Genomic DNA, 54,423 nt, shown 5'->3' on the forward strand with positions numbered 1-54,423 from the left:
CCATAGCGGCCATTTTGGGCGGTGATGAGCTCATTATCGGCCGGATCCACGCCCACTTCGCGCGGCAAGGACAGCAGCTTCAGGGCTTCGTCGAGAGTCACCGTGGCCGGCTCCATCGAGCTAAACAGCGAGGCCGTGCCGGGCTTGAGGCGCTCGTCGATGATCTCGCGGACCCGCTTTTCCTTCTGCTTCGCCGCAGTCTTGGTCTCCCAATTCTTGGCGCGCTTGCCCTCCTTGGCGCGCTCGGCGTCCTCGGCCGCGCGCTCCTCGGCGATGATCTGCTCCGCCACCTCGAGGATGTGGCTTTCCTCATCGTTGGTCACCAGCTCCGTCACATAGGGCCCATAGCGGCCCTCCTTGGCCACCACCATGCGACCATTCTCTGGGTTACGGCCCAGCTCACGGCCGCCCTGGGGGGTGGCGAAGAGCTTTTCCGCTGCCTCGAGAGTGATCTCATCGGGGGTGGTGGAATCCGGCAGGTTCGCCCGCTGATATTCGGGGCTGCCATCCGATTGGGTGCCAACAACGCGCTCCAGATAGGGGCCATAGCGGCCCACGCGCACCACGATGGGGCGCCCCTGCTCGTCATCAAAGAGGGTCAGGGAATTAACGGAGCGGGCGTCGATGCTCTCCAGGTTGTCGTCGATAAGCGACTTCAGCCCACCGGAACGCGCGATCGACTCCGCCGTGTTCTCGGATGCGGCCTTGTTGCCAAAGTAGAAATCGCTCAGCCAGTGGTGACCATCCTCATTACCCACGGCGATATCGTCGAGCTCATCCTCCATGGAGGAGGTGAAATCATAATCCACCAATGCCGAGAAGTTGGACTCCATCAGCCCCACGACGGCAAAGGCCACCCACGAGGGCACAAGCGCATTGCCGCGGGGGAATACATAGCCGCGATCCTGAATGGTCTTGATAATCGAGGCATAGGTGGACGGGCGACCAATACCGAGGTCTTCCATCTTCTTCACCAAGCTCGCCTCGGTGTAGCGAGCCGGAGGATTGGTGGCATGGCTTTCCGCATGCACGTCCTTGGTGCGCAGCTCATCACCGGAGCTGAGACGCGGCAAACGCTTCTCGGCATTATCGGCAACATTGCGACCATCGGCGAGACGCGAGGTCTCTACATAGGCCTTCAAAAAGCCGGGGAAGGTGATCGAGCGACCGGTGGCGGAGAACTCCACCTCTTGGTCCCCGGACGACAACTGGGCGGTGCCCGCGATGCTCACCTTCATGGAGGTGCCCTTGGCATCCGCCATCTGGGAGGCCACGGTGCGCTGCCAAATCAGCTCATAAAGCTTGAACTCCTCGGCATCCAGCTGGCCCGACAGGGAAGCCGGGGTGGCAAAAGACTCGCCGGCGGGGCGGATCGCCTCGTGTGCCTCCTGGGAGTTCTTCACCTTGCGGGAGTACTGGCGCGGGCTGGAGGGCACATAGCTCTCGCCATAGAGTTCCCGGGCCTGCACCCGAGCAGCCTCCTGGCCGGCACGCGACAGCGTGGTGGAGTCGGTACGCATATAGGTGATATGACCGTTTTCGTAGAGGCGCTGCGCGATGCGCATCGTCCGCTCCGAGGTGTAATGCAGCTTGCGCCCAGCCTCCTGTTGCAGCGTGGAAGTCATAAACGGCGGATAGGGCTTGCGGGTATAGGGCTTTTCCTCCACCGCGCTAACCCGCAGGGGCTGGCCCTTCAGGCCCTCCTCGAGGGCCTCGGCGGTGGACTTATCCACCACCACAACATCATCCGGTTTACGCAGCGCGCCAGCATCGTTGAAGTCGCGGCCCTGGGCGATGCGCTTGCCCTCCACCCCGGTGAGCTTCGCCTGGAAATCACGCGGCTCATCGGCCTTCGCGTGCTGCGCGGCCACCTCCGCCACCAGATCCCAGTACTCGGCCGAAACAAAGGCCATGCGCTCGCGCTCGCGCTCAACGATCACGCGGGTGGCCACCGACTGCACGCGGCCTGCGGACAGCCGCGGCATCACCTTCTTCCACAGCACCGGCGAAATCTCGTAGCCATAGAGGCGGTCGAGGATACGGCGGGTCTCTTGGGCGTCCACCAGATTCATGTCCAACTCGCGGGTATTTTCCGCGGCGGCCAGAATGGCGGGCTTGGTGATCTCATTGAACACCATACGGCGCACGGGGATTTTTGGCTTCAGCACCTCGAGCAGATGCCACGCGATGGCCTCGCCCTCGCGGTCGGGGTCTGTGGCCAGGTAGAGTTCGTCTACCTGCTTCAGCTTCTTTTTAAGGTCGGCGACCTTTTTCTTCTTATCGGGGCTCACCAAATAGAGCGGGGCGAACTCGTTGTTCACATCCACGCCCAGCCGAGCCCACGACTCCTTCTTGTATTTCGCGGGGATGTCCGCAGCACCACGCGGGAGGTCACGAATGTGCCCCACCGATGCTTCGACGATGTAATCATCGCCCAAATACGGCTGGATCTTCCTCGCCTTGGTCGCCGACTCGACAATCACTAGGCGCTTCGTTCCTTCAGCCACGGTTACCTTTCCTCGCGTGGTGCAGCCACGGTGCCGTCTAAGCGGTACTCGCGGCTGCTGCTCACGTGTATTGGAGCTATCTCAAGATGGTTAGTGAGGTGGGCGGTGCTGCGCATGTAGCGGTCACTCCATGCCGCGGGCGCGTCTAGGACGCTCGCGCTACCGCACGATCCGACCACGATGAACACTAGTCACATTCCACGCGTCACCGCGCAGACACATCTGCACCAGTACCCATCTTCTTTATCTGTGGTCATTTAGCGTACACAGTAATATATGGGTCTTCCACGGTGCTATCTGGGGTACCAGCAACGGGGGACGCCATGCGCTGGCACAAGCGCAGCACAGCCGGCGATCGCGCGAGCACTCCGGCAGCGGCGCCTGCTCCTGCACATGCCCTGCACGCACCACAAAAGCCCAGCGCATTACACGCTGGGCTTCAAGCAGAATCGACCCGAGGGCCGATACGCCAGGAGGTTTAGAGGGCAGTCACTGCCTGGGCCTGCGGACCCTTAGCACCCTCGCCAATTTCGAACTCAACCTTTTGGTTCTCCTCGAGAGTACGGAAACCGCCACCCTGAATCTCGGAGTAGTGGACGAAGACGTCTTCAGAGCCGTCCTCAGGGGCGATGAAACCAAAGCCCTTTTCCGCGTTGAACCATTTCACAGTTCCCTGTGCCATAAAAACTAACTCAAATCTTTTTCTTGAAGTGCGATACGACCTAGCTCCTATTGCACGAGCCATGCCGGGAGGGCGTCTTATTCACCGGATTGTTCACAACGTGGTGTGGCGCTCTATGTGGCGCTTACAAACTCTTCGATTCCTCTGTGTGCCCACTTAGTGGGCTGGTCACATCTGATGCTGTGTAGCTATCAGAAAACGTCCGACCGAGTCCCAGTGTGTCATGTTTTTCAGCAAAGGGATAGTCTATATTTGAAAAATACTGCCTTTCCGCAGCTCAACGCGCTAATACTATTTTTTATAAGCACACAAAACCAACAGAAAGTGGCGCAGTTATGTCCTCTTTTGGTGCCGAACTCACCACCATCATCAGCACTGCGCTCCCCACCGCCACGCCCACGTTCATCGGTACCCGCCCGAGCCGGCCCGCCGCCTACCAAGACTGGCCCGACTGGGTGCTGCCACAGCTGCGCACCCACCTCGAACACAAGGGCATCACCCGCCCCTATGCCCACCAGGTGGAATGCGCCGAAGCGGTCCATGCCGGCCGCGACACCATCATCTCCACCGGCACCTCCTCGGGTAAATCCCTCGGCTACCTGCTGCCCATCCTTAGCGCCCTCGCCGCCGATGATCGCGCCTGCGCGCTCTACATCACCCCCACCAAGGCCCTGGGCAATGACCAACTCCACACCGTAGCGCGGCTGTGCTCCACCATTTCTGCGCTTCACGACGTCGCCCCGCACCCCTATGACGGCGACACCCCCGTCGACGCGCGCCGCCCCATCCGCGACGCCTCTCGCTTCGTGTTTAGCACCCCGGATATGCTGCACGCCTCCATCCTGGCCGCCCACGGCTCCTGGACGCGGCTGCTGCGCAACCTGCGCTATGTGGTGATCGACGAGGCCCACGTCTATCGCGGTATGTTCGGCGCCCACGTGGCGCTAGTCCTGCGACGGCTACGCCGGCTCTGCGCCCACTACGGCGGGCACCCCACCTTCGTGCTGGCCTCGGCCACCTCCCGCGACCCAGCGGCACACGCCAGCAGGCTCATCGATGTCCCCGACTTCGATATCACCAGCGTGGAGCGTGATAGCGCGCCTGCCGGCGAGCAGACCATCATGCTCCTCGAGCCCTCCCTTCTCCCGAGCGAGGACGAGCGGCAGCCGCCCCAGCGGCGAGCCGCCAGTACCGAGGCCGCCGATGTGATGGCGCTGCTGCTCGCCGAAGGTGCTCGCACGCTCACCTTTGTGCGCTCCCGCCACACCGCGGAAACCGTGGCGCTACGCTGCGCCGAAGAGCTCATTCACGCCGGTCACCGCGACTATGCCCGCCGGATTGCCAGCTATCGCGCCGGCTATACCCGCGAGGATCGCCACGCCCTCGAACGGGCCTTGGACGAGGGGGAGCTGCTGGGCGTGGCCACCACCAATGCCCTCGAGCTGGGCATCGATATCGGAGGTATTGATGCGGTGGTCTCTGCCGGCTTTCCCGGCACCGTGGCCTCGATGTGGCAGCAGGCCGGCCGCGCAGGGCGCCGCGGCCAAGGCTCGCTCTATGTGCTGGTCGCCCGCAGCGACCCCATGGACACCTACCTCATCCGCCACCCCGAGGCCCTGCTCGAGCGCCCCTTGGAAGAACACGTCTTTGATCCCACCAACCCCTATGTGGTGAGCGAACATGTGCTCTGCGCGGCCGCGGAAAAGCCGCTGAATCTCGCGGATATCGACGCCCTGGGCGCGGGGCAGGTCCTTCCTCAGCTGGTAGAGGATCAGCTGCTGCGCCACCGCCATGGCCGCTACTACCCCGCCGACCCACGGCAGGTAGACACCATTCACAGCCAGGTGGCACTGCGCGGCAACGACGGCGGTGAGGTGCTCATCGTCGATTCCACCGACGGCCGCATGCTCGGCACCGTGGACCCCGCACGTGCCCAAGCCCAGGTCTTTCCTGGCGCGGTGTATCTGCACCAAGGAGAAAGCTTCGTGGTGGATGAGCTCGATGTGGCCGAGAATCTCGCCCTCGTCCACCCCGAACAACCCCCGTACTCCACCTTTTCCCGCAGCTCCACCACCCTGCGGATCCTTGCCGCACCAGAGGAGGAGGCGCTGGTGAATTATGCGCCTGGGCTCTGGGTGGCCAACCTCGAGGTGGAGGTAACGAAGCAGGTGGTGGGCTATGTGAAGCGCTATACCAACGGCCAACCGCTGGAGGAGATTCCGCTGGAGATGTCTCCCCAGGTGCTGCGCACCCGCGCCGTGTCCTACACCCTCGATCCCGCGATCCTTCAGCAACTGAATGTTTCCGCGGCAGAGGCGCCTGGGGCATTGCACGCGGCCGAGCACGCGGCCATCGGCATTCTGCCGCTTCTGGCCACCTGCGATCGCTGGGATATCGGTGGGGTATCCACGATGGAGCATCCCGATACTGGGCTTCCCACGGTATTTGTCTATGACGGCCACGAGGGCGGTGCGGGCTTCGCTGACACCGGCTTTCGCCGTTTCCCCGAATGGATCAGCGCCACCTTTGAGGCGGCCCGCTCCTGCCCCTGCGCCGAGGGCTGCCCCTCGTGTGTGCAGTCGCCCAAGTGCGGCAATGGCAACCAACCGCTAGATAAGGATGCAGCCATCGCCGTATTGGGGGCGTTGGTGAGCATGACCGGCGCCGCCTAGCAGCGCCCGCCGCCTCCGATAGCGCTGCGGCACGATCGCCCGTGTACTCGCAAGCCTCGGCCACACTCTCCAAACGCGGCGAACCATCACCAGCCACGGGAGCACGGCGCTGCCCCACTACGTGGCCAGGCTCTAAGCGCATCGCCGCAGGTGACTAAAGAGGCCCGGCGCGGGCCACGGCCTCTCGACCGCGCACGACAGTGTGCACCACGATGTCGGCGCCCTCCACTGCGCAGGAGCCGAGATCCGCGTTATTGCTTCGCGCCACTTCCCCCGCCACGCTGCACCCATCGTGGCCGTCGCTATGCGCATAGGCGCCCGCCACGGCCGCCATATCGGCAGCGAGCTGGGCGTGATGCCGAGCGATGAGCAAGCTGCCCACGGTGGCCGTGCCCGCCAGGATGCTGCACAGCACGGCGATCATGGCCACCAGCAGGACAGTGGCGTAGCCGCGTTCATCGCGCCACATCAGCTATCCCCAGGTGCGTCGCCGGCGGTGTATTCCACCGGAAAGCGGGCGGTGGCATGCAGGGTGCCGAAAGGAGAGGGCATGGCCGCAGTGGCCTCCATGACGCCGTTACTGGAGGTGGTCTGCACGCTTCCTCGGGGAGGCATGAAACTCTCGCCGATAGCGGCAGCACGGGCCGCGGCCCCTGCGGTATCGATGGCCGCAAGATATGCCGCCACTGCCACGACGCCGCTGATCGTGAGGGCAAACACCACCACCAGCGAGGCCAGCCCGAGGGCGGCCTCGATGGTGACGGAGCCGTCCTCCGCCGCGAGGAGCCGGCGGCTAGCTCGGGGAATTCGATAGCGCATCGGTGATGATGGATTCAATCGCGTCCGAGACCGCTCCGGAATTGATGACGAGGAATAACACCCCGGCAAGCGCGGCAGCCGCGAGGCTGCCCATGGCGTATTCGATGGTGCTCATCCCCTCCTCCTCGCGGTGGAGCTGGGAAAGTCGGACCTGGATGAGGTGATAGATGGTGTTCATGATGATGACTCCTTTGAGTGGTGTTGTGGGTTTAAAACAGGGTGCTGGCGATATCAACGATGATGGGAATGAGTCCCAGAATGAGAAAGGCCGGAAGGAAACACGCAGCGAGAGGGATGGCGATCACCACCCCGGCGCGCTCAGCGGCGGCGCGCTGGTTGTTTTCTGCTGTGTGCCGCACCGAGGCGGCGATCCTGTCGAGCCCGCTGGCAATAGAGGTTCCCCCGCGGCTGCTCAGCACCGCCAACTCGGCGACGGGAGCGAACACGGAGTGGTGCAGGAAGGGCTGCCAGGATTTCTCGGCGCTGCAACCCAGTCGGAGCAGGGCTGCCACGGTGTCCCATAGCTGCCGGTCTGCGGGCGCGGCCACGGTGGCCACGGCGCTCACGGCAGCGGCATGGGACATACCGCCGCTGATACAGGCCGCAAGAAGCTCAATGTCTGCGGCGCGATCCTGTGGCCTGACCACCGGGTCATCGCGGGGGCGGCGATTTCTCGAGCTGGGGCCAGTAGCCAGTCGGATGCGTGCTGTGGGCTGGGGATAGGCCAGCAGGGCGAGGGCGAGAAAGAGGATTGTCATGGTGGTTTAGGACCCCCGTGCGGTGTTGATGATCGAATATGTCCAGAGGACACCGCTGCACATCAGTGCGGTGCCGAGCATGAGGAGCACCCCGCCGAGGGTGGTGCCGCTGAGAAAGGCCAGCGGTGCTGCGCCCATCAGGGTGCCTAGCCCCACCCCGAGTGCAGGCAGCACGCTCAGGAGCACGGCAGTGGCCATCGGCCCTTGGAGTGCGGCCTGCACAGTGCTGTCATGGCGCTGCGCCTGATCGAGTTGCTGCTGGGTGCGCTCCAGCAGGGCCACCAACCCGATGCCGTGCTGCTCGCTGAGCTGCCAGAGCGCCCCAATCCGCGCGAGCTCGGGGATGTCGGTGGTGCCGCTGAGCGCGGGGGCGGGGCTGCGGCCACTGCGGGCGCGGTTCACGGCGGCGGCTAGGGGCTGCGCGATGGGGGTGGCAGCGGCGGTCTCAGCGGCGGTCGCCAGGGCGTGGTGCAGGCTTGCCCCGGCGCGGATGCTCGCCGCCAGTACCCCGGCGCACTGGCCGGCGGCCGCGGCGGCGCGCTGCTGCCGGCGACGGCGGTGCATATCGCGAGCGACGTAGGCGATGGTCGCCACCACCACGAGCGCAGCGCAGGTGAGAGCCACCGCCCCGAGCACACAGATAATGGCCACCATGACGATCGCGGCAAGAACCCAGGGGGCGCCGCCGCGCCGCCGCCGAGCGCGGTACTGGATGCGCTGCCGTGGGCCCGCACCGGTGGTGAAGAGCAGGGCCGCGGCGAGGGCGAGCGGAGTTAGTGGCGCTATAGAGATCATCGCTGCCAACTCTCTGCAATTGCCAGACCGTCAGCTGCCGGATGGCGCGCATCCCAGATCACCTCGATGCGCACGGGCTGGGAACGCACCACGCCGATTTGGCTGATGATCCGGCCCGTGGCGGTGCGCCGCATCGCGATCACTATCTCCACGGCGGCGGTGAGCTGGGCGTGCAGCGCCTCCCGCGACATCCCGCCGAGGGCAGCCAGCGCCTCCATACGGGCGGGCACCTCGCTGAGCGAGTTGGCATGGAGGGTGCCAGCACCGCCCTCGTGGCCGGTATTGAGCGCGGCCAGCAGGTCGACGATCTCCGCGCCGCGGATCTCTCCCACCACAATACGATCGGGTCGCATCCGCAGCGCCTGGCGCAGCAGATGAGAGAGCGTGATCTCCCCACGGCCCTCCGCGTTGGCCCCCATGCTCACGAGATTCACCACATGCGGATGCGCTGGCGACAGCTCGGCGGTGTCTTCGATACAGATGATGCGCTCACGCGCATCCACCTCGGCGAGCAGGACCGAGAGCATGGTGGTTTTCCCAGAGCCGGTGCCTCCTACCACCACAAAGGATTTCCGCGCGGCCATCATGGTCTGTAAAAACTCGGTGACCTCCGCCGGCATGGTGCCGCGTTCTTCTAGCTCTGTGAGAGTGGCGGCCGCTGAGCGCAGCATGCGCAGGCTTAAGAGCGGGCCGGTGTCGCTCGGTGGATCCAGCAGGGCGTGCACTCTGATGGAGCTGCCATCGGCACGCCGCAGCTTCCCATCGGCATAAGGCTGGGCATCATCGAGGCGGCGGCCGCAGGCGACAGCCAGGCGTGTCGCTAGGGCGCGAATCTGTTCGGGCGAGTCGAAGCTCAGCGCGGCGTGTTCCATGCCGTGCCCGCGATCGAAATAGATGCGATCTACCCCGTTGACCACCACATCGGTAACTCCCTCGAGGCTGCACAGCCCCTCGAGGATGCCGACGCCGGTGGAATCATGGCGCAGCTTCTGCAGCAGGGTGAATACTTCTCGATCAGAGATCACTCCCGCTTCTTGGCGGATGAGCTCCGCGATCACGGCCGCCTCGGGCTGGGGCTGCTCGGAGGCAGCGAGCCGAGCGTGCACGGCATCCAAGATGCGTTCGCTATTCATGGCCGCCTCACCACTGCTGTCCGCGGTGCTGGGTGTGCTCTATATCCGTGCAGATATCCTCCACCGCCCGGGCTAGGACCCGCGGGCAGCGGCCACGCAGCCCGCCTTGTTCAAGCTGTTTGGCCACCGCGGTGCTGCAGCGCACATCCGCGCTGACGTTAATACCCGCCACGGACTCCACCTCAGCTGTGCTCAAGGAGGCCCAGGTGCGGCTGATGGTGACAAAACTTAAGGGCACATGGGCGCGGCGGAGCTGCGGTAACTGCGCGGCCACGGCGCAGACGCCACGCACCTCGCGGGGAATAATCACCACGAGATGATCGAGAGCGGCCACAATGTCGGGGTCTAGGGCGTCCGCTCGGGGCAGATCCACCACCGTATAGCCCTCTTCGCGCAAGGTGCGCAGGGCACCAAGGATGGTGTCGGTCGACGGCGGCGGGCCAGCACCGCGATCGCGGCGGTGGCTGACACAGCTTGCGGTGGCGGTGGGCAGCACGGCGCGCACATCGGCGGCGGCGAGATCACCCTGGTTGAAGTCCAGCTCATCCCAGCGCGGGCCAGGTTCCTCCTCCACTCCGAGGATGAGATCCATCCCGCCACTAGGGTCTGTATCGACCACCGTGGTGGGGGCGCGCTGCGCGAGCTGCACGCCCAGCGCGCCGGCAAAGGTACTCACGCCGCAGCCACCGACGCAGCCTGTCACTCCCACCACCAGACCCTCCTCGCTGCGCGTATCCCGCCCGAGGTCGGTGAGCAGGGATGCCGCCTCGGCAGGCAGGGCATAGGCTTGCTCGGCGTGAATCTTCATCGCCAGCTCGAAGTTCACCGGCGTCTGGTCTGCGGCAACAAGAAAGACCTTGTCGCGGCGCGGCTGGGGCCGCTCCAGCAGGAACTGGGCGCCCTGTTCATCTACCAAGATGGCGAAAGCAGCATGGTGGTGGCGCGCCAATTCTTCGGTAGTGGACACTTCCACCACCTGGCGGACGGTCGCGGCGGCGATATGAATGGCTTCGGGGTGGACGAGAGGATCACAGACGGCGATAACAACGGGGGCCTGGGACTGATCACGGGTGGCGCTCATGGCCCCAGAGTGTGGTGCACTCGGCGCTCCACGTCGCTCCCTCCCGCCTAGGGGTTGTGCATAACCTTCTGCTGCGGCGAGTTATGCACAGCGGAGAGTCTTCACCGGTGCGGTGGGCGGGTTGTTCCACTAGCGTCAGCGGGTTGGTCCCGCACGTCGTGCGCCCTGCGCCGCGGGCTATCGGCAGTGCCGCCGCGGCCGCGCTCGCGCGGGCAAATCAAGAGAGAAGGATGAGCCCAAAAATTAAGAGACGGCCCGCGCGGGATGGGGGGGTGGTATGCGCGGGCCGTCTGCGGTTACCCGGCCACTCGGGGGGACGGGCCGGGGCAGACCACACTGTATATCGGGGTCGTGCGGTTCCGAGTATGTCACAGCTTGAATAGCACGTCAATAGCCCCACAGAGGCCTAAAGATGCAGGCACAGCCACTTCTCAGTAGCATCACTCTTAGTCACTTATTTCACATCAGTATCACGCGAGGAGGTGGGTCATGGCGACCGAACAGCACCCAGAGGCACCTGTTGCTGCCTTCTTTGATTTGGATAAGACCATCATCGCCACCTCCTCCGCCTTTGCCTTCGGCCGCACCCTCGTCTCCCACGGGATGCTCAGCACCAAAGAGGCGCTCACTCTGGTGCTCGCCGAAACGGGGTATATGATCGCGGGACACTCCCAAACCCAGATGGATGACACCAAGGATCAGCTGACTCAGATGGTCAAGGGGCTGCGCATCGAGGATCTGCAGCACACCATTGACCACACCCTGCTGCATCGCGTGGTGCCCACCATCTTCGCGGAGGCCCGCGAGCTCATCGAGGAGCATCATGCCCGCGGCCACGATGTGATCATCATTTCTGCCTCGGTGAAGGAGCTGGTGGATCCCATCGCCCACGAGCTGGGAGCGGATCACACCATCACCACCCGTTTAGAAGTGGTCGATGGCGCCTACACCGGCAAGCTCGAGCTTTATTGCCGCGGCATCACCAAAGCGACCGAGATCAGCAAGGTAGCCGGCAGCCACGGCTATGACCTCGCCCGCTGCTATGGCTACTCGGATTCGGCCACCGATATTCCCATGCTGGAGATGGTGGGACATCCGCGGGCCGTCAACCCCGACCGAGTGCTCAAAAAGCATGCGCTTGCCGCCGAGTGGCCGGTGCTGAATTTCAAAAACCCCGTACCGCTGCTGTCTAGCCCGTCGAAAAAGGATCTGGGTATCGGCGGCGCCGTGGCCGCCGCCCTGGCGCTCGGGATGGGCAGCTGGTGGCTCAGCACCCGCTGGGGTGCACTGCGCTCCAGCTAGCCGGCACGGCCTAGCGCGGCACGCTAGAGGCGATCGGCTACCCGTGCGGCTTCCTCGCCGCCGCGGCGCCAGGCAGCAAAGTGTGCCAGCGCGAGGGGATCGACCTCACCGCGGCAATAATCGCGAATCAGGGCGGTGTGCGCAGCCGGATCACGCAGCAGATAGGGCTCCGGCATAGCCAGCCCTTTGGGATCAAGCCCCGAGGCCATGGCATTGAGCCGCACTGTGGCGTATCCCACGACGATCGAGCGGGGGCCGAAGATGAGGTGGCCCAGGATCTCCCCGTGCAGCAGCGCACACGTTTCTACCTGCCCCACCAGCTGCGCCAGCGCGCTGAGCCGCGGGGCCTGGCGCTCCGGCACTCCCTCCCCGCCTGCAATACGGTCTAATTTCGCCATGACCTGCAGTGGGGCACGCTGGAATGTCTCAGCGAGCGCGGGGGTGAGCACCCCGTACACCTCGAGGGCGGATATCTCAGAATCAGCTGCGATTTTTCTGAGAGCCGTGGCGCCAACGAGCGCGGAATGGGCGCTGGTGGCGGCGGCATCACGCAAGTTGGCGCGCTTGCGATGAGCAGTCGCGATACTTGCCGATGCGGCATTGATATGCTGGTGGATAGCTGGATTGCGGAATATTTCCATGGCGGCCGAGCTGATGACTTTCCGTGTCGAGTTCACAACCGCGCCGGATTCGTGGCACGATGGTGCACAACTAGAGTTTAAGAAAATACCACTAACGGAGGATCAAGACGGTGAGCAGTTCTAAGGGAATGTACAGCGAAGGGGCGCCCGCTTTTTCGCCGAAGGTTAACTCGATTCCCCTCAGCGACGCCGATACCCGTGGCCCCGGTGAGGGCTCTATCGGCAATCTCGTGAGCGACGCTACTGCGCAGATGTCCAATCTTTTCCGCGCTGAGGTTGAGCTGGCCAAGGCCGAGGTTGCTCAGGAAGCGAAGAAGGGCGCCATTGGTGGCGGTCTCTTCGGCGTAGCCGGCACGATCGCCCTCTACTCCTCCTTCTTCTTTTTCTTTTTCCTCGCTGAGCTGCTGTCCACGTGGCTGTCGCGCTGGGCGGCGTTCCTCATCGTCTTCCTCATCATGGTGGTTCTCGCTGCCGCTTTCGCCCTCTTCGGCTGGCGCAAGGTGAAGACCATCGGCAAGCCCGAGAAGACGGTGCAGTCGGTCAATGATCTCAAGACCCTTGTCCCGGGCAAGGCCACCAAGAATCTCGAGAAGCGCGAGCAGGACGGTATGTACACCTAAGCCGTCATCGTGCCCGATCTGATCCCCTTTTCCCTCAAGTACTCTGCAGGGATAAAGGGGGTTTTCCATATCTTTCCACCCGCACCGTTGTCTAAGGAGTCTGCTGTGTCCCGTCGCCCGCTGAGTCAGCGATTGCTCCCGCCACGCTGGCGACGGAATCACGCCGAGCATTCCCCCGCCATCCCCAGCGCTGTGGCCCTCGAGGGCCCCTTTGCGCACGAATGGATCCACACCCGCGGCATCCGCCTCCACGCCGCGACCGCTGGCGACCCCCACGATCCGCTCATCGTGTTCGTGCACAGCGCGCTCGGCGGCTGGTTCGACTATCGCCACGTTTTGCCTACCGTCGCTGCTGCCGGCTATCACTGCGTGGCCATCGATATGCGCGGCTTCGGCATGTCGGATAAGCCGCCCAGCGACTATGATCTGCGTACCCTCGCCGGGGATGTCTATGGCGTAATCCACGCAACTGGGCATAAAGATGCGCTGGTCGTGGGCCATGCCTCGGGCGGTGCAGTGGGCTGGGCCTTGGCCATTCACCACCCCGAGGCCGTGCGCGCGCTGGTCTCGATTGCCGCCGCGCACCCCACCGATCTACGGCGCTGCACCTTTAGCTATCCGTGGATGTTTGGCACTCCGATCCTGCGCCATCTCAGCGCGCTGCTGCCGCCGCGCCTGCATGCGCTGCTCACCACCCCGCAGTCCACGGCTCGGGTGAATCTGGTGGCTAACACCGCGGAGCGCTTTCATACCACCACCGCCGGCAAGAAGGAAATACAGCTGCGCACGGTGGCCTATAGCATCGCCAACACCTCTCCCGCGCGTTCTAAGGTGGCGCGCATCGAGCTCGCCCCCGTGCCGTTGCGGTGGATGACCGCCCCGGTGGAGCAGCCGGTGCTGCTGCTGCAGGATTCCTCTACCCCGTGGTCTCGGCTGGCCTTGCGCGCCGCTAAGCGCGTGAAGGCCAAGACCAGCGTGGTGCACATTCCGCAGACGAAAAATATCCCGCATCTCGAAGCACCCGCTAGTTTCAGCTCCGTTCTCGTCTCCTTCGCGCGGTCTCTCTAGGGCGCTTATCGACGCTTATTCGGCTAGCCCACAACGCAGGCCCCCGTATTCACGGGAGTGTCTAGGCCCGTGGCATCGGCCACGTGCTTCTCTACTTCGGCACGGGTGAGGGCATAGCCGGTATCGGTGTCGTCGGCGGCGGCGCCGAAGACCACACCCAGCACGTGCCCGTCCTCGCTGAGCAGCGGGCCACCGGAGTTGCCCTCGCGAATGCTGCCGCGCACGGTGTACACCTCGCGGTCGATGCGCTGATCGGCGTAGATCGTGGGGCTATTGATCAAGAGCGAATCGATGATGCGGGCGGGGGCGGCCTCGAAGGGGCCGGACTCGGGAAAGCCCATCACCACGGCGTCCGCGCCACTCTCTGCGGGGTCCTCCGCCCAGGGCAGAGGATCGATCCCGAGGCCATCGGTGGCGAGGATCGCGATATCAATCACGGGGTTGTAATACACCACCCGTGCGGTGTGAAAGCCCAGCACGGTATCAAGATCCACCTCGTTCGTGCCGGCCACCACATGCGCGTTCGTCATGATGCGATCTGGGGCCACCACGAAGCCGGACCCCATGAGCCGGCGCTGGCATTGCGGGGCCTCGCCGATGATGTGCACCACCGAGGGACGCACCCGTTCCACCATCGCCACATCACTGACTTCGATGCGGGGAGCCTGCACCTGCTCCGGCTTGGGGTTCTGGAAGGGCGAGGTGATCATGGGCATGCCCGAATCATTGAGCAGTACCCGCAGTTTATCCGTGAGTGCAGCTAGGGCCCGCGGGGAATGGGTATCCACCTGTTGCAGCACGGTGGAATTGCGCACTCCCTTCGCCAGCCGCGAGTTGCCCTCTGCCAGCGGCGTCGCCAGCAGCCAAGCCACGATGAGCACCACCATCACCTGAAAGAAGGCACCGGCGAGGGAATCGACCCGGCGCAGCTGCGGCTGGGTGACTTTCTCGCGCAGCGAGGCCCCGGCGGTGCCCCCGATGAAATAGCCAATGCAGGAGGCCATCACCAGCACCGTCACGGCGATCACGATGCGCAGCTGGTTGCTCTCGGTTTGCTGCATAGCCAGCGGGGCCAAGGCAAAACCGATGACTAACCCGGCGGCGATGCCGATAAAGGAAAAAACCGACCCCACCATGCCGTGGCGCCAGCCGTCGATAAGCGCGAAGAGCAGGAGAAACACCACGACGCCATCCACTATCACGCTGGGATCCATAAGGGCGCCTCTCTTCTCTGCGGCAGGGACATAGTGATTCTAGGGGCTAGGAGTGGCGTTCGTTGTTACGCGACGCGGCCAAGGTGGCGCCGAGATCGTACACCCGATCCTGCGCCCACGACTGCGCCCAGCCGGCGTGGGCCAAAGCTGCACTCAGGATACCGCCTGTAAAGCCCCACACAATGTAGCCACGACAACGAAACGCCGGACCCCGCCAGGAACCATGCTCCACCATGAGGCGATTGTCTGGCTCCACCAGCTCCGCTATGGAGACACGGAAGACATCATCCGCCTCCTCAGGGCTCACCGGCGCCACCTCGGCGGGGGCATGCTGATACGCGATCACGGGATGCACTGGGTAGCCGCTGCGGCGCACGTGCACCTCCTCCATCTGGGCTACCGGTGTCACCGCCATCCGGTCAAGGCCCGTCTCCTCATGGGCCTCGCGCAGGGCGCAGTCCACCGCGTTGATATCGGTGGGATCCACCCGGCCGCCGGGGAAAGCAATCTGGCCAGAATGATGGCGCATCCGCGGTGAGCGGTGCGTGAGCAGCACGGTGGCGCTGGACGGAAGCTGGTGCTGCTGCGGGTCGCCGTCGATAAGCATGAGCACCGCCGCCTGTCGATCGCGGCGGGGACCGCTATGGCGCGCCCGATCCGAGAGCGCCCGATGCACATGTCCCTCATCCACGGCCCGCACCAAGGGCGCCAACCATAACGGGGCCGCCTCGGGGCGCAGCCGAGTATTCACCCCACGGGCGTCCGGAGTCATCGCACCGCCTCCTCGAGGGCCTCCACAGAATCGAAGGGCTGCGGCAGGATGCGCTCCACCTCGCCATCGCGCAGCACCACCGTCACCGGCACCACCCCGGGCAGCGACCACGCCGCCGCGGCCGCTCCGCGATCATCCTGGAAGCTGGGAATATCCACCCCGAGATCCTCGAGCAGCGCCGCGCCACGGCCGGCATCCCGATCCGCGTGCACCCCCACCACCGTCATCTCTGGGTGGCGGGCGGCGAACTCCTCGATCACCGGCAGCTCATCCCGACAGGGGCCACACCACCACGCCCAGACGTTCACCAGCACATAGGGCGAGGCCTCGCCCTCGGTCGCTGCGCCCAAACAGGGCAGCTCCACGCCGAGATCTGCCTCGGGACAGACGGGGCGGCTGGCCGTAACTGGGGAGGTCGCCGTGGGCTGTGGGGAGTCGATCGCCTCCGGTGCAGGCGGGTTCTCGCCACTGAGAAGGCGGGTGACGATGATCGCGATGAGCACGATCGACACCACCACGAATGCCAGATATAGACGAATATGGGTGCGCATCTAGGCCTCCTCGATCCCCGCGAGCTGCAGCAGATGCCGCCGCGCCTGCTCATCGGGGGCGCGCAGCAGGCGCAGCGCCTCGGGCACCTCGGTGGGGCCGACGCGGCCATAGCTGGGACATTGCTGCCGCAGAAAGCACACCCCGCACGCGGCGGTGCGCGAGTGGCAGATCTGGCGGCCATGGTAGATGATCCGGTGCGAGAACATCGTCCAGTCGGCGCGAGGTAGCTGCTCCGCCAGCACCGATTCCACCTTCACGGGATCGCTCTGCTCGGTGAGCTCGAGTCGGCGCACACAGCGGCCGAAGTGCGTGTCCACGGTGAGGCCGGGAACATCGAAGGCATTGCCCAGGACCACATTGGCGGTCTTGCGGCCCACCCCCGGAAGCGCAGTGAGCTCCTTTAAGGTGCCCGGCACCTCCCCGTCGTATTGCTCGGACAGGGCCAGGGCAATGCCGGCAGCGGCCTTGGCTTTGTTGCGATAAAATCCAGTGGGCCGAATCAGCTCCTCGAGCTGATCAGGGCTGGCTTCGGCCATCGCCGCGGCGGTGGGGAAGCGGGCGAAGAGATGAGGGGTAACCTCATTGACTCGTTTGTCCGTGCACTGGGCACTGAGTACCGTCGCGATAAGCAACTCAAAAGCGTTGGAGAAATCGAGGGCGCAGTGCGCATCTGGGTAGCCGGCTGCGAGCATCCTGCTGACCTTGCGCGCGCGTCGCGTGCGGGCGAGCGGTGTGGTGCCAAAAGTTCGTCCCATAGATATAAGACTAAGCCACACACGATCACCCCCGCCTGTCCCACTAGTAGAATGGAGTCCCATGAGTTCACTTTTTGCACTTGCAACCCCAGTAGTACTGACGGTTTTCGCCATGGGCATGGAGCGCTGCGAGAGTTCCTCTACAACCTCCCGCGCCCGGAAGCAGCGGCGCGAGCGCGACCAGGCCGCACCACTGGCTCACGCAGAGCGCGACACTGCCACCGAGCGCACCGCCGACCAAGCAGCAGCATAAGACCTCCGACCTTTTTGCTTGTGTGTGTTTCTTAGCCATCGCTGAGGTGATCACATATAAATGGCCTAGCGCGCTAGGTCACACGCAAAGAATGGGTGGCTCACATTCACCCCCAAATTGGCACAACTACACAGCAGCCCGCCATCCCGCGATCCGATTAAAAATACCCTGACCAGCGGCTTATCCGAGATAGCTGGGCAAGATGGCAAATAGTGACACACTCCATAGTAGGATGAGTGAAGACAAACACGGCGCGGGTGCCTATCCCACACTGCCGATCTTGACCGATAGATGTCTGGATATGTTGGTATACAGACGCTCCTCGACATGTGGGCCCACTTTGCTGCATCCTTCGCGCCGTACTCAGCGAAGATACAAGGAGTTAGACAGTGGAATCCGTACAGGAAATCTTGTCGCGGGCAGGCATCTTTCAAGGCGTCGACCCAGTGGCGGTAGCCACCCTCATCCAGGAATTGGAAACGGTGCGTTTTCCGCGTGGCACCACCATCTTCGAGGAGGGCGAGCCCGGTGACCGGCTCTACATCATTACCTCTGGCAAGGTGAAGCTGGCCCGCCACTCCGCCGATGGGCGGGAGAACCTGCTCACCGTGATGGGTCCCTCCGATATGTTCGGTGAACTCTCCATCTTCGACCCCGGCCCGCGCACCAGCGCCGCCGTCTGCGTCACCGAGGTGGCCGCGGCCACCATGAACTCGGAGATGCTGCGCAAGTGGATCTCGGCCCACCCCGAGATCTCCGAGCAGCTACTGCGCGTGCTGGCCCGCCGCCTGCGCCGCACCAACAACTCCTTGGCCGATCTCATCTTCACCGACGTGCCCGGCCGTGTGGCCAAGACGCTGCTGCAGCTGGCCAACCGCTTCGGCACCCAAGAGGGCGGCGCCCTGCGCGTGAACCATGACCTCACCCAGGAAGAGATCGCACAGCTGGTCGGCGCCTCCCGAGAGACCGTGAACAAGGCCCTGGCTACCTTCGCTCACCGCGGCTGGATCCGCCTTGAGGGCAAGTCCGTGCTCATCGTCGCCACGGATCAGCTGGCCCGCCGCGCCCGCTAAGACACAACACCAACACCGCTGCCTTCCCCGCATGAGAGAAGGCAGCGGTGTTGTTTCGTGCTAGGACAGCCGTAGCTGAGCAGAGGGCGGCACCGCCGCACGCCGTTCCGCCCTCATGTACCCGTGCTTATTTCGACGGCACGTCCACGCCAAGATAGCGCAGGGTCACGCGGGTGGACTGCTCGGCGGCGTGACGCAATACCGGATCCACATCGGTGTAGATCTCATCGATCAGACCGCGCACGGTGGCTTTATCGCCGAGCTTCTCGAGCGCATCCTCCACCTGTTGCAGGCGCATCTTGCGGCGCTCGAGGTACTTCTTGGCAAAGACGGAGATATCCTCCGCATCGGGGCCATGGCCGGGCAGCATGCGCACATTCTTGCCCCGCTTCTTCAGCATCTTCAGCGTCTTCAGATAGTCCTTGAGATCCCCGTCCGTCTCGGAAATCATCGTGGTGTGGCGGCCGGCGATGGTATCGCCGGTGATAATGCCCTCCAAGGTGGACTTGCCGGGCTTACCCGACCACACAAACAAACACACGGAGTCACTGGTATGCCCTGGGGTGTGCACCACCTCGATCTGCGGCGTCACACCCTCGACCTTGATGATCTCACCATCCTCCAGCGCGGGCCCACCCAAGCAGTAGCGCTTATCAAAAGCCCGCACCGGGGCGCCGGTGAGCTGACGAATACGCTGGGCGGAATCGGCGTGATCCGCGTGGCGGTGCGTCAATAGCACCTCCGCCACTTCGGAGGCGTTCTTATTGAGCACATTCAGGTGCCCCTCATCCTCCGGGCCGGGATCGACCACGATGCTGCGCGGATCACCCTTGGCACGAATAACCCACGAATTAGTGCCCTCGAGCGAGCTGTAGCCGGGGTTAGGGCACAGCACGACTCCCACGGACGGAGATACTGGGCGTAGCTGACTATAAGCGGGATGCTCCATACCCACTAGCTTAACCCTGTTGCCTCGTATACGACTATCAAATTAGGCACGCTTTTCGACGACGAGCTCAACCTCGACCGGCGCGCCGAGCGGCAACTCCGCCACCCCGACAGCCGACCGCACATGCTGACCGGCCTCACCGAAGATCTCACCAATGAGCTCCGAGGCCCCATTGACCACTCCGGGCTGGCCGCTGAAGCCCTCGGCGCTGGCGACGAAGCCGGTAATCTTCAGGACCCGCGCCACATTATCGATGCCCACTACAGCATCCACGGCGGCCAGCGCATTGAGTACGGCCAAGCGGGCGCATTCCTTCGCCTGCTCGGCAGAGACCTCCGCCCCCACCTTGCCGGTGGCGTGGAGATTGCCCTCGACGAAGGGCAGCTGGCCCGAGGTCCACACCTGGTTGCCCACCTCGGCGGCAGGGATATAGGCGGCCACGGGCGCGGCTACGGCAGGTAGGGTGATGCCGAGCTCCTGCAAGCGAGTGCTGATAGAGCTAGTCATTTTTCACCCGCTTCATGTAGGCCACGAGATTTTCCGGGTTCGGGCCGGGGATCACAGTCACGAGCTCCCAGCCGTCCTCTCCCCAAGTATCGAGGATCTGCTTAGTGGCGTGGCTAATAAGCGGCACGGTGGCGTATTCCCATTGAGTCATGCGCCCCACCTTAGTGATCTCTGCGCCCTGACGGGGCGCCGCCCCACCCCCAGGGTGACGAAGACGCACATCACACAAATACAGACCCGCAAGTGAGATAACTTACGGGCCCGTCGTTTTTGCGCTAAAAAGTGTAGTTACTGTTCGATGTGGCTAAATGCCCACCAGTTCGCCGCCGCGGGCGAGATAGTTAGACCAATTCTCGATGTGCGGGTTCTTGCGCAGCAGCGCACGGCGCTGACGCTCCGTCAGCCCACCCCAGACCCCGAACTCGATCCGATTATCGAGAGCATCGGCCAAACAATGGGTGCTCACGGGGCATTCTTCGCAGATCTGGGCCGCCCGACGCTGGGCTGCACCGCGCACGAACAAGGCATCCGGATCGCTGTTGCGGCAGCGCGCGCGAGTCACCCAATCCTCGCGTTCGACGGGTTCGGTGGAAGAGGAGTGCATTCCGCTGCGGGCCGCTTCTCGATTCAAAATGAGTGAAGTAGTCATCTGCAAAACACGCCTCTCATTGATCAGCAATTTGATACTTGTAAGTGTATTCACAGTGTCGCGGAAGTGTCGAATACGGCATAAAAAGGGGGTACTTGTGGATTCACAAGCGCCAAGCGGTTGCGTACTGTAAGGGAAGTGACCAGCATTGCATCTTTGGGAAAAGTTCTCATCGCCACCGTTGCCGCTGGTGTGCTAAGTGCCGTGGCACTGACGCCACTGGCAGGGCTCTCCGGCGCAGCAGTCGCGCGCGCCCATGAGTCGATGGCCGCTGACATCGAGAATCTCACCGACGGCACCACCCCAGGCGTCACGGAGATTCAAGATCGGAACGGCGCCCCCATTGCGTGGCTCTATAAACAGCGCCGCTTCGACGTGCCCCCGGATCGAATCTCTGAGGCCATGAAGCGCGCCATCGTCTCCATCGAGGATCGCCGCTTCTATGCGCACGACGGGGTGGACTGGCAGGGCGCCGGGCGCGCCATGGTGAAGAACCTGCTCGCCGGCAGCGTGCTAGAGGGCGCCTCCACCTTGGATCAGCAATACATCAAGAACTATGCGCTCTTGGTGGAGGCGGAAAATGATGAGGAGCAGGCCGAGGCCATCGAAACCTCCTATACCCGCAAGTTCCGCGAGATCCGCGCCGCCGCCGAGCTGGAGAAACGGCTGGATAAAGACGAGATCCTCGGCCGCTATCTCAACCTCGTCCCCTTCGGCAATGGCGCCTACGGAGTAGAGGCCGCGGCCCGCACCTACTTTGGCATCAGCGCCGCCGAGCTGACTGTGCCCCAAGCAGCCACCCTGGCGGGCATTGTGCAGTCCTCATCCGCGCTGGATCCTTATACCAATATTGCGGGCGTCACCTCGCGCCGGAATGTGGTTCTCGATGCGATGGCGGAGATGAACTACATCTCCCACGCGGACGCCGAGGCCTACGCCATGGAGCCCCTCGGGGTGCTCGAGCAGCCACAGGGGCTGCCTAATGGCTGTATCACCACCGGCGATCGCGGTTTCTTCTGCGACTACGTGATCCGCTATCTGGAGGAGAAGGGCATCAGCGAGGAGGACCTGCGCACCAATGCCTATACCATCCGCACCTCCCTTGACCCGGAGGTGCAGTCCGCCGCGAAAAACGCGGTAACGAGCTTCACCGATCCCTCCACCCCGGGCGTGGCCCAGGTGATGAACGTGATCAAGCCGGGAAAATACTCCCGCGAGATCCAAGCCATGGTGTCCTCGCGCACCTACGGCCTCGATGGCGCGGCCGCGCAGACGATTCTGCCGCAAACCTCCACCTTGGTGGGCAATGGCGCCGGCTCGGTATTTAAGGTCTTTACCGCCGCGGCCGCAATCGAGCAGGGCATGGGCATCGACACCGAGCTAGCGGTGCCGAAGCGCTATGAGGCCTATGGGCTCGGCGAGGGCGGCGCTGAGGGCTGCCCGCCCGGCGCCTACTGCGTGGAAAACGCCGGCCAGTACCCGCCGAAGCTGTCTTTGAAGGGGGCGCTGGCGAAGTCGCCGAACACCACCTTTGTGGAGCTTATTGAGAAGGTCGGGGTGAGCTCCGTGGTGGATCTTTCGGTGAAGATGGGCCTGCGCTCCTATACGGCGCCGGGCAGCTTCGATGGGGAAAGCTCCATCGCCGAGTACATGAAAAAGGCCAATCTCGGCTCCTATACGCTCGGCCCGACGGCAGTGAACCCACTGGAGCTATCGAATGTCGCCGCCACCATTTCCGCCGATGGCGTGTGGTGCGAACCCAACCCCGTTATGGAGATCACCGACCGCGAGGGCAAGGAAGTGCAGATTGATCGCCCCAAATGCGAGCGGGCGCTCTCCAGTGGTGTGGCGCAGGCGCTGAGCGACGCGATGAGCGATGATTTCCGCTCCGGTACCGCCTCCGAGTCGGCGAAGTCGATGGGCTGGAACGGCTCGGCTGCGGGCAAGACCGGCACCACCGAGTCCAACCTGTCGAGCTCCTTCCTCGGCTTCAACTCCGGTTTCGCTGCCGCCACCTACATCTACAATGACGGCACCTCGGCCGCCCCGCTGTGCACCTCCCCGGTGCGCCAGTGCGGCCGCGGCGATCTCTATGGCGGTAAGGAGCCGGCCCGCACCTGGATTGCTGCGGCGCAGCAGATTCCCACAGCAGCGCAAGGTTCCCTCTCCCCCGCCCACGGGCGTTTCCGAGAAGGCACCGCCAAAGATCGCATCCCGAAGGTGGTGGGCATGCAGGAAAAGGATGCCGTCCGCGCACTAGAGGAAGCCGGGCTTCGCGCCCAGGTCCGGTTTGTGGCCGGCAATGGCACCCCGCGCGGCGAGGTGAAGGGCATCGAGCATGAGCCCATCATCCATCAGGGATCGACGGTGACGCTGAAAATCTCCGATGGCTCCGCGCCCCCGCCGCCACCGCCGCCGCCATCCTCGCGGTCGAACCCAGAACCCCCACCGCCGCTGCCGAATCCCGACGAGATTTCGAACGCGATTAACGATATTCTGCGGAATCTCTAGCTGAGCTTCCCCTTCACCACAGCGGAGATGCGGGCGCCATCGGCGCGGCCGGCGGCCTGGGCGGTGGCGGTCTTCATCACCGCCCCCATCTCACGCATCGAGCTCGCACCCGTCTCCGCGATGCAGGAATCCACCAGCTGCTCCAGCTCGGCGTCGCTGAGCTGCGCCGGCTGATAGCTTTGGAAGATGGCGATCTCGGCCTCTTCCACCGCGGCAAGCTCCTCGCGCCCGGCGTCGCGATAGGTGGTGACGGATTCGCGGCGCTTCTTAATCTCGCGGGCGATGACGGCGAGGATGTCGGCGTCGACAAGCTCAGTGCCGGAGGAGGTCTTCTCATACTGCACGGCAGAGAGCAGCTGCCGGATGGCATTGGAGCGCTGCTTGTCGCGAGCTTTCATGGACTCTTTGAGATCGGCGCGGATCTGTTGTTCTAATTCGCTCATGCCTCAACGATATCGCTAGGGTGTGAGGTGTGACTGCATTATTCCGCCGACTTGGTTCCGCGAGCGCCGCCGTCGCCGCCCTTGGCGCGGGCGTTGCGCTCAAAGGCATCACCAACACCAGCGACTTTCGCCTCGACACCCTCGAGCTGCCTCTGCTCGAGCCAGGGGTACTGCGCGAGAAGGATTCCTTCGACATCCTGCACATCGCCGACCTGCACATGCTGCCCTCCCAAGGCAGCAAACAGCAGTTCGTCTCCGAGCTCGCCCGCCTCCACCCAGACCTGGTGATCAATACCGGCGATAACCTGGGCGACCCGCAGGCGGTGCCCTATGTGCTGCAGGCCCTCAACCCACTGCTGGATGTGCCCGGCATGTTCGTCTTTGGCACCAATGATTACTTCGCCCCGCGGCCGGTGAACCCCTTCAACTACCTGTTGGGGAAGAAGCGCACCCCCTCCCGCGTGGAGCTGCCGTGGCGGGGCATGCGGGCCGCCTTCATCGAACGGGGCTGGCACGACGCCACCCACCAGCGGGTGGAGGTGAAAGTGGGCGATGTGCGCCTCGCCGTGGCTGGGGTGGATGACCCCCACCATGACCTCGACGAGTATGAGCAGATCGCCGGCCCGCCCAATGCCGATGCGGATCTCGCGATCGCGCTGACCCACTCCCCCGAGCCGCGGGTGCTGGAGCGCTTCGCCGCGGACGGCTATCAGCTGAGCATCTCTGGGCACACCCACGGCGGCCAGATCTGCCTGCCCGGCGGGCGCTCCATCGTGACCAACTGCGGCATCGACCGCGAGCGCGCCCACGGGCTGCACCGCTTCGATGGGATGCACATGTATGTCTCCCGTGGCCTCGGCACCTCGAAGTATGCGCCGGTGCGGCTCAACTGCCCGCCCACCGCCACCCTGCTGCGCTTCACCGAACGCCACTAGCTGCTGTTTTGTAGTTTCTTCCGGCGCTGTCCTATAGTGTTTCAGGTAGCGACGGGATATGGCGCAGCTTGGTAGCGCGCTTCGTTCGGGACGAAGAGGTCGCAGGTTCAAATCCTGTTATCCCGACCACTTGAAAAGGTCAATCATCCACCCGATGATTGGCCTTTTCCCATGTCATACGGCGTTATTTAGAGCTCGCCGTAAACCAGCTCGCCACCGAGGATCGTGGCCAGCACCTCCACGCGGCCGATCTCCTCGGGCGCCACCTGCAGCGGGTTGCGATCCAAGAGCACGCAATCGGCCAGCTGGCCGGGCATGATCTGGCCCTTGCGGCCCGCCCAGCCCGTGGCCGCCGCCGATCCAGCGGTATAGGCGTAAAGGGCCTGCTCCGCGCTGAGGCGCTCGCTGCCATAGTAGAGCTGCCCCGACTGGGTGGTGCGCGTCACGAAGGACTCGATGGCCTGCAATGGCGCCCCGTCGGTGACGGGACGGTCCGAGCTTCCGGGCAGGATGAGGCCGGCGTCGAGAAGCCTGCGAGCAGGGTAGGAAAAGGCGGCGCGCTCCTCCCCGAGAACCTGGATCACGGCATCGCCGAAGGCGTGCACGAAGCGCGGCTGCGGCGCAATCACGATGGGGCGGCCGTTGATCGCGGCCAGCTGATCATCACGCACCACCCCGCCGTGCTCGATGCGGTGCGGAATCTCCGGCGCGCCATAGGTGTCAATAATCTCGGAGAGAATGGCCACGGACAGATCCACTGCAGCATCGCCGAGCGCATGCAGGGCCAGCGACCAACCGGCCGCCGCCGCGCCGAGCGCTTGTCGACGCATCTCTGCCGGATCACCCTGAAAATAGCCGCGGTGCGGGCAGCATAGGTAGTCCTCCGCCATCGCTGCAGTAGTGCTCAGTATCGAGCCATCCATAAACATTTTGGTGGGCCCGATCTGCAGCCACTCATCGCCCAGGCCGGTACGAATGCCGCCATCGAGACCATAGCCATAGCCATCCGCCGAGTGGCCGGCGATCTCGTGCAGGGCGTCGATGGTGGGCATGATCTGCATCCGGGTGTGGCGGGTGGCCTGCTGATAGGCCCCAATCTCCCGCGGGCTGTGCCCAATCCAGCCGCCGGCCACACCACAGTCGGTGACCGATGTCAGCCCCTCGGAGAGATAGTGCGCGGTTGCTTTCTCAATGGCGGCGGCGATCTCGGTACTCGATTCCGGCAGCAACACCTGCTGCACCAGGCGCATCGCATTCTCGTCGAGCAGGCCGGTGGCTGCCCCAGTGCTATCGCAGACCACCTCGCCGCCGTCCACCAGCGGCGGATGCGAGGGATCCACCCCAGCCGCCCACAGGGCCGGGGTATTGACGGTGTTCGCATGACCCGAAACATGTTTGATCAGTAGTGGCCGCCCCGCCGCGGCGCGATCGAGCGCGGCGATAGACAGCTCGCCATCCTGCAGGGCGCTGGGGCGAAACCCCGCGGCAATCACCCAGTCCCGCTCCCCCACACCGGCTGCCGCGGCAGCGATCGTGTCATAGACCTCGGTGGTGGTACACGCAGCCGAGAGATCCACCTCGGACAGCGTCTGGCCAAACCACACGGTGTGGGCGTGGGCATCGTTAAACCCGGGAACAAGGGTGGCGCCGCCGGCGTCGATGCGTCGATCCGCGGGCAGGCGGCGGGCATCCTCGTCGAGCGCCACGAACCGCCCCTGGAGCATCGCCACCGCCGTGGCGCTGGGCTGCTGCGGATTCTGGGTGAGAATCCTCGCGTTCTCCACCAACACAATCGGACTGTGGCTCATAACAACTGCTGTCTCCTCGGGTCATAGATGCATCACGGTGGCTCTGTAGTGCCCCTCTGCGTGGGGGAGTGATCCTGCACCAACCCCGTCGCCCGCTCTAGCCTTGACTGCAATGCCCCATACAGAGCTAGGAGGCTCGACATGAGCAGGACCGATCCCACCATCGCGGACAGGGCCCCGCAGGGACCCGAGACCGTCGAGGTAGATTCCCGCGAGGTGGGCAAGATCGCCCGCGCCGCCTTCGTGGGCACCGTGTTGGAATGGTACGACTTTTTTCTCTTCGGCACCGCATCGGCGCTGGTGTTTAATTATCTTTTCTTTTCCAATGCCGATGACACCACCGCCACGCTCGCGGCCTTCGCCACCTTCGGCGTCGGTTTCTTCGCTCGCCCCTTCGGCGCACTACTATTCGGCCGCATCGGCGATAAGTTGGGCCGACGGCCAGCGCTCATCCTGTCGATCGTGGTGATCGGAACGGCCACCGGCCTGATTGGCCTGCTCCCCACCTACGACTCCATCGGTCTCTGGGCCCCCGTCCTGCTCACCGTACTGCGCCTCGGCCAGGGCGTGGCAGTAGGCGGCGAATGGGGCGGCGCCACCACGATGGCCATCGAGCACGCCCCCGCCGAGAAGCGCGGCCGCTACGCCGCGCTCATCCAAATCGGCTCCCCCGTCGGCACCCTGCTCTCCTCCGGGGTCTTCGCCCTGGTTCTGCTCATGCCGGAGGACACCGTGGACTCCTGGGCCTGGCGCATTCCCTTCCTTATCGCCTTCCCCTTCCTCGGCATCGCGCTGTGGATCCGCCTCAAGGTAGAAGAATCCCCCGTCTTCCGCGCCCTCGAAGCCGAGGCCGACGACAACGCCCAAGAGCAGGGCTCGCTCACGGAGCTCTTCGGCTCCTACTATCGCCAATTGATCCTGGCGGTCTCTGCGGCACTGCTCGGTATTGGCGGATTCTTCGTGCTGACCACCTATGTGATGAGCTATGCCACCACCGCCCTCGGCATGGCCCGCCAGGACGTGGTGAACGCCACCCTGCTGGCGGCGGTCTGCCAGATCTTCATCAACCTCATTTTCGGCCGCCTCGGCGAAAAGATCGGCCCGGGCCGCATCATCGGCTGGGGCTCGATCGCCACCGCACTACTGTCCTATCCGGTGTGGATGATGATCGACACCGCCAATGTGGCTCTGCTGACCCTCGCGGTGTGCATCGGGCTGAGTGTGGTCACCGTCAGCTATTCGGTCTCGGGGCTTCTGCTCTCCGAGCTCTTCCCCGCCCAGCTGCGCTACACCGGCATCGCCATCGGCTCCAATGTGGCCGGGACGATCTCCGGCATGCTGCCCTTCGTGGCCGCTTGGCTCAATACCTCGGGCGAGCAGCCCTCCGCCTGGCCTGGGATGCTCATCCTCGTGGTGGTGGCGTTCATCAGCGCCGCCGGCGGTTTCCTCGGCGAACGGCACCGCGTCCGCGACGAGGTCGTGCTCGAGGCCACCGACGCCGAGTAGCTAGCTGCTCTCCGGCGGGTCGGGGGTGGCGTCAGGGTGGCGTCGATAAGCCAGCTCTGCGAGCTCGCTTTTCAGCGTGGAGGTCTCCTCCCGCAGCTCGCGCACCTCGTGGGAGAGATCCTGCACGGCCGTGAGCAGCTCCTCGTGGCGGGCGGAATCCATGAACTCCTCCGTCTCCGAGGAGGTGGTTTGCACCTGCTCCACCAGCCAAGAGGACAACATCGCGGTCACCACACCGGCGATCGCGATACCGGTGAGCATCAGCACCGAAGCCACCAAACGGCCCTGGGAGCTCACCGGCGCAATGTCCCCATAACCCACCGTGGTGACCGTCACCAACGCCCACCACACCGCATCGCCGAAATCACCGATCTGGCTGCCATCCTGCGGCGCCTCCGCCTCATAGAGCGTGATCGCCGCCACGATAATCACGAGCACCGCCGTGACCGAGGTGTACCACGCCACGCTCACCCGGGCATTCGCCGCGGAAAAACGCTGCAAAATCACCAAAGTCGGCAAAATCCGCAAAATGCGCAGCGGGCGGAACATCGGCAGCACAATCAGCGCCAACTCCCACAAATGCCGCACAAACCAGCGCCACGAATTCTCCGCCAACACCAGCCGCATCGCATAGTCCAGCAAAAAACACAGCCAGACGCCCCACATGCCCACATTGGCGATCTTGGTCAGCAGCGCATCATTGGCGCCCAAGGCCGTCCACGCGTACAGCACCAAAAACAGTAGTGAGGCCACCAGCATCGGGCCCTCGGTGTGGCGCTCCCACTTCTCCTGGGCGCTCACATGGTGCGGCACATGGGGCGCAAAGATCTCTTTAAGCACCACCGAGGTCTTCCGCCGCAGCGGCATGCCTGAAATATCAACGGGACCCGCATCCTCATCGGCCCCACTGTCGGTATTTTTCTCAGTCGAAGCAGCCACGGCCCCTACTGTGCCACATGCTCCGTCTCCTCGAGCTTATCGACGCCATCCTCCTCTACCTCAGCCGGGTCGGCGGGGCGGGGACTCTGGCTGGGACTGGGGCGGCGGGCGAGCCAGAGACCACCGGCGGCCATAATCGCGAGCACCGCCGCCGAGCTGCCCGCCATCACCCCGTGGGCGCTATTGCCGATGGCGCTCAATCCCGCGGTGGCGTAGTGCAGCGGCATCAACCCCGTAGCGATCTGCACCTCAAGCTCCACCGTGCCGGTCGTGGCGCTCTTCCACACCAGGCCTACGACCAGGAGCTGAATGAGAAATACTGCCCCGACGACACCAGGGGCCAGGCGCTGCGGCAGAAGAAGCTGCACCAGCTCAGCGATGGCCGACCCTGCAATCGTGGCGAGCAGCAGCAGCCCAGCGGAGAGAGCCAGGGCGAGGAATCCGAGATCCCCCACAATGGCCAAGGCCACAGCCGCGCAGGCCGCGATCCCGACAGCGGCCGCGAGCTGCTGCAGCAGGCGCAGCCGCGCCAGCCCCACTGCCGCTCCGAGCCCCATGGCGAGCGCCGCGATAAGCAGCGCATAGAGCGGGGGCAGGGCGTTGGTGGGGGCCTTCGGCGCCTCGGCGGAGTCTGTCTGCGCCGTATGGGCGGGCAGGGCGCGCTGAATACCGGTGATGGAGTTCTTGTTATCCTCGGCCATCTTCTCTACCCGCTCGGCGCCATCGGCCAGTGCCGTGGCCCCCTCCTGGGCGCGGACGCTACCGCGCTCCAGCTCGGCGAGCCCCTGGTTGAGATCCTTGGCGCCCTGGGTGGCCTGGAAGATGCCATCGTGGAAGGCATAGCCGGGGGTATTGAGCTGATTGGCGAGTTCCCGCGAGCCCTCCCGCATGCGGGTGAACTGGGCTTTTTGCTCCTCGCTGAGGGTGATATTTTCCAGCTGCGGCCGGTACTCGTTGAGCTGTTCGCGAAGCTCCTCGGAGCGGGGATCCACCGACTCTCGAAGCTCCTTGTCGATCTGATCCAACGCCGCCAGCAGCTGCCCGCGGGAAGCCTCCACCCCCACCAGCGCCCCGGCGACCTGCTCAATGCCATCGGCGAGCTCCTGGGCGCCCGGGCCCATCTGGCCCACGCCGGCCTGCAGCTGCACCATCCCCGCGGAGAGCTCACCGGAGCCGCGGTGGGCCGCGGAGATGCCGTCGCGAAGCTGGGTGGTGCCCTCGGCGAGCTGGCGGGAGCCATCGCTCAGCTCCTTCACACCGGAGTTTAAGAATCCCGATTGGGTGCCGGCATTGCTGGCTGCGCGGCGCGCCGCGAGGAGATCCGCATCCGAGTAGCCGGCCGGGCTGGCGGCCGCCGGCGCGCCGGAGGGCTCATCCTTGGTGGACCACGCATCGGCGGGTTCCATCCTCATCACAGTCGCCGCGATAGTGGCGAGTAGCACAGGAGCAACAATCACGAGCACAGCCAGGAAGCGAGTGAGCATGGAAGAGCTTTTCATGAGCACTAAATCTATCGCTTTCAAGGACGATTCGGCGAGAGGCCCACCGGTTTACCCAGCTGGTAACGTAGAATGCGGCAATTTTTCCCGGACTCCTAGTGTGGAACTTTCTATGACCCTATCGACCGTATTGCTGTTAGTGGCAGCCACCGTGGTGCTGGCTCCACTAGCAGTTCGCTTGGGTGACCGGCTTGCGGGCTGGCCGCTCGCGCTGCTGTTCTTCGCAGCAGCGGGTGTGCTGGCCGCCAAGCTACCGGACATCATTGACGGCGACTCGCCCACCTTCTCCATGACGTGGATCAGCGATTTCGCCGCCACAGGCGTAGATGTAAACCTGAATTTTATTGCGGATCCTCTCAGCACCTTCTTTGCTTTGTTAGCGCTTGTGATCGGCGGCGTGGTCTTCATATATTCCGCCGCCTATCTGCACAACGATGACTTCAACCTCAGCTTCTACTGGCTGATGTCCGCGTTCACCTTCTCCATCCTGCTGCTGGTACTCACCGACGACATCGTGGTGCTGTTCATCGCATGGGAGCTCGTGAGCATGGCCAGCTTCATGCTCATCGGACGCGCCAAGGGATCCAGCGGCCAGATGGGCGCGATCCGCACCCTGATCCTCACCTTCACCGGCGGACTCACCCTCCTGACCGCGGTGGCGATCATGGTGGCCAAGACAGGCACAACCTCCATCAGGGAGATTCTCGCCTCCGACTTCTGGGCGGCGGATCCGAACCTTACTACTGTTTTGGCGGTCTTGGTCGCGGTCTCTGCCTTCACCAAATCCGCCCAGCTACCCTTCCACTTCTGGCTGCCCGAGGCCATGGCCGCCGCCACCCCCGTGTCGGCGTTCCTACACGCCGCCGCCGTGGTGAAGGCCGGCGTCTATGTGCTCATGCGTTTCTCCGCGGTCTTTGCAGACAACCACACCTGGAATGTGCTGCTGATCTCGGTGGGCATGACTACTGCTGTGATGGCGGCATTCTTCGCCATCCAGAAGACCGACCTGAAGAGCCTCACCGCCTACTCCACCGTCTCCCACCTGGGCTGGATCGTGGCGACAATCGGCGTGGGCACCCCCTTCGCGCTGGCCGCCGCCCTCGTGCACACCCTGGCACACGGCCTGTTCAAGTCCAGCCTGTTCATGCTCATCGGCGTGGTCGACCACCAGGCCGGCTCCCGCGATATCCGTCGCTTGGGGCCGCTGTATAAGAAGATGCCCTTTACCTTCGCCTCCGCCGCCATCGGCTTGATGTCGATGGCCGCCGTGCCGCCGCTCTTCGGCTTCGTCTCCAAGGAGGGCATGCTGGAGGCCTTCACCGAGGCGCCGCTGACCTCCACGGGCGTGAGCTCACTACTGATCGCGGCCGCGGTGGGCGCATGGTTTACCTTCTCCTACTCCGCACGCTTCTTGTTCGGGGCGTTTATCGACGGCGACCGCTCGGTGGATGACGTCCACGAAGCGCCGGTATCGCTCTGGCTGCCCGCCGCCCTGCCGGGCCTGATGTCGCTGCCGATCGTGTTTGTTCTCGGCGTGCTGGATAAGCCCATCGCCGCCGCCGTGGGGTCGGTCTCCGCCGAGCCGGAACTACACCTGGCGCTGTGGCACGGGGTGAACACTCCGTTCATGATCTCCATGGGTGTGCTGGCCGCCGGCCTGCTCACCATCATCTACCGCAAGCCGCTCTTTAAGGCGATCGGCGAATACACCTTCGCTCCCTTCACCGGCAACCAGGCGCTCGCCGTGCTCATGGGCTCCGCCGCCGGCTGGGGCAAGGCCGTGGGCCGCATGGCGGATTCCTTCTCGCCCTCTCGGCACCTGGCCCCACCGCTGGTGGTGGTGTGCATCCTCGGCATCATGGTGAGCTTCTTCAGCGGCGGAGTCGATGGCGTTGCCATGCCGCCGCGCGTGGAGGGCACCGATACGCTTATGGACTTGGTGCCACTACTGATCGTGGTGATGTCCGTCAGCGGCCTCATCCGCGCCAAGTCCCGGCTGCACGCAGTAGTGCTTGTGGGCACCGCTGGTGTGGGTGTGACCCTGCAGGTGCTGCTTTTGGGCGCGCCCGACGTGGCACTGACCCAGTTCACCGTGGAAATCCTCATCACCGTCATGATGATGCTGGTGGTGCGCCTGCAACCGCGCTACTTCCACCGGACCTCGGATCGGCGCCGCTACTGGTCGGCCGTGCTGGCGATCGTCACCGGCATTGTCACCTTCCTCGCCGTCTACGGTCTGCTGGCCCGCAATGGCGGCCGCTCCGAGATCGCGCAATGGTACATCGATAACGCCCCCGAGATCTCCGGCGGCACCAACATCGTCGCGGTGATCCTGGTGGAGTTCCGTGCACTCGATACCCTGGGCGAGCTGTCCGTGCTGGGCATGGCCGGCGTGGTCATCTACTCGGTGGTGTACTCGGTGCCGAAGCACAGCTTCCTGCCGGGCACCAAGCCGCCGCGCTTCGGCTTTGAGGATCTCAACGCCACCCCGCTGCGGCACGTGTTCAAGGTTGTCGTCCCCGTCCTCATGGTGCTGTCCGTGCTGATCTTCCTGCGCGGCCACGAGGACCCGGGCGGAGGATTCGTGGCGGCCCTCGTCGCCGGCGGCGCCATCGCCCTCGGCTACCTGGCGAAACCCGCCGACGAGCGCATCGTCAAGCCCAATACGCCCTTCCTGCTCATCGGTTTCGGCATCATCCTGGCGCTCACCCCCGGCTTTTTGGGACTGACGGAAGGCTCCTTCCTCTACGCCATCCACGGCCACATCGGTGACATCCACCTGACCACCTCGCTCATCTTCGACATGGGCATCTACCTGGCGGTGCTCGGCATGATCACCATGGGCATCAACGCCCTCGGTGGCCGCCTACGCCCCGGTGCCTACCCCGGCGATCTCGCCTTCGTCCGCGACGACGAGTCGCCCCTGCCCGATGTCAGCTTCGACGAAGACCCCGAGGCGGAACTGACCGACCCAGACTTCCACCACCAGATGGACGTCGAAAAGCAAGAAGGAAAGTAAGGTGCACCAGCAATGATCATGGCACTGACCATCGCGGTCCTCGTCGCCGGCGGTGTGTACCTCGTGATGCAACGCGGCATGATGCGCATCGTGCTCGGCATGTCGCTCATCAGCCACGCCGCGAACATCATCATCCTCGTCGCCGGCGTCCCCGCCTACCGCGGCGAAGTCTTTGGCGACCGCACCGACATCGCCGACATGGCCGACCCGCTGCCCCAAGCCTTCGTGCTGACAGCCATCGTGATCACGATGGCCACCGTCACCTTCATGCTGGCGCTCGCAGCACTCGGCCTCGACGACGACACCCGCAACCCCACCGACCCCGAAGCACCCGCCGCGTGGAACACCGCCGGCCGCAAAGTCCGCACCAACCAATCACCCCGCCGCGCCGAAAAGCTCAAGCAACGCTATAAGCGGCACCTGAAGGATGCGGAGGAAAACGACTAATGGACATTGTTCTTCCGCTGTTTGTTGCGATGCCACTACTGATCGCGGGCATCGCGACACTACTACCCAACAAAACCGCCCGCGACGCCCTGCACCTCATCGTGCCCGCGGGGACCATCATCGCCGGGCTGTGGCTCTTTAGCTACACCGCCGAACACGGCCCCATCGCCCACAACGTGGGCAAATACGTAGGCGGCGTCGCCATCCCCTTCGTGGCCGACCCCTTCTCGGCGGTCATGATCGTCACTACTGCCATCGTGGCACTGGCGGCGAACTGGTTTGCCACTACTGTTGGCGAAACCCGCGCCCGGTTCTATCCGGCGCTCACGCTGATGCTGCAAACAGGTATCAACGGTGCACTACTGACCGGCGACCTGTTCAACTTCTTCGTGTTCATGGAGGTCATGCTGCTGCCCTCCTACGGCTTGCTCGCCATGACCGGCACCTGGTCGCGCATGGCATCGGGCCGACTGTTCGTGCTGGTGAACCTGACCGCCTCGACACTACTGCTCATCGGCGTCGGCATCCTCTACGGTGTCGCCGGCTCGGTGAACATCGCCGCCCTCGCCGGGGCCGGGGCAGGAAACGGCCCCGTGACCGTGGCGCTCGGCATCGTAATGATCGCCCTCGCTATCAAGGCCGGCGTGTTCCCCGTGCACACCTGGCTCCCGCGCACCTACCCAGGATCCTCGGCGGCAGTCATGGCGCTGTTCTCCGGTCTGCACACCAAGGTGGCGGTGTACATGATCTTCCGCATCTACACCGTGATCTTCGACCTCGACGACCGCTGGAACGCCCTCATCATCGTGGTGATGGTGGCCTCCATGCTCGTCGGCGGCTTTGCTGGCCTCGCCGAGCACACCATCCGGCGCGTGCTCGCCTACCAGATGGTCAACGGCATGCCTTTCATCCTGGTCATGCTCGCTTTCACCACCCTGGACCCGCAGCGTGCACTCGCCGCCGGCCTGCTCTACGCCCTGCACCACATGATCACCATCGGTGCCCTCACCCTCACCTCCGGAGCGATCGAGGAAACCTACGGCACCGGTCGGATCATTCGGCTCTCCGGGTTGATGCGGCGCGATCCGCTCGTAGCCGCCATCTTCGCCGCCGGCTCCTTCTCCATCGTCGGCTTCCCGCCACTATCGGGCCTGTGGGGCAAGCTCTTCATCATGGCCGAGGTGGCGCGCCCCGCCACTACTGCCTCGTGGATCGTAATCACCACCATCATCGTGGCCTCCATGGGCGCACTACTGAGCATGCTGCGCGTGTGGCGGAAGGTGTTCTGGGGTAAGCCGATGCAGACCTCCGAGTTCCCCGCCGACTACGTGATCGCGAAACCGATCATCGCGCCGGCCGCGGTCATGATCCTGCTGTCCTTCGCCATGTTCATCTTCGCCGGCACCATGTTCGATGTGGTGCTCACCGCCAGCGAGGGACTACTGGACGTGAGCAGCTACCAGCAGGCAGTCCTAGACAACTTCGATCAGGCCGTCGGCGTCGTCGCCGGGGCGGCAGGATAGGACAACAATGCACTGGATTAGCTACACCATCTGGTTGATTGGTCAAGTGATTGCGTCGGCAAGCAAAGTCGCAATCGACACGGTACGCATCAACAACACCCAAGACCCGATCATCGTCAACTACCCCGTGCGGGTCACCGGTGAATGGGAGCGCACGCTGTTCTCCACCTCCATCACCATGACCCCAGGCACCCTATCCGTGGGCTTCCGGCCCGTCGACGTCATAGAGGGCGCCGAATCCGAATCTGGCTACATCCTGCTCGTGCAGGCCGTGTACGGATCCGATCCCACCGAAGTGATCGCCGACCTCGCGCACATGGAAGAAAAACTGGCGCCCCGCGTCAAAGACACACCCCTGCACTACAGCGCATGGATGTATGCCGGCAACGTCGGCGATGGCTACCGCAACGATATTGACTTCCCGCTCGCGGAACTCGACGAAAACAGCGCCAAAAGCAAAGAGCAAAAGCGCGTCGACCGCGTCAAACAAGCCCGTATCGAGGCCGCCAAACGGCAACAGCAGCAGAAAGGAGACAAGAAATGAGCGTTCTTGAGATCATCTGCTACCTCGGCATAGCCGCCTTCACCATCGCACTGACCATTGCGCTATCGCTCGCCATCCGCTCCCAGGACCCGGGCACACGCGCACTACTGGCCGACATGGTGTTCTACTGCATGCTGGGCATCTACCTCATCTGGACTCTCACGCACCCCGTATCCATCGCCTATGAGGTAGCCATCCTAGCCTCGATCATGGGTGCGCTCACTACTGTTTCGCTCGCCCGCATCCTTTCGAAAGGCAGGAGGTAGTCATGACCATCAGCGACATTATCGTCGGAGCCCTCGTGCTCTTGGCCGCATTCATTGCCATGGTTACCGTGCGTTCCATTTGGGAGGCCAAGGATGCGCTGACCCGCGTGAATCTTTTGAGCCCGCTCACGGGAGTAGCACTACCACTGCTGATTATCGCGAACCTGGTGAACGACTTCTCCACCAAGGGGTTTGACCCCAATAACCTCGTTCGCGCCATCATTTCGATCGCTTTCCTGCTGGCAGTAGTAAGCGTCTCCAGCTTCTACCTCGCCCGCGCCATCTACGGCGTCTCGGTGGATGACCGCGTGCGCCTGGCCAAGGAGCGTTCCTCCCAGCAGGAGGACGATGCGCCTGCTGAAGGCTCCGCCGCTGAGCCCGATCCGCAGGTGTCTGAACAGTAGTCCCGTTCTCACCACCAACCCCCAAGGAATCCTGATCCTTGGGGGTTGTTTCGCTCGCACCTGAAGCCCCACCGCATCCTGGGCGCGGAGGGGCTGAGGCGACTAAGGGGTTAGCTCGCGGGTGGTTCACACCCGGGCGGCCATGGTTGGTTGCGGATGCGTCTGCCGGCGGAGCGGGAGGCGGCGTATCCGTTGTTGATGTTCACCGATGGGTTCGGGGTTCCGCGGGCGGTGCCGACGATTCCGGTGTGGGGGTCGCGGCGGGCGTGGTGTCTTCGTGGGTCGCGGTGGGTGTCGTCGTTGTCGGTGTGGTGGGTGCGGCATCTCACGGTGAGGTTTTCTATGTCAGTAGTGCCGCCGTGTTCCCACGCAGTGATGTGGTGGATGTCGGATCGCGACAGCGGTGTGGAGCAGCCTGGGTGGGAGCACACCCCTTCGGAGGCGAAGAGGGCGAGTCGTTGGGCGAAGGTGGCGGTGCGACGCATGCGGCCGACGCGCAGCGCCATCCCGGTGGAGGGGTCGTGGATTACGTAGAAGCCGTATTTGTTGGCCCCGAGTTTTTCGATCTGGTCGAGGGTGAGGTTGATTCCGGTATTGGTGGGCAAGGTGTAGCCGGCGGCGATGAGGTCCTCGCGGTCGAAGTCTTTGGCGGAGAAGCTGAACACCATGGCGCTGCTACGACTGGTGTCGCCGCGGTTCATGACGGCGCTGGCGGCGTCGGCACTGCGCTGGTCGAAGGTGCGGGTGTCGCCGTGGGGCCGCGGTTTCCGGAGTTCGGCGTCGAGTTGTGCTTTGAAGTCGGCAATGGCAGCGGCGGGGAGTTTGGCGTTGATGGAGCAGGTGCCGTCTTCGTCAGTGCGGGTAATGCGGAAGAAGCGCTTGCGGCGGCCGCGATCGGGGTTGGCTCCGAGCCTGGCGTTGAGGGTGCGGACGCGTTCGATGGCGGCGGCGCGCACGTCGGCGTAGCTATGGGTGGTGGCATAGGTGACGAGCTGATTGCGCAGGGTTTCGCGGATCAGGGCGTTGTCGGTTTTGAGTTTGGCGAGTTTCGTTTCGATGACGGTGCGGGTTTCGGCGGAGATGAGGGCCCGGCGCAGGAGTTGTTCGCTGGCAGTGCGTAGCTCGGCGGCCTCCGCCCGGTGGGCGCGGACCTCGTCGTTCTCCTCGGTGGTGTCATCCACCATAGGCCCGTAGAGCCGGTGCGCTTGGGTGGAGACAGTAGTGGCACGGCTGCGGGACCAGCCGAAGTCTTCTTCGAGCACCCGCACGGATTTCCCTGTTCCGGCGACCACGCTGGATAGCCCGTTGGCGAGCCGGTGCGCGAGCAGCACGTCGATGTGTGCTTTAAGTCCCATGAGCGCATCCATGGCGACAATCTCGTCCCACTGCTCGGCGATCTCGGCGTCACTGGCCGTAGTGAGCACCGATTCGGCGGCCTCGAGGGCGGCGGCGAGATCGGCGCGGGCGCGCTGCAGGGTGGTCATGGCTCACATCGTGGCCCAGCCGCCCCGCGTTGTCATCACGCTGCGCGCTTATCGACGCCATCCTGTGCATAACCCGTTTTTTCATCCACAGCCTCTAGCCGAGCAGCATCACCCAGCCGAGGATGCCGGTGAGTACCACAATGGGGATGGCCACGGATACTACTGCTATGTCTTTGTAGGATTGCCGGTGCGTCATTCCGCATACGAGCAGCATCGTGAGCACCGCGCCGTTGTGTGGCAGGGAGTCGAAGGACACCGAGGCCATGGCCATGAGCCGGTGCAGCAGCTCGGGGTCGATGTTTTGTTGCGCTGCCAGCGCCGCTAGGTCGGGGCCGAAGGCTTCGAGGGTAATGGATAGTCCGCCGGAGGACGAGCCGGTGACTCCGGAGATCGCGGCCACCGAGGTGATGCCGACCAAGATGGCGTTGTTGGCGAGCTCGAAGATGGCGTCGCGAAGCACCGCGAATACGGCAAGGGAGGCCACCACCGCGCCGTAGCCCACCTCGGAGGCAGTAGTAAGCGCGGGAAGGATCGCGTTTTTGGCGCCTTCGGATAGGTCTGCCACTAGCTCGGATAGGTGCCGGAAGCGCATTGCCATGATCAGCAGGATGCCCGTGGCCAGCGCCACCACGACGCTCCACAGTCCCCGGACAGCGTCGATGGTGGTGGAGCCGTATTTCTCTGAGTCCAGGTAGGAGAAGTCCATGGCGTCGCTGAGGACGTAGATGAAGAGGAAATTCATCACGATCACTACTGCAATGGGCAGCAGCCCGCGCAGTCCGCGCAGCGCCACGTGCTCGGTGTTCGAAACAGTAGTGTCCTCGGGTTCATCGTCGCCGAAGGGTTCCCCAGCGCGGATGAGCGCCCGGGCGCGGCGGTTAAGCCACGCCATACCGAGCGCGAACATGGCGATGGAGCCGATGAGCCCCACGACGGGCGCCGCGTAGCCGGTGGTGCCGAAGTAGCGGGTGGGGATGACGTTGTGTACCTGCGGGCTGCCGGGCAGGGCGGCGATGGCGAAGGTGATGGTGCCGAGCGCCAGCGCCGCTGGCATGAGCCTTTTGGGGATCCCGGCCTGCCGAAACAGGGGCGTGGCAATGGGCACGATAGTGAAGGCCACCACCCAGGCGCTCACACCGCCGTAGGTGAGTAAGGCGGTGGCGAGCACGGTGGAGAGGATGGCGCGCTGCGGGCCGAAGAGCGCCGAGATGCCGCGGGCGAGGTCCGCGGCGAGTCCAGAGCTGGTCATGAGCCGGCCGAAGATCGCGCCACTGAGGAAGAGCGGGAAGAAGCTGATAATGAACCCGCCGAGCGCCGGCATGAAAATCTGGGTGTAGGTGGCCAGTAGTGGGGCTCCGGACAGTAGTGTCGCGAGCAGTGCCGCGATGGGGGCGACGATAATCACGGAGTGCCCGCGGTACGCGAGCACGAGAAGCACGCCCAGGGAGAGGAAGATTCCGCTGAGTCCGAGTACCATGTTTTCTGCCTTTCTGGGCACCGGCGCTGGCCGGTGTACTTATAATGCGGGGCATGAGCACTGATTCGGCGAATGCCCGCACCCGCATTCTGGTGGTGGCCCGCGAGATGTTTGCGGAGAGCTCTTTCGCGGCGGTGTCGTTGAAGGAGATCGCCCGGGTGGCGGAGGTGTCGCCGGCGCTGATCGTGAAGCATTTTCACAGCAAGGAGAACCTGTTCGCGGCTACTCTCGATTTTTCGGAGTCGGCGCGGGCGCTGTTTGCGGGTCCTTTTGCCCGGCTGGGTGCCACCGCGATCGAGGAGACGCTGACGGCACCGTGGGCCGCTCCTTATTCGATTGTGCGGGCGCTGACGATCGCGGATGGTTCCTTGGCGTCGCTGCAGGCGATCGGTGAGCGTATTCAGCGCAATATTTTGCAGGTGCTCACTGACCGCATCACGGCGGAGGCCCCGCATCCTTATCCCGCGCCGCGGTTGCGCGCCCAGGCGGCGATGTCCCTGCTCACGGGCTTATCGTTGATGCGCCGCTGCGGGGATGTGGAGTTTGCCTCCTTCCCCCACGAGCAGCTGGTGGGCTTCTATGCCACACAGCTGCAGTCGCTTATCGACGGCCACCCGCAGCCACGCTAACTACTGCGCCGCACGCACCTGGTTGATCACCACGGAGAAGTCCCGCTCCCCTTCTCCGGCGTCCTGCAGCTGGGTGAATAGCTCGAGGGCGTGCCGCCCCAGCTGGGTGTCGGTGCTGGTCTGGGTGGCGGAGTCGATGGCCAGCGCGAGGTCTTTGCAGATGAGGTTGGTGGAGAAGCCGGCGGCGAAGTCCCTATTGGCGGGGGCGCTATCGACCACATCGGGCACGGGGCAATTGGTAGTGAGCGCCCAGCAGCTGCCGGTGGAGTGCGAGACCACGTCGAAGAAGGCGCGGGGGCTGAGACCGAGTCTTTCGCCGAGCACCATGCCCTCGGCGATGGCGATCTGCTGGATGCCCAGGATCATGTTGTTGCACAGTTTGGCGGCCGCGCCGGCGCCGGGGCCGCCGCAGTGGGTGAGGGATGCACCCATGACCTCGAGCACGGGGCGGGCCTGCTCCACGGCCTCGGTCTCGCCGCCGACCATGAAAGCCAGCTTCCCGGCGCGGGCGCCCACCACACCTCCGGAGACGGGGGCGTCGATGTAGCGGTGCCCAGCCGCGGCCGCGGTGGCGGCGTTGCTGGTGGCTTCGTCGACGCCGATGGTGGAGGAATCAATAAAGAGCGCGTTGCCGGGGTGCTCGCCGATGATCTCGCGGAGGGTGGCGTCGACAAGCGTGCCGTTGGGGAGCATGGTGATGATGATGCTGGCGTCGCGGGCGGCGGCAGCGGCGGAATCGTGGACGTCGATCCCGGCTGAGCGGGCGGCGGTGATGGCCGGTTCCATCACGTCGAAGCCGGTGACGGTGTAGCCGGCGGCGTGGAGGTTGCTGGCCATGGGCCCGCCCATGTTGCCGAGGCCGATGAAAGCGATGGTGGTCATTGCTCTCTCCTTCTCTCTTTAGTCCACGACCGGCATCACGAAGTGGGAGCCGGAGTGGGGGGTGATGGCGGCGTCGTCACGCGTCCAGCGGGAGGTGACGGTTTTGGTCTTGGTGTAGAAGCGGAAGGCGTCGGGGCCGTGCTGGTTGAGGTCGCCGAAGCCGGAGGCCTTCCAGCCGCCGAAGGTGTGATAGGCGATGGGCACGGGGATGGGCACGTTGATGCCCACCATGCCCACCTGGATGCGCTGGGCGATATCGCGGGCGGCGCCGCCGTTGCGGGTGAAGATGGACACGCCGTTGCCATAGGCGTGCTCGGTGGGCAGGCGCAGGGCCTCGTCGATGCTGTCGGCGTGAACGATGGTGAGCACGGGGCCGAAGATCTCGTCGGTGTAGATCGACATCTCGGGGGTGACGTGGTCGAAGAGGGTGGGCGCCAGGTAGTAGCCGCCGCTGAGGCCCTCGCCCTGGAAGCTGCTGTCGGTGGCGCCGCGCTCGCGGCCATCGACGACAAGCTCGGCACCGGCCTCCACTCCGGCGTCGATATAGGAGCGCACTCGCTCCACCGCGGAGGCGGCCACCAGCGGGCCATAGTCGGCGTCCGGGTCGAGGCAGTGGCCCACCTTGAGGCCTTCGATGCGTTCCACCAGTTTCTCGCGCAGCGCGGTGGCGGTCTCCTCACCCACGGGCACGGCCACGGAGATCGCCATGCAGCGCTCGCCGGCCGAGCCATAGGCGGCGCCCACCAGGGCGTCGGCCACCTCGTCGAGGTTGGCGTCGGGCAGGATGAGCATGTGGTTCTTGGCGCCGCCGAAGCACTGGGCGCGTTTGCCGGTCTCGGCGCAGCGGGTGTAGATGTACTGGGCAATCGGGGTGGAGCCGACAAAGCCGACCGCTTGGATCACCTTGGAGTCGAGGAGGGCATCCACCGCTTCCTTATCGCCGTGCACCACGTTGAATACCCCGTCCGGCCCGCCGGCCGCGGTGAACAGCTCGGCCAGCTTCAGGGGCACGGAGGGGTCGCGCTCGGAGGGCTTGAGGATGAAGGCATTGCCGGCCGCGAGTGCTGGGCCGGCCTTCCACAGCGGGATCATGGCGGGGAAGTTGAAGGGGGTGATCCCGGCGACCACGCCAAGCGGCTGGCGCATGGAGTAGGTATCCACCCCAGTGCCCACCGAGTCGGAGAACTCGCCTTTGAGGAAGTGCGGGGCACCGAGGGATACTTCCACCACCTCGAGGCCGCGTTGGACATCGCCTTGGGCGTCGGCGAAGGTTTTGCCATGCTCCAGCGACAGCGCGGTGGCCAGCTCATCCATGTGCTCGTTGATCAGCCGAATCCACTCCATGAGCACCCGCATGCGCTTTTGTGGGTTCAGCGCGGCCCACTCGGGCTGGGCGACGCGGGCGTTAGTGATGACTTCCTGCACATCGGCGGTGCTGGCCAGCCGCACCTGGGCTTGGACAGTGCCGGTGGAGGGATTCATCACGTCCTGGGTGGCAGTGGAGCTGCCCGCCCATTCGCGGCCACCGACGTAGTGGTTGATGGTCTTCATAGGAGTCTCCTTACTACTGTGCGAAAGTGCTATACACCACACCGTAGTGAGTCCTTCATCACATTCCTAGTGTTTATGCGATGGTGAACACCATTTACCCCAGACGCGAAAAACCCGCCCCCGGTACACAGGGGCGGGCATCACGCGCAGTTTTAGCTCTGGGTGAAGAGCTCCTTGACGCGCTGAGAAAGGTGGGGATCCACCTTGGCCCAGTACTCGTAGACCTGCTGCTCTACCTGCTCGCTCACCCCGGCCATGGCGCGGGCAATATTGCCGGCCATGCGCTCGCGGGCGGCGTCGTCAAGCACCTCGCGATAGAGAAGACCGGCCTGGGCAAAGTCATCATCCTCGGGGTGCTGCACATAGGCGCCGCGGGTGAAGTCGGTGCCGTGGGTCTCATCCCACAATCCGAGATCCCCAGCCACACCCACGGTCACGCCGGAACCGGAGGTCTCCTTATCATCGTCCGTACCGGCGCCCTTGGCGTAGGCGTTCGGGGAGTAGACGGGATCGGAAGGATCATTGAACTCATAGGCCATCGCGCCATCCTTGGCGTAGGTATTGACCTCGTTCAACGGGCGGTTAACCGGCAGGTGGTGGGCATTGGCGCCCACGCGGTAGCGGGCCGCATCGGCATAGGCGAAGCTACGGGCGATGAGCATCTTGTCCGGGCTGAAGCCGATGCCACGCACCAGATTGCTGGGCTCGAAGGAGGCCTGCTCGATCTGGGCGAAGAAGTTCTTCGGGTTGCGGTTGAGCTCGAAATAGCCGACATCAATGAGTGGATAATCCTTCTGGGACCACACCTTGGTGAGGTCGAAGGGGTTCCAGCGATAATCCTCGGCCTCGTCGAGGGGCATAATCTGCACCTTCACGTCCCAGCGCGGATAGTCGCCACGCTCGATGGCGTTGAAGAGGTCCTCGCGGGAGGTATCGGCATTGGCGCCCACGGCGGCCTCCGCCTCCTCATCGGTCCAGAACTCCCAGCCCTGCTGGGTCTTGAAGTGGTACTTCACCCAGAAGCGCTCGCCGTCCTCATTCACCCACTGGTAGGTGTGGGAGCCGAAGCCGTCCATATGGCGGAAGTTCGTGGGGATACCACGATCGCCCATGAGATACGCCACCTGGTGGGCGGACTCCGGGGTGCGGGTCCAGAAGTCCCACTGCATATTGGCATCGCGCAAGCCGGTATCGGGCAGGCGCTTCTGGGAGTGAATGAAGTCTGGGAACTTTATCCCGTCGCGAATGAAGAACACCGGGGTGTTATTGCCCACGAGGTCATAGTTGCCCTCCTGGGTATAGAACTTCAGGGCGAAGCCGCGCACATCGCGCCAGCCGTCCGGGGAGCCCTGCTCGCCGGCCACGGTGGAAAAACGCGCCAGCATCGGGGTGACGCGCCCCGGCTGGAAAAGATCGGCGCAGGTATAGCGGGACACATCCTCGGTGATGTGCAGCTCGCCGAAGGCGCCGGAGCCCTTAGCGTGCACGACACGCTCGGGCACGCGCTCGCGGTTGAAGTGGGCAAGCTTCTCCAGCAGGTGCACGTCGCGCAGGTCGACGCTGCCTTGCTGGCCCTGTGTGACGGAGTGGTTTTCACTGCTCACAGGGGCGCCATTCAGGCGGGTGGTCTGCTCGCCGCCGGGGGTGCGGGCACCACCATTGACGATGGAATCTAGGTCAGAATTGTGCTGTTCAGCCATGGCTCCTCCTCAAAGGAATTTTTATAGGCATCGTCTAATTGATGCCTGATACTTAATAACTATACCCATAGTATCAGAATTTCCAATTAATCACCGGATAACCCATAGGCATTACCGAAGGCAAGCCTTAGTTCACGATCCGTTTTGCTAGGATCATCAGGTATGAGACCACCCGCCGGCGCAGGGAACCCCGAGCGCGATGACGAGCACGTCACCGAACTCGCACTCGCCGCTGGGCGCGGCAATAAAGCCGCCCTCACGGAGTTCATTCAGGCCACCCAAGCAGATGTCTGGCGCCTACTCGCCCATCTCGCCGGCCGCGATCACGCTGATGACCTCACCCAGGAAACCTATCTTCGCGTGATGAAGGCGCTGCCGAAGTTCGCCGCCAAGTCCAGCGCCCGCACCTGGCTGCTCTCCCTCGCCCGCCGCGTCTGGGTCGATAGCGTGCGCCACGATATGGCGCGCCCCCGCAAATCCATCACCGAAATCGATGATGTCCCTCGCTCCACCACCCCGGCCGCGTTGCCCGAGTGGATCGATGCGCGGATGGTGATTGAAAAACTCCCCCCAGATCGACGCGAGGCCCTCATCCTCACCCAGGTACTGGGCTATAAATACGAGGAGGCAGCCAAGATCGCAGGCTGCCGCGTCGGCACCATCCGCTCCCGGGTGGCGCGCGCCCGACAGGACATCATCGCCGCCACCGCCACCCAAGATTCCCCCGCGCGCAGCTCCTAGCGCTTGGCTGCGTAGTAGCGCCCCATGAACTCATCACGGAACTCGTAGTAGTAGCCGCCCTGCAGCGACGCCCGGATACGATCCACCAGCCCCACCATGAAGTAGAGGTTGTGCATGGTGCAGAGGGTGCCGGCCAAAAACTCTTTGGCCTTGAGCAGATGGTGGATATAGGCGCGGGAGTAGTTCTCGCTCACATAGCCGCCGAGCTCCTCGTCGATGCCGCTAAAGTCGCGCTTGAAGCGGGCGGCGGCCAGATTCATCCGGCCATCGAGGGTATAGACCCCGCCGCGCCGCCCCAGCCGCGTCGGCGCCACGCAGTCGAAGGTATCGGCCCCGGACTCCACGGCGGTGAAGATATCGTCCGGCTCGGAAATGCCCAAGAGATGACGGGGGCGATCCTCCGGCAGCTCATCGCACACCCAGCCGACGATGGTGCCCAGATTCTCCTTCTCCAGCGCCCCACCAATGCCATAGCCGCCGAAACCGCGCTGGCCCTGTTCCTCCTGCTCATTCGACAGCTGCACCAGCCCCCGAGCGGCCTGGCGCCGCAGATCCTCATATTGGGCGCCCTGCACCACGCCCCATAGTGACTGCTCCGGCCGATGGCGGCGCTCCTCGGAGAGCCGCTCATGCTCGAGCAGGCAGCGCTGGGCCCAACGGTGGGTGCGCGCCACCGACTGCTCCTGATACTCGCGGGTATCCACCAGGGTGGTGAGCTCATCGAAGGCGAACATGATGTCCGCGCCCAGCTGATGCTGGATCTGCATGGACACCTCGGGGGTGAAGCGGTGCTTCGAGCCATCGATAATGGAACGGAAATCCACGCCGTCCTCATCCACCAGCGCCATGCGGTCCTTCTTCCGGGCGCGAATATCCCCCGCATCAAGCCCAGAGGTATCCATGGCCAGCACCTTTTTAAATCCCACGCCGAGACTCATCACTTGGAATCCGCCGGAATCGGTATACGTGGGCCCGTGCCAGTTCTCGAAGGCGGCCACGCCTCCGGCCTCGTCCACAATATCGGGGCCGGGCTGCAGGTAGAGGTGATAGGCGTTCGAGAGAATCGCCTGCGCCCCGCTGAGCCGAATCTGCTCTGGGGTGAGGGTTTTCACGGTGGCTTTCGTGGCCACGGGAATAAACGCAGGCGTGGCAATATCGCCGTGCGGGGTGTGAATCACCCCGGCGCGGCCGTGCTGGCCCTCGAGGCGACTGGTGACATCAAAGTAGTTCATGGCTATAGCTCTTTTCCTGCTTATCGACGCCCACTCGCCGTCGATTCCATCTCTTTTTCTAGGCTAGTTCCCTCCACATCCAACGAGGGCAGGATGCGATCGAGCCAGCGCGGCATCCACCAGGTGGCCCGGCCCAAAAGGAACATGGTGGCAGGCACGAGGGCCATGCGGATGAGGAAAGCGTCGACAAGCACGGCGACACCGAGGGCGAAACCGAAAATCTTCACGAAGGGCAGCGGCTGGGAGATATTGGCGAAAAAGACCGCCATCATAATCAGCGCGGCAGCGGTGACCACGCGCGAGCCCAGCAGGAAGCCCTGGACGGTGGACGCATCCACCAAGCTGAAGGGAGTGGTGTTCTCCTCGGGGTGTTTCTGCAATTCGATATAGCGTTCCCGCACGCGGGTGACGAGGAAGACTTGATAGTCCATCGCGAGGCCGAAGGTGACGCCGATGAGGAAGATCGGCATGAAGGAAATGATCGGCCCGGGTGTGTCCACGATGCCCCACAGTCCCTGCTGCCAGAAGAGGATGGTGGTGCCGAATGCGGCGCCGACACTGAGCAGGAAGCCGAGACCAGCGACCAGCGGCACCATGAGCGAGCGGAAGACCATGAGCAACAAGACGATGGCCAGGCCCACCACCACGGAGAGATAGATGGGCATGGCGTGGTCGAGCTTGGTGGTCACATCCTGCTGCACGGCGGTCAGGCCGGTAATGCCGATCTCGATGCCGAGGCTGCGGCGCAGGTCATCGGCCTGGGCGCGCAGTGCGTGCAGCAGCTCGGTGGAGAGCGGATCATTGGGGCCCAGCCGCGGGGTCACCAGAACCTGAGCGGAGGTGCCGGCCTTATTCACCCGCACCACCTGGGCGTGGGCCACATCGGCGTTGGCGTTAAATTTCTCCGCCGCCATCTGATAGGTCAGCGGCGCCAGTTGCTCAACCCCGGCATCCTCCGGGATCCCGGCGGCGGCGCGATAGGAGTTCAGCGCCGCGGCCTGGGTGTTCATATCGCTGACATCCATGACCACGAGGAAGGGGGCGTTTTTGCCCTCGCCGAAGCCTTCCGCCAAGAGCTCGGCCGACTTGCGCTGGGTGGTATCGCGCTCCGCCACCGAGTCCGAGGGCAGCGCCAGATCGAGGTGCGTGACGGGAATGCTCAAGGCGCTCAGGCCGATGGTCACGGCCGCCAGCACCAGCGCCGGATAGCGCTGCACCTTCGTGATATAGCGATAGGCCAGCCCGGAGCTGCGCTGATAGGAGGGGCCCGCCGTGCGCTTGGTGGAGCGCAGCCCGGGGATCTTCAACCCAAATACCCGCCCCTTGAGCACGCCCAGCAGGGCGGGGATGAAGGTAAGGGCGATCAGCACCGCCACAAACACCGTCGCCGCGGCGGCAATACCCATCCAGGAAAGGAAGGGAATCTTCGCCAGGGTGAGCGCCGCCAGGGCGATAATCACGGTCAGGCCGGCAAAGACCACCGCCGAACCGGCCGTGCCCAGGGCCATGCCCGCGGACTCCTCTAGGGATTGCTCCTCGCCCTTCTCGTCCAACTCGGCGCGATAGCGAGAAAGAATAAAGAGGGCATAGTCGATGCCCACGGCCAGGCCGAGCATGAGCGCCAGCACGGGCGTGATGTTATTCAGATCCACCACGGCAGTACCCAGCACAATGCCGAGCGCGCCAATGCCCACGCCGATCACCGCGGTAATCAGCGGCATGCCGGCGGCCACCACGGAGCCGAAGGTAAACAGCAGCACGATCAGCGCCACCCCGAGACCGATCATCTCGGACTTAGACTGCACCTCAATGGGCTCGGCGAAGCCCGGGCCGCCCGCTTCCACGGTGATTCCCGCCTCGCGGCCGAGCTCGATGGCCTTATTCACCGCATCGCGCTGCTCCTGGTTCACATCCCCCGGCGCGGGGGCATCGAAGGCGAAGCGGGTGGTGCCGATGGTGCCATCATCGCTGAGCACGCGAAGGAAATAGGCATTGGTTTCCGCGAGTTCGCGGGGCAGGCCCTTCTCCACGGATTGCTCCACCACGCCCTCGATGAGCTTGGGATTGACATCCACTGGGTTGCCGAAGGTGCGCTCCTCGGCGGCTTCGGGCAGATCCGCGCGCAGGGAGTCAATCACCTTCTGGATGGCCTCGTGATTCTTCGGATCCGCCAGCTTCTCGCCCGGCGGGGCCTGGAACACTAGGTCCACGTCGGTGGCGAAGCCAGGGGAGACACCGCCTTCGAAGTTGTGCTCCATCATCTGCCCCGCCTCACTGGAGGGCATATCGGGGATGGAGAAGGCATCATCGAAGCCGTCTTGGAAGGCCACGGCGCTCACGCCGACGGCCGCTAGAATGCCCACCCACAGCAGAACCACGATCCACTTCAACCGAAAACACAGTTTGCCGAGGTGATACAAAAACTTCGCCACAGTATCTTCTTTCCGCTTCTTCTCCAGCGTGGGGTTCGCTCGGCCAGCGCACAACGCGGCGGCACTGTCTCACTCATGCTAGTAAACAACATGGACACGTACGTAACAGCACGGTTTTTAGATACGCTGAACACTACGATGACTTCCTCCTCTGGGCGGCGCCGCCGCGAACCCCCTCTGCCCGTCAAGGATGGCCTCTCCCCATCCCGCGTCCGCCTGCCGGACACTCCGCGCGGGGCGGTGAGCGCCCTCGAGTTCCTCACCGATGTGGTGCTCAACCAGCGCCACCGCCACCCCGAGGACGATGAGGCGGCCATACTCGCCCGCTTCAGCCGCGGCGAAGTGGTCTCCCCCACCGGCCGCGCCTACGCCCCGCAGGACATGGTGAGCGTGGGCGCCGATCTGTGGTTCTATCGGATCCCCGCCCCAGAGCCGCCCATCCCCTTCGACTGCACTATCCTGCACCACGATGAGAACCTGCTGGTGGTGCACAAACCGGCGTTTCTTTCCACCATGCCGCGCGGGCGCCACATCACTGAAACCGCCACGGTGCGGCTGCGCCGTCGCACTGGCAACATGGATGTGGTGCCGGCCCACCGCCTCGACCGGCTCACCTCGGGAATCCTCATGTTCACCACCCGCCCCGAGGTGCGCGGCGCCTACCAGCGACTCTTCGCCGAGCGGGCCGTGGACAAGCGCTACACGGCCATCGCGCCGCTGCGCCAGGAGATCACCCGTGGCACGGTGTGGCGCTCCCATATCCACAAAACCCCAGGTGAGATCCAGGCCGTGGAGCTGCCCGGCGCGGCGATCAACGCGATCACCGAGGTGCTGGCCGTGACCCCGCTCAGCGCCGCTGAGCAGCAGCGTCTCGAAGCCGACTATGGCCCCCAGCCGCCCCTAGCCCGCTATGAGCTGCACCCCCACACCGGCCGCACCCACCAGCTGCGCCTCCACATGACCGCGGCCGGGGCGCCGATCCTCGGCGATCCCTTCTATCCCACGGTCGCAGCCGACGAGCCCGAGAACTACGCCACACCCCTGCAGCTGTGTTCCACCCATCTGGCGTTCACCGATCCTTTCACCGGCCAGCGGCGTAGATTTAGCACCAGTACGGCGGGACATGCAGCGAGTGAGCGTCGATAAGCGCCGTGAATACGATCCATTGACCCCGGTAGAGAGCGAGGACCCCATGCCCACCATCCCCGCGGCCCGCGCCGTGAACCTATACAAATCCTATGGTGAGGGCAGCGCCCAGGTGGTGGCGCTGAACCATGTCACCGTGGAATTCGAGCGCGGCCGCTTCACCGCGATCATGGGCCCCTCCGGCTCCGGAAAATCCACGCTCATGCACTGCATGGCCGGGCTGGACGCCACGAGTAGCGGCGAGACCTATATCGGAGAGACCGAGCTCTCGCAGCTTAACGACGCCGCCCTCACGAATCTGCGACGCGACCGCCTAGGGTTTGTGTTCCAGTCCTTCAACCTGGTGCCCACGCTCTCCGCGGCGGAGAACATTACCCTGCCGGTGGGGATCGCCGGGCAGCGCGTCGATGAAGCATGGTTCACGGAGGTCACCGAGCGGCTCGGGCTGAAGGATCGGCTGCGCCACCAGCCCTCCGAGCTCTCCGGCGGGCAGCAACAGCGCGTGGCCGTCGCCCGCGCCTTGGTGTCGCGGCCGGACATCATCTTTGGCGATGAACCCACCGGCAACCTCGATTCCAACTCCTCCACCGAGGTGCTGCGGATTCTGCGGGCGGCGGTGGACGAGCTCAACCAGACCGTGGTGATCGTCACCCACGACTCGGCGGCGGCCGCCTATGCGGACCGGGTGATCTTCCTCGCCGATGGCAGCATCCGCGATGACATCACCGAGCCCACCACCGAGAAGATCATGTCCATCATGGCCGGGATCGAGGGCCGATAGATGGCGACACCGACCATGACGCCGCCGCGCATGCGCACGATCTCGCTGCGTTCGGTGGCCGCGCATAAGCTCCGGCTGCTGCTGACGGTGCTCGCCGTGGTACTCGGCACCGCCTTCGTGGCCGGCTCCTCCATGTTCACCTCGACCCTGTCCTCCTCCCTGAACTCGGCGCTGACCACCGCCTTCGACGATATTGATGTGGTGGTCGCCGGCACCGAGCGCTCTCCCCAGGGAATCCCCTTCGCGGAGGTGGATAAGCTGCGCGCCCGCCCAGATGTGCGCGCCGTGTCCATCCAAGGCCGCGACTCCAGCGTGATCCTCACCGACCCCGACGGCGCCCGCATCCAGAGCGGAGCGGTCCCCACCCAGGCCATTGCCCTCGTGCCACCGGAGACTCTCCACGGCGAGGACATCCCCAGCCAGGGCAGCATCGTCGAGGGCGCACGGCCCAGCGCGGCGGGGCAGATCGCCATTAACAGCAATGCCGCCGAGCGCGGCGGCATCTCCATCGGCGATCACGTGACCGTGCTGGTCCCCGATACCCGCCTCGACGCAGAGGTCACCGGCATCTACGAGGCCCCCTCCGACCAAGCGGGCTGGCTCTCCATTGCGCTCCGGGAGCAGGACTATCGCGCCCACTTCACCGATGGGGAGCATGCCCAGCTCGCCGCGCTGACACTGCAGGACCCGGACGCCGCCGAGAGCGTGCAATCCGAGCTTGCCGACGCCCTGCCGAACTTCATGGTCAGCACCGGGCAGCACCTCGTAGACCAAGCCAATGAACGTATCGAGTCCGCCCTCTCCTTCGTCACCTACTTCCTGTGGGCATTCGCCGGCATCGCGCTGCTGGTGAGCACCTTCATCATCTCCAATACCTTCGCCATGCTGGTGGCCCAGCGCAACCGTGAATACGCGCTGCTGCGGGCCTTGGGCGCCTCCGCCACGCAGATCACCCGCTCCGTGGTGGCGGAATCCGTGGTGGTCGGACTCGTGGGCTCGCTGCTTGGCGTTCTCGCCGGTGTGGGGCTCGTGCGGCTGATCACCTGGCTGCTCAATCGCTCCGACGCGGGCCTGCCCGATGCTGGCGTATCGCTCACCCCCACCACGATCATCGCTCCGGTTATCGTGGGCCTGGTGGTCACTGTGCTCTCGGCGTGGGCGCCGGCGCGCAAAGCCGGGTCCATTCACCCCGTCCAAGCCATGCGGCCGCAGCCGCCCACCCGCGCCTCGTTGAAGTGGCGCACCCTGGCCGGCGCCGCGGCGCTACTGAGTGGCGCTGTGCTGTGCATCGTCTCGGTTCTCATCGACACCGAGGCCCTGCGCATACCGCTGGCCTTGGTGGGTGCCGGAGCCCTAGCGCTGGTGCTGGGACTATGGCTGGCCGGGCCGGCGCTTTCCATTCCCCTGGTGGGTGGATTGGGCCGGATCCTCGGCGCCCCCTTCCGCACGGTGGGCCGGTTGGCGGCCACCAACTCGCAGCGCAACCCGCACCGCACTGCGGCCACCGCCTTCTCCCTCACCCTGGGGCTGATCATGGTCTCATCTATCGGCATGCTGGCTGCCTCTATGCAGCGCTCCACCGAGGACATCGTGGACGATTCCATCACCGCCGACTTTGTGCTCACCGGCGAACGCGGCGCCGGAATAAGCATGCCGCAGGACACCGCGGAGCGCGTCGCCGCCCTGCCCGAGGTGGACTCCATATCGGTGGTCTCCGCCGGCCCCTTCATGGTCAATGACGTGTCCATGGGCAATGACTTCGGGCCGCCCACCACCCCGGTGGCCGATAATTCCATGCTGGATAGCGTGAATTTCACCGCGGTGGAGGGCGAGATCAACCTCGATGCTCCAGGCCTCATCATGAGCAAGACCACTGCGGACTACGTCCAGGTGGGGCTGGGTGATATGGCGCGGGTGAGTATCCGCGGCCAAGACAGCTATGTGGAGGTGCCGGTGACGGCCCTAGTGGATTCCTCCACCTTGTACGCCGGCGTTCTCTCTCGGGCGAGCGCCGCGGAACTCATCGATCAGACCGGCCTGGTGCCCCAAGAGATTTATGTGCACTCCGCGGCGGGCTTTAGCCCGACCCAGGTGCGGGCGGCGCTGGACAAGGAGGTCGATCGGGATCTGGTGACCTCGGTCAAGGACCCCGATGAAGTGAAGGGGCAAGCCGCCAACGAGGTGCGGGGCATGCTCTCCATTCTCTACGGGCTGCTGGCGCTGGCGGTGATCGTCGCCATTCTGGGCATCGTGAATACCCTCGCGCTCTCGGTGATCGAGCGCCGCCAAGAGATCGGCATGCTGCGGGCAGTCGGCATGCAGCGCCGACAGGTGCGCATCATGTTCTATCTCGAATCCGCGGTAATCGCCCTCTATGGCGCCGTCGTCGGTGCCGTTGTCGGCATCGCCGTGGGCTGCGCCTTCCTCGAGAATCTTAAAGACACCGGTCTTACGGCGATCGTCATCCCCTGGGGCACCGTCGGGATCATGCTCGCCGGCTCCATGCTGGTCGGCGTGCTCGCTGCACTCTGGCCGGCGGCGACGGCCGCGCGGACGCGCCCGCTCGAGGCGATCACGGACTAGCGCCACGACATCGATCAGGGGCCGGACGCGAACTCATCACATCCGGCCCCTTCTAGTCTCTCTTTGGGCGAATTAAGAGACGGTGGTCGAGCCCACGGTCGGCAGCACCGTGCAGCTATCCTCGCCGTTGGCCGTGGTGCCAGCAATCGCGGCAATCACGGGGCCGGAGCCGGTGTTCACCAGCGCCGAGGTCTGGGCGTGCACATTCGCACCGAGGAAGCTCTCATCCAAGGCGTTCACTCCGCCCTTCATGGTCTTCAGATTCAGCCACGCCACCTTCATATCCGTGCCCTTCACCGTCGGCGCGAGACGCTCATCCACGCTGAAGACGTGGAAGTACGCGTGCTCGGCGGGGATATGAGGGTCCAGGAGATTGCCCTTGCCTAGCAGCGGCCCAGCACCATAGTTGGGGCCGGGTTGCACGGTTGCCAGTGCACCGGTCACCGGCAGATCGCCGATACCGCAGCCGAGCACGGGAGCGGGATAGTAGAACTTGCTCTTCTCCGTGGAGTCCCCGCGCTGCACGGCCTTGGTCTCCGTGACTCCCTGCGGGAGTGTAGAGGACAGCGCCGAGAGGTCAGCATCCTCAGCCTCATCCATGACGGCCGCGATGGCCTGCTGTATCTCATCCGACTGGCTACTAGCCAACTCGAGCAGCGTATCGACGTTCACTCCACCCGGCTGAGCCAAATCGATGGAGGGAATCTGCACCTCGGCCTGGGCGGGCTGCACCCCGGCGAAAGCGATTCCGACGGCCGCGAGGACTGCGGCGAGGGTCTTGCTGTGTGCCATAAATCAACCTTTGTATTAGGAACCAGCGCCGAGCCACGACAGCCCGCCAGCTAGCGAGAAACATATTCTTACGCTCACGAATATTACTACAGTAAACTTCTGTGAACTAATGTTTATTTCGTGACATAATATTCATGCTGGCGTCAGGGATGTGCAGGCATGCCTGAAGGCGGGGGAGGAGGTGAATGGTGTGTTCGCCTTCTCCCCCGCCTTGGGGCTATGTGAAGTTTTAGGTCGGCGGTGACTTACTCTCCCACACCCTCCCGGGTGCAGTACCATCAGCGCTGTCGGGCTTAGCTTCCGGGTTCGGAATGGGACCGGGCGTGTCCCCGATGCTATAACCACCG

50 protein-coding genes, 1 tRNA gene and 1 rRNA gene (1 of these 52 only partly in view) are annotated in these 54,423 nt (G+C 64.3%); 21 read left to right on the forward strand and 31 right to left on the reverse strand.

Translation table 11 applies throughout. From position 1 onward, the window contains the following. Positions 1-2,507: the 5' portion of a type I DNA topoisomerase gene (topA, locus tag GBB18_RS07280; protein ID WP_151549668.1), read on the reverse strand. It extends 469 nt beyond the left edge of the window; only the first 2,507 of its 2,976 coding nucleotides appear in the window; its start codon is at positions 2,505-2,507; the stop codon falls past the left edge of the window. A 478-nt stretch (positions 2,508-2,985) separates the two neighbouring features. Further along, positions 2,986-3,189, reverse strand: coding sequence for a cold-shock protein (locus GBB18_RS07285; protein ID WP_018019572.1), 204 nt, complete (start codon positions 3,187-3,189; stop codon positions 2,986-2,988). Positions 3,190-3,524: 335 nt separating this feature from the next. Here GBB18_RS07285 and GBB18_RS07290 point away from each other — a divergent pair, with 335 nt between their 5' ends. Next, positions 3,525-5,861, forward strand: coding sequence for a DEAD/DEAH box helicase (locus GBB18_RS07290; RefSeq protein ID WP_151641233.1), 2,337 nt, complete (start codon positions 3,525-3,527; stop codon positions 5,859-5,861). A 154-nt stretch (positions 5,862-6,015) separates the two neighbouring features. Here the strand turns inward: GBB18_RS07290 and GBB18_RS07295 are convergent, their stop codons facing one another. Genes GBB18_RS07295 through ssd form a run of 7 tightly spaced genes read right to left on the reverse strand, consistent with a single transcriptional unit; the run spans position 6,016 to position 10,447 of the window. Continuing rightward, positions 6,016-6,330, reverse strand: a complete 315-nt coding sequence (locus GBB18_RS07295; RefSeq protein ID WP_151549670.1) for an Rv3654c family TadE-like protein — start codon at positions 6,328-6,330, stop codon at positions 6,016-6,018. Continuing rightward, on the reverse strand, positions 6,330-6,680 hold the full coding sequence (locus tag GBB18_RS07300; protein ID WP_151641234.1) for a hypothetical protein: 351 nt from the start codon (positions 6,678-6,680) through the stop codon (positions 6,330-6,332). Before GBB18_RS07300 ends, GBB18_RS07295 begins: the two co-directional genes overlap by 1 nt. Further along, entirely contained in the window at positions 6,655-6,858 is a 204-nt protein-coding gene (locus GBB18_RS07305) for a DUF4244 domain-containing protein (protein ID WP_151549672.1), read from the reverse strand. The genes GBB18_RS07300 and GBB18_RS07305 overlap by 26 nt, the downstream gene beginning before the upstream one ends. A gap of 31 nt (positions 6,859-6,889) precedes the next feature. Next, positions 6,890-7,438 (reverse strand): type II secretion system F family protein, encoded by a 549-nt coding sequence (locus GBB18_RS07310; protein WP_151641235.1) that lies wholly within the window; start codon positions 7,436-7,438, stop codon positions 6,890-6,892. Between the two features lie 6 nt (positions 7,439-7,444). Beyond that, a complete protein-coding gene (locus tag GBB18_RS07315) occupies positions 7,445-8,233 on the reverse strand; it encodes a type II secretion system F family protein (protein WP_151641236.1) in 789 nt (262 codons plus the stop codon). Then, positions 8,230-9,366 carry a TadA family conjugal transfer-associated ATPase gene (locus tag GBB18_RS07320; protein ID WP_151549675.1) on the reverse strand — a complete coding sequence of 379 codons (1,137 nt, stop codon included), beginning with the start codon at positions 9,364-9,366 and terminating at the stop codon, positions 8,230-8,232. The genes GBB18_RS07315 and GBB18_RS07320 overlap by 4 nt, the downstream gene beginning before the upstream one ends. Before the next feature lie 7 nt (positions 9,367-9,373). Further along, a complete protein-coding gene (gene ssd / locus GBB18_RS07325) occupies positions 9,374-10,447 on the reverse strand; it encodes a septum site-determining protein Ssd (protein ID WP_151641237.1) in 1,074 nt (357 codons plus the stop codon). A gap of 489 nt (positions 10,448-10,936) precedes the next feature. On the opposite strand from ssd, the gene GBB18_RS07330 reads away from it, so the two are divergent. Then, on the forward strand, positions 10,937-11,749 hold the full coding sequence (locus tag GBB18_RS07330) for an HAD family phosphatase (RefSeq protein WP_151549677.1): 813 nt from the start codon (positions 10,937-10,939) through the stop codon (positions 11,747-11,749). Between the two features lie 23 nt (positions 11,750-11,772). On the opposite strand, the gene GBB18_RS07335 is transcribed toward GBB18_RS07330, so the two are convergent. After that, positions 11,773-12,426: a hypothetical protein gene (locus tag GBB18_RS07335; protein WP_151641238.1), complete on the reverse strand. Its 654-nt coding sequence runs from the start codon at positions 12,424-12,426 to the stop codon at positions 11,773-11,775. A gap of 92 nt (positions 12,427-12,518) precedes the next feature. Between GBB18_RS07335 and GBB18_RS07340 the strand changes: the two genes are divergently transcribed. Together GBB18_RS07340 and GBB18_RS07345 are read left to right on the forward strand one after the other, a co-directional pair. Continuing rightward, positions 12,519-13,010, forward strand: a complete 492-nt coding sequence (locus tag GBB18_RS07340) for a phage holin family protein (protein ID WP_151529440.1) — start codon at positions 12,519-12,521, stop codon at positions 13,008-13,010. Positions 13,011-13,115: 105 nt separating this feature from the next. After that, positions 13,116-14,078, forward strand: coding sequence for an alpha/beta fold hydrolase (locus GBB18_RS07345; protein WP_192795967.1), 963 nt, complete (start codon positions 13,116-13,118; stop codon positions 14,076-14,078). A 23-nt stretch (positions 14,079-14,101) separates the two neighbouring features. Here GBB18_RS07345 and GBB18_RS07350 read toward each other — a convergent pair whose 3' ends face one another. Genes GBB18_RS07350 through nth form a run of 4 tightly spaced genes read right to left on the reverse strand, consistent with a single transcriptional unit; the run spans position 14,102 to position 17,371 of the window. Continuing rightward, on the reverse strand, positions 14,102-15,292 hold the full coding sequence (locus GBB18_RS07350; RefSeq protein ID WP_151641240.1) for a MarP family serine protease: 1,191 nt from the start codon (positions 15,290-15,292) through the stop codon (positions 14,102-14,104). 46 nt (positions 15,293-15,338) lie between these two features. After that, positions 15,339-16,064, reverse strand: coding sequence for a CoA pyrophosphatase (locus GBB18_RS07355; protein WP_151641241.1), 726 nt, complete (start codon positions 16,062-16,064; stop codon positions 15,339-15,341). Continuing rightward, entirely contained in the window at positions 16,061-16,615 is a 555-nt protein-coding gene (locus GBB18_RS07360) for a TlpA disulfide reductase family protein (RefSeq protein WP_151549682.1), read from the reverse strand. The genes GBB18_RS07355 and GBB18_RS07360 overlap by 4 nt, the downstream gene beginning before the upstream one ends. Further along, the gene (gene nth, locus GBB18_RS07365) at positions 16,616-17,371 is read right to left on the reverse strand and encodes an endonuclease III (protein ID WP_151641242.1); all 756 of its coding nucleotides are present in this window, start codon (positions 17,369-17,371) and stop codon (positions 16,616-16,618) included. It lies immediately after the preceding gene. A 61-nt stretch (positions 17,372-17,432) separates the two neighbouring features. Here nth and GBB18_RS07370 point away from each other — a divergent pair, with 61 nt between their 5' ends. Together GBB18_RS07370 and glxR are read left to right on the forward strand one after the other, a co-directional pair. Further along, entirely contained in the window at positions 17,433-17,624 is a 192-nt protein-coding gene (locus GBB18_RS07370) for a hypothetical protein (RefSeq protein ID WP_151549684.1), read from the forward strand. A gap of 389 nt (positions 17,625-18,013) precedes the next feature. Next, positions 18,014-18,697, forward strand: coding sequence for a CRP-like cAMP-activated global transcriptional regulator GlxR (gene glxR / locus GBB18_RS07375; RefSeq protein ID WP_151529403.1), 684 nt, complete (start codon positions 18,014-18,016; stop codon positions 18,695-18,697). A 127-nt stretch (positions 18,698-18,824) separates the two neighbouring features. Here the strand turns inward: glxR and GBB18_RS07380 are convergent, their stop codons facing one another. From GBB18_RS07380 to GBB18_RS07395, 4 genes are all read right to left on the reverse strand, one after another. Beyond that, positions 18,825-19,646: an MBL fold metallo-hydrolase gene (locus GBB18_RS07380; RefSeq protein WP_151549685.1), complete on the reverse strand. Its 822-nt coding sequence runs from the start codon at positions 19,644-19,646 to the stop codon at positions 18,825-18,827. A gap of 42 nt (positions 19,647-19,688) precedes the next feature. Beyond that, complete coding sequence (locus tag GBB18_RS07385; RefSeq protein WP_151549686.1) at positions 19,689-20,153, reverse strand: RidA family protein; 465 nt, start codon at positions 20,151-20,153, stop codon at positions 19,689-19,691. Next, complete coding sequence (locus GBB18_RS07390; RefSeq protein WP_018019595.1) at positions 20,146-20,304, reverse strand: DUF4177 domain-containing protein; 159 nt, start codon at positions 20,302-20,304, stop codon at positions 20,146-20,148. The genes GBB18_RS07385 and GBB18_RS07390 overlap by 8 nt, the downstream gene beginning before the upstream one ends. A 153-nt stretch (positions 20,305-20,457) precedes the next feature. Then, on the reverse strand, positions 20,458-20,757 hold the full coding sequence (locus GBB18_RS07395; protein ID WP_151529441.1) for a WhiB family transcriptional regulator: 300 nt from the start codon (positions 20,755-20,757) through the stop codon (positions 20,458-20,460). Positions 20,758-20,940: 183 nt separating this feature from the next. Between GBB18_RS07395 and GBB18_RS07400 the strand changes: the two genes are divergently transcribed. Then, positions 20,941-23,313: a transglycosylase domain-containing protein gene (locus GBB18_RS07400; protein WP_151641243.1), complete on the forward strand. Its 2,373-nt coding sequence runs from the start codon at positions 20,941-20,943 to the stop codon at positions 23,311-23,313. Here GBB18_RS07400 and GBB18_RS07405 read toward each other — a convergent pair. Next, positions 23,310-23,756, reverse strand: coding sequence for a GatB/YqeY domain-containing protein (locus tag GBB18_RS07405; RefSeq protein ID WP_151641244.1), 447 nt, complete (start codon positions 23,754-23,756; stop codon positions 23,310-23,312). The genes GBB18_RS07400 and GBB18_RS07405 overlap by 4 nt on opposite strands. 29 nt (positions 23,757-23,785) lie before the next feature. Between GBB18_RS07405 and GBB18_RS07410 the strand changes: the two genes are divergently transcribed. Next, positions 23,786-24,691, forward strand: coding sequence for a metallophosphoesterase (locus GBB18_RS07410; protein ID WP_151549689.1), 906 nt, complete (start codon positions 23,786-23,788; stop codon positions 24,689-24,691). A gap of 52 nt (positions 24,692-24,743) precedes the next feature. Further along, positions 24,744-24,820 (forward strand) — tRNA-Pro (locus GBB18_RS07415). 59 nt (positions 24,821-24,879) lie between these two features. On the opposite strand, the gene GBB18_RS07420 is transcribed toward GBB18_RS07415, so the two are convergent. Beyond that, a complete protein-coding gene (locus GBB18_RS07420; protein ID WP_151549690.1) occupies positions 24,880-26,499 on the reverse strand; it encodes an amidohydrolase in 1,620 nt (539 codons plus the stop codon). Between the two features lie 141 nt (positions 26,500-26,640). On the opposite strand from GBB18_RS07420, the gene GBB18_RS07425 reads away from it, so the two are divergent. Next, entirely contained in the window at positions 26,641-28,005 is a 1,365-nt protein-coding gene (locus tag GBB18_RS07425) for an MFS transporter (RefSeq protein WP_151641245.1), read from the forward strand. On the opposite strand, the gene GBB18_RS07430 is transcribed toward GBB18_RS07425, so the two are convergent. Together GBB18_RS07430 and GBB18_RS07435 are read right to left on the reverse strand one after the other, a co-directional pair. After that, positions 28,006-28,944 (reverse strand): potassium channel family protein, encoded by a 939-nt coding sequence (locus GBB18_RS07430; RefSeq protein ID WP_151641246.1) that lies wholly within the window; start codon positions 28,942-28,944, stop codon positions 28,006-28,008. A gap of 5 nt (positions 28,945-28,949) precedes the next feature. Further along, complete coding sequence (locus GBB18_RS07435) at positions 28,950-30,443, reverse strand: YhgE/Pip domain-containing protein (RefSeq protein WP_151641247.1); 1,494 nt, start codon at positions 30,441-30,443, stop codon at positions 28,950-28,952. A 112-nt stretch (positions 30,444-30,555) separates the two neighbouring features. On the opposite strand from GBB18_RS07435, the gene GBB18_RS07440 reads away from it, so the two are divergent. From GBB18_RS07440 to GBB18_RS07465, 6 genes are read left to right on the forward strand one after another with little or no spacing between them, the layout of a single operon-like run. Then, positions 30,556-33,462, forward strand: coding sequence for a DUF4040 family protein (locus tag GBB18_RS07440; RefSeq protein WP_151641248.1), 2,907 nt, complete (start codon positions 30,556-30,558; stop codon positions 33,460-33,462). A gap of 12 nt (positions 33,463-33,474) precedes the next feature. Further along, positions 33,475-33,909 carry a sodium:proton antiporter gene (locus GBB18_RS07445; protein ID WP_151549694.1) on the forward strand — a complete coding sequence of 145 codons (435 nt, stop codon included), beginning with the start codon at positions 33,475-33,477 and terminating at the stop codon, positions 33,907-33,909. Next, positions 33,909-35,432: a monovalent cation/H+ antiporter subunit D family protein gene (locus GBB18_RS07450; protein ID WP_151549695.1), complete on the forward strand. Its 1,524-nt coding sequence runs from the start codon at positions 33,909-33,911 to the stop codon at positions 35,430-35,432. The genes GBB18_RS07445 and GBB18_RS07450 overlap by 1 nt, the downstream gene beginning before the upstream one ends. A 7-nt stretch (positions 35,433-35,439) precedes the next feature. Further along, positions 35,440-35,976 carry a monovalent cation/H+ antiporter subunit E gene (locus tag GBB18_RS07455; RefSeq protein ID WP_151641249.1) on the forward strand — a complete coding sequence of 179 codons (537 nt, stop codon included), beginning with the start codon at positions 35,440-35,442 and terminating at the stop codon, positions 35,974-35,976. Then, complete coding sequence (locus GBB18_RS07460) at positions 35,973-36,242, forward strand: cation:proton antiporter (RefSeq protein ID WP_151549697.1); 270 nt, start codon at positions 35,973-35,975, stop codon at positions 36,240-36,242. Before GBB18_RS07455 ends, GBB18_RS07460 begins: the two co-directional genes overlap by 4 nt. A 2-nt stretch (positions 36,243-36,244) precedes the next feature. Further along, the gene (locus tag GBB18_RS07465; RefSeq protein WP_151549698.1) at positions 36,245-36,646 is read left to right on the forward strand and encodes a Na+/H+ antiporter subunit G; all 402 of its coding nucleotides are present in this window, start codon (positions 36,245-36,247) and stop codon (positions 36,644-36,646) included. Between the two features lie 110 nt (positions 36,647-36,756). Here the strand turns inward: GBB18_RS07465 and GBB18_RS07470 are convergent, their stop codons facing one another. Next, positions 36,757-38,130, reverse strand: a complete 1,374-nt coding sequence (locus GBB18_RS07470) for an HNH endonuclease signature motif containing protein (RefSeq protein WP_151641250.1) — start codon at positions 38,128-38,130, stop codon at positions 36,757-36,759. A gap of 94 nt (positions 38,131-38,224) precedes the next feature. Next, positions 38,225-39,607 (reverse strand): GntP family permease, encoded by a 1,383-nt coding sequence (locus GBB18_RS07475; protein ID WP_151550471.1) that lies wholly within the window; start codon positions 39,605-39,607, stop codon positions 38,225-38,227. A gap of 53 nt (positions 39,608-39,660) precedes the next feature. Between GBB18_RS07475 and GBB18_RS07480 the strand changes: the two genes are divergently transcribed. Next, positions 39,661-40,236, forward strand: a complete 576-nt coding sequence (locus GBB18_RS07480; protein ID WP_151641251.1) for a TetR/AcrR family transcriptional regulator — start codon at positions 39,661-39,663, stop codon at positions 40,234-40,236. Here GBB18_RS07480 and mmsB read toward each other — a convergent pair whose 3' ends face one another. From mmsB to GBB18_RS07495, 3 genes are all read right to left on the reverse strand, one after another. Then, positions 40,237-41,118 (reverse strand): 3-hydroxyisobutyrate dehydrogenase, encoded by an 882-nt coding sequence (gene mmsB, locus GBB18_RS07485; RefSeq protein ID WP_151550295.1) that lies wholly within the window; start codon positions 41,116-41,118, stop codon positions 40,237-40,239. Between the two features lie 18 nt (positions 41,119-41,136). After that, entirely contained in the window at positions 41,137-42,669 is a 1,533-nt protein-coding gene (locus tag GBB18_RS07490; RefSeq protein ID WP_151641252.1) for a CoA-acylating methylmalonate-semialdehyde dehydrogenase, read from the reverse strand. 152 nt (positions 42,670-42,821) lie between these two features. Beyond that, on the reverse strand, positions 42,822-44,369 hold the full coding sequence (locus GBB18_RS07495) for a catalase (RefSeq protein ID WP_151550297.1): 1,548 nt from the start codon (positions 44,367-44,369) through the stop codon (positions 42,822-42,824). Positions 44,370-44,531: 162 nt separating this feature from the next. Between GBB18_RS07495 and GBB18_RS07500 the strand changes: the two genes are divergently transcribed. Then, positions 44,532-45,110, forward strand: a complete 579-nt coding sequence (locus GBB18_RS07500) for an RNA polymerase sigma factor (RefSeq protein ID WP_151550298.1) — start codon at positions 44,532-44,534, stop codon at positions 45,108-45,110. Here GBB18_RS07500 and tgt read toward each other — a convergent pair. Together tgt and GBB18_RS07510 are read right to left on the reverse strand one after the other, a co-directional pair. Further along, positions 45,107-46,342 (reverse strand): tRNA guanosine(34) transglycosylase Tgt, encoded by a 1,236-nt coding sequence (gene tgt / locus GBB18_RS07505; RefSeq protein ID WP_151641253.1) that lies wholly within the window; start codon positions 46,340-46,342, stop codon positions 45,107-45,109. The genes GBB18_RS07500 and tgt overlap by 4 nt on opposite strands. A 20-nt stretch (positions 46,343-46,362) precedes the next feature. Then, positions 46,363-48,774: an MMPL family transporter gene (locus tag GBB18_RS07510; RefSeq protein ID WP_151641254.1), complete on the reverse strand. Its 2,412-nt coding sequence runs from the start codon at positions 48,772-48,774 to the stop codon at positions 46,363-46,365. 138 nt (positions 48,775-48,912) lie between these two features. Between GBB18_RS07510 and GBB18_RS07515 the strand changes: the two genes are divergently transcribed. From GBB18_RS07515 to GBB18_RS07525, 3 genes are read left to right on the forward strand one after another with little or no spacing between them, the layout of a single operon-like run. Beyond that, the gene (locus tag GBB18_RS07515; RefSeq protein WP_151641255.1) at positions 48,913-49,920 is read left to right on the forward strand and encodes a pseudouridine synthase; all 1,008 of its coding nucleotides are present in this window, start codon (positions 48,913-48,915) and stop codon (positions 49,918-49,920) included. Beyond that, the gene (locus GBB18_RS07520; protein ID WP_370513266.1) at positions 49,898-50,701 is read left to right on the forward strand and encodes an ABC transporter ATP-binding protein; all 804 of its coding nucleotides are present in this window, start codon (positions 49,898-49,900) and stop codon (positions 50,699-50,701) included. The genes GBB18_RS07515 and GBB18_RS07520 overlap by 23 nt, the downstream gene beginning before the upstream one ends. Then, positions 50,702-53,284 (forward strand): ABC transporter permease, encoded by a 2,583-nt coding sequence (locus GBB18_RS07525; RefSeq protein WP_151641256.1) that lies wholly within the window; start codon positions 50,702-50,704, stop codon positions 53,282-53,284. A gap of 72 nt (positions 53,285-53,356) precedes the next feature. Here the strand turns inward: GBB18_RS07525 and GBB18_RS07530 are convergent, their stop codons facing one another. Both GBB18_RS07530 and rrf read right to left on the reverse strand, forming a co-directional pair. Continuing rightward, a complete protein-coding gene (locus GBB18_RS07530; RefSeq protein WP_151641257.1) occupies positions 53,357-54,076 on the reverse strand; it encodes a hypothetical protein in 720 nt (239 codons plus the stop codon). 232 nt (positions 54,077-54,308) lie between these two features. After that, positions 54,309-54,423 (reverse strand): 5S ribosomal RNA (gene rrf / locus GBB18_RS07535); the annotation flags it as partial.

Origin of the sequence: Corynebacterium sp. 11A (assembly GCF_008930935.1) — a bacterium.
Taxonomy (GTDB): Bacteria; Actinomycetota; Actinomycetes; order Mycobacteriales; family Mycobacteriaceae; genus Corynebacterium; species Corynebacterium megadyptis.

Excerpts from the sequence above, each read along its gene's own strand:
- GBB18_RS07285 (WP_018019572.1), bottom strand. The coding sequence starts at position 3,189 with ATGGCACAGGGAACTGTGAAATGGTTCAACGCGGAAAAGGGCTTTGGT.
- GBB18_RS07290 (WP_151641233.1), top strand. The coding sequence starts at position 3,525 with ATGTCCTCTTTTGGTGCCGAACTCACCACCATCATCAGCACTGCGCTC.
- GBB18_RS07295 (WP_151549670.1), bottom strand. The coding sequence starts at position 6,330 with ATGTGGCGCGATGAACGCGGCTACGCCACTGTCCTGCTGGTGGCCATG.
- GBB18_RS07300 (WP_151641234.1), bottom strand. The coding sequence starts at position 6,680 with ATGCGCTATCGAATTCCCCGAGCTAGCCGCCGGCTCCTCGCGGCGGAG.
- GBB18_RS07305 (WP_151549672.1), bottom strand. The coding sequence starts at position 6,858 with ATGAACACCATCTATCACCTCATCCAGGTCCGACTTTCCCAGCTCCAC.
- GBB18_RS07310 (WP_151641235.1), bottom strand. The coding sequence starts at position 7,438 with ATGACAATCCTCTTTCTCGCCCTCGCCCTGCTGGCCTATCCCCAGCCC.
- GBB18_RS07315 (WP_151641236.1), bottom strand. The coding sequence starts at position 8,233 with ATGATCTCTATAGCGCCACTAACTCCGCTCGCCCTCGCCGCGGCCCTG.
- GBB18_RS07320 (WP_151549675.1), bottom strand. The coding sequence starts at position 9,366 with ATGAATAGCGAACGCATCTTGGATGCCGTGCACGCTCGGCTCGCTGCC.
- ssd (WP_151641237.1), bottom strand. The coding sequence starts at position 10,447 with ATGAGCGCCACCCGTGATCAGTCCCAGGCCCCCGTTGTTATCGCCGTC.
- GBB18_RS07330 (WP_151549677.1), top strand. The coding sequence starts at position 10,937 with ATGGCGACCGAACAGCACCCAGAGGCACCTGTTGCTGCCTTCTTTGAT.
- GBB18_RS07340 (WP_151529440.1), top strand. The coding sequence starts at position 12,519 with ATGTACAGCGAAGGGGCGCCCGCTTTTTCGCCGAAGGTTAACTCGATT.
- GBB18_RS07350 (WP_151641240.1), bottom strand. The coding sequence starts at position 15,292 with ATGGATCCCAGCGTGATAGTGGATGGCGTCGTGGTGTTTCTCCTGCTC.
- GBB18_RS07355 (WP_151641241.1), bottom strand. The coding sequence starts at position 16,064 with ATGACTCCGGACGCCCGTGGGGTGAATACTCGGCTGCGCCCCGAGGCG.
- GBB18_RS07360 (WP_151549682.1), bottom strand. The coding sequence starts at position 16,615 with ATGCGCACCCATATTCGTCTATATCTGGCATTCGTGGTGGTGTCGATC.
- nth (WP_151641242.1), bottom strand. The coding sequence starts at position 17,371 with ATGGGACGAACTTTTGGCACCACACCGCTCGCCCGCACGCGACGCGCG.
- GBB18_RS07370 (WP_151549684.1), top strand. The coding sequence starts at position 17,433 with ATGAGTTCACTTTTTGCACTTGCAACCCCAGTAGTACTGACGGTTTTC.
- GBB18_RS07380 (WP_151549685.1), bottom strand. The coding sequence starts at position 19,646 with ATGGAGCATCCCGCTTATAGTCAGCTACGCCCAGTATCTCCGTCCGTG.
- GBB18_RS07385 (WP_151549686.1), bottom strand. The coding sequence starts at position 20,153 with ATGACTAGCTCTATCAGCACTCGCTTGCAGGAGCTCGGCATCACCCTA.
- GBB18_RS07390 (WP_018019595.1), bottom strand. The coding sequence starts at position 20,304 with ATGACTCAATGGGAATACGCCACCGTGCCGCTTATTAGCCACGCCACT.
- GBB18_RS07395 (WP_151529441.1), bottom strand. The coding sequence starts at position 20,757 with ATGCACTCCTCTTCCACCGAACCCGTCGAACGCGAGGATTGGGTGACT.
- GBB18_RS07405 (WP_151641244.1), bottom strand. The coding sequence starts at position 23,756 with ATGAGCGAATTAGAACAACAGATCCGCGCCGATCTCAAAGAGTCCATG.
- GBB18_RS07420 (WP_151549690.1), bottom strand. The coding sequence starts at position 26,499 with ATGAGCCACAGTCCGATTGTGTTGGTGGAGAACGCGAGGATTCTCACC.
- GBB18_RS07425 (WP_151641245.1), top strand. The coding sequence starts at position 26,641 with ATGAGCAGGACCGATCCCACCATCGCGGACAGGGCCCCGCAGGGACCC.
- GBB18_RS07435 (WP_151641247.1), bottom strand. The coding sequence starts at position 30,443 with ATGAAAAGCTCTTCCATGCTCACTCGCTTCCTGGCTGTGCTCGTGATT.
- GBB18_RS07440 (WP_151641248.1), top strand. The coding sequence starts at position 30,556 with ATGACCCTATCGACCGTATTGCTGTTAGTGGCAGCCACCGTGGTGCTG.
- GBB18_RS07445 (WP_151549694.1), top strand. The coding sequence starts at position 33,475 with ATGATCATGGCACTGACCATCGCGGTCCTCGTCGCCGGCGGTGTGTAC.
- GBB18_RS07450 (WP_151549695.1), top strand. The coding sequence starts at position 33,909 with ATGGACATTGTTCTTCCGCTGTTTGTTGCGATGCCACTACTGATCGCG.
- GBB18_RS07455 (WP_151641249.1), top strand. The coding sequence starts at position 35,440 with ATGCACTGGATTAGCTACACCATCTGGTTGATTGGTCAAGTGATTGCG.
- GBB18_RS07460 (WP_151549697.1), top strand. The coding sequence starts at position 35,973 with ATGAGCGTTCTTGAGATCATCTGCTACCTCGGCATAGCCGCCTTCACC.
- GBB18_RS07465 (WP_151549698.1), top strand. The coding sequence starts at position 36,245 with ATGACCATCAGCGACATTATCGTCGGAGCCCTCGTGCTCTTGGCCGCA.
- GBB18_RS07470 (WP_151641250.1), bottom strand. The coding sequence starts at position 38,130 with ATGACCACCCTGCAGCGCGCCCGCGCCGATCTCGCCGCCGCCCTCGAG.
- GBB18_RS07475 (WP_151550471.1), bottom strand. The coding sequence starts at position 39,607 with ATGGTACTCGGACTCAGCGGAATCTTCCTCTCCCTGGGCGTGCTTCTC.
- GBB18_RS07480 (WP_151641251.1), top strand. The coding sequence starts at position 39,661 with ATGAGCACTGATTCGGCGAATGCCCGCACCCGCATTCTGGTGGTGGCC.
- mmsB (WP_151550295.1), bottom strand. The coding sequence starts at position 41,118 with ATGACCACCATCGCTTTCATCGGCCTCGGCAACATGGGCGGGCCCATG.
- GBB18_RS07490 (WP_151641252.1), bottom strand. The coding sequence starts at position 42,669 with ATGAAGACCATCAACCACTACGTCGGTGGCCGCGAATGGGCGGGCAGC.
- GBB18_RS07495 (WP_151550297.1), bottom strand. The coding sequence starts at position 44,369 with ATGGCTGAACAGCACAATTCTGACCTAGATTCCATCGTCAATGGTGGT.
- GBB18_RS07500 (WP_151550298.1), top strand. The coding sequence starts at position 44,532 with ATGAGACCACCCGCCGGCGCAGGGAACCCCGAGCGCGATGACGAGCAC.
- tgt (WP_151641253.1), bottom strand. The coding sequence starts at position 46,342 with ATGAACTACTTTGATGTCACCAGTCGCCTCGAGGGCCAGCACGGCCGC.
- GBB18_RS07515 (WP_151641255.1), top strand. The coding sequence starts at position 48,913 with ATGACTTCCTCCTCTGGGCGGCGCCGCCGCGAACCCCCTCTGCCCGTC.
- GBB18_RS07520 (WP_370513266.1), top strand. The coding sequence starts at position 49,898 with ATGCAGCGAGTGAGCGTCGATAAGCGCCGTGAATACGATCCATTGACC.
- GBB18_RS07525 (WP_151641256.1), top strand. The coding sequence starts at position 50,702 with ATGGCGACACCGACCATGACGCCGCCGCGCATGCGCACGATCTCGCTG.
- GBB18_RS07530 (WP_151641257.1), bottom strand. The coding sequence starts at position 54,076 with ATGGCACACAGCAAGACCCTCGCCGCAGTCCTCGCGGCCGTCGGAATC.